The sequence below is a fragment of the Pectobacterium nicotianae genome (assembly GCF_023272715.1).
GTDB classification, from domain to species: domain Bacteria; phylum Pseudomonadota; class Gammaproteobacteria; order Enterobacterales; family Enterobacteriaceae; genus Pectobacterium; species Pectobacterium brasiliense.
Genome location: NZ_CP096821.1, coordinates 3,056,591 through 3,114,261, shown reverse-complemented (window position 1 = coordinate 3,114,261; position 57,671 = coordinate 3,056,591). Strand labels below are relative to the sequence as shown.

General features: G+C 54.0%; 55 protein-coding genes and 1 riboswitch (2 of these 56 running past the window's edge). Of the genes, 37 read left to right on the top strand and 18 right to left on the bottom strand.

The window, feature by feature from the left end:
* Positions 1-353, top strand: partial view of a glutathione ABC transporter permease GsiD gene (gsiD, locus tag MYB54_RS13970; protein WP_039500480.1) — the final stretch only. The gene continues 553 nt to the left of window position 1, outside the view; 353 of the gene's 906 nt are visible here — the last part of the coding sequence; its start codon lies off the left edge, out of view; it ends in the stop codon at positions 351-353.
* 59 nt (positions 354-412) lie between these two features.
* On the opposite strand, the gene MYB54_RS13965 is transcribed toward gsiD, so the two are convergent.
* The 6 genes from MYB54_RS13965 to bioA all read right to left on the bottom strand — a co-directional run bounded on the left by MYB54_RS13965 (position 413) and on the right by bioA (position 7,085).
* Positions 413-2,110, bottom strand: a complete 1,698-nt coding sequence (locus MYB54_RS13965; protein ID WP_039500482.1) for an NAD-dependent malic enzyme — start codon at positions 2,108-2,110, stop codon at positions 413-415.
* A 206-nt stretch (positions 2,111-2,316) separates the two neighbouring features.
* The gene (gene cdd / locus MYB54_RS13960; RefSeq protein WP_248720917.1) at positions 2,317-3,207 is read right to left on the bottom strand and encodes a cytidine deaminase; all 891 of its coding nucleotides are present in this window, start codon (positions 3,205-3,207) and stop codon (positions 2,317-2,319) included.
* A gap of 173 nt (positions 3,208-3,380) precedes the next feature.
* A complete protein-coding gene (locus tag MYB54_RS13955) occupies positions 3,381-4,076 on the bottom strand; it encodes a CidB/LrgB family autolysis modulator (protein ID WP_010280886.1) in 696 nt (231 codons plus the stop codon).
* Positions 4,076-4,483: a CidA/LrgA family protein gene (locus tag MYB54_RS13950; RefSeq protein ID WP_010303345.1), complete on the bottom strand. Its 408-nt coding sequence runs from the start codon at positions 4,481-4,483 to the stop codon at positions 4,076-4,078. Before MYB54_RS13950 ends, MYB54_RS13955 begins: the two co-directional genes overlap by 1 nt.
* Positions 4,484-4,709: 226 nt before the next feature.
* Positions 4,710-5,504, bottom strand: coding sequence for a GH12 family glycosyl hydrolase domain-containing protein (locus tag MYB54_RS13945; RefSeq protein ID WP_248720916.1), 795 nt, complete (start codon positions 5,502-5,504; stop codon positions 4,710-4,712).
* Positions 5,505-5,780: 276 nt separating this feature from the next.
* On the bottom strand, positions 5,781-7,085 hold the full coding sequence (gene bioA, locus MYB54_RS13940) for an adenosylmethionine--8-amino-7-oxononanoate transaminase (protein WP_014914905.1): 1,305 nt from the start codon (positions 7,083-7,085) through the stop codon (positions 5,781-5,783).
* A 95-nt stretch (positions 7,086-7,180) separates the two neighbouring features.
* On the opposite strand from bioA, the gene bioB reads away from it, so the two are divergent.
* The 9 genes from bioB to MYB54_RS13895 all read left to right on the top strand — a co-directional run bounded on the left by bioB (position 7,181) and on the right by MYB54_RS13895 (position 16,144).
* Positions 7,181-8,218 carry a biotin synthase BioB gene (gene bioB, locus MYB54_RS13935; RefSeq protein WP_010280900.1) on the top strand — a complete coding sequence of 346 codons (1,038 nt, stop codon included), beginning with the start codon at positions 7,181-7,183 and terminating at the stop codon, positions 8,216-8,218.
* A 39-nt stretch (positions 8,219-8,257) separates the two neighbouring features.
* On the top strand, positions 8,258-9,415 hold the full coding sequence (gene bioF, locus MYB54_RS13930; protein ID WP_248720915.1) for an 8-amino-7-oxononanoate synthase: 1,158 nt from the start codon (positions 8,258-8,260) through the stop codon (positions 9,413-9,415).
* Positions 9,396-10,157 carry a malonyl-ACP O-methyltransferase BioC gene (gene bioC, locus MYB54_RS13925; RefSeq protein WP_248720914.1) on the top strand — a complete coding sequence of 254 codons (762 nt, stop codon included), beginning with the start codon at positions 9,396-9,398 and terminating at the stop codon, positions 10,155-10,157. The genes bioF and bioC overlap by 20 nt, the downstream gene beginning before the upstream one ends.
* Complete coding sequence (gene bioD / locus MYB54_RS13920) at positions 10,150-10,830, top strand: dethiobiotin synthase (RefSeq protein ID WP_248720913.1); 681 nt, start codon at positions 10,150-10,152, stop codon at positions 10,828-10,830. The genes bioC and bioD overlap by 8 nt, the downstream gene beginning before the upstream one ends.
* A gap of 274 nt (positions 10,831-11,104) precedes the next feature.
* Positions 11,105-11,584 (top strand): Hcp family type VI secretion system effector, encoded by a 480-nt coding sequence (locus tag MYB54_RS13915; RefSeq protein WP_014914910.1) that lies wholly within the window; start codon positions 11,105-11,107, stop codon positions 11,582-11,584.
* An 81-nt stretch (positions 11,585-11,665) separates the two neighbouring features.
* Positions 11,666-12,358, top strand: a complete 693-nt coding sequence (locus tag MYB54_RS13910) for a hypothetical protein (RefSeq protein WP_014914911.1) — start codon at positions 11,666-11,668, stop codon at positions 12,356-12,358.
* Positions 12,359-12,787 carry a hypothetical protein gene (locus MYB54_RS13905; protein ID WP_014914912.1) on the top strand — a complete coding sequence of 143 codons (429 nt, stop codon included), beginning with the start codon at positions 12,359-12,361 and terminating at the stop codon, positions 12,785-12,787. It abuts the gene before it with no gap.
* 884 nt (positions 12,788-13,671) lie between these two features.
* Positions 13,672-15,684 (top strand): excinuclease ABC subunit UvrB, encoded by a 2,013-nt coding sequence (gene uvrB, locus MYB54_RS13900; RefSeq protein WP_248720912.1) that lies wholly within the window; start codon positions 13,672-13,674, stop codon positions 15,682-15,684.
* A gap of 28 nt (positions 15,685-15,712) precedes the next feature.
* Positions 15,713-16,144 (top strand): VOC family protein, encoded by a 432-nt coding sequence (locus MYB54_RS13895; RefSeq protein WP_248720911.1) that lies wholly within the window; start codon positions 15,713-15,715, stop codon positions 16,142-16,144.
* On the opposite strand, the gene yvcK is transcribed toward MYB54_RS13895, so the two are convergent.
* The gene (yvcK, locus tag MYB54_RS13890; protein WP_039527348.1) at positions 16,120-17,052 is read right to left on the bottom strand and encodes a uridine diphosphate-N-acetylglucosamine-binding protein YvcK; all 933 of its coding nucleotides are present in this window, start codon (positions 17,050-17,052) and stop codon (positions 16,120-16,122) included. The two genes, MYB54_RS13895 and yvcK, sit on opposite strands and share 25 nt — an antisense overlap.
* Before the next feature lie 286 nt (positions 17,053-17,338).
* A riboswitch (molybdenum cofactor riboswitch) is annotated at positions 17,339-17,487 on the top strand.
* Between yvcK and moaA the strand changes: the two genes are divergently transcribed.
* From moaA to MYB54_RS13860, 6 genes are all read left to right on the top strand, one after another.
* Positions 17,475-18,464: a GTP 3',8-cyclase MoaA gene (gene moaA, locus MYB54_RS13885; protein WP_039288107.1), complete on the top strand. Its 990-nt coding sequence runs from the start codon at positions 17,475-17,477 to the stop codon at positions 18,462-18,464. It overlaps the preceding riboswitch by 13 nt.
* 34 nt (positions 18,465-18,498) lie before the next feature.
* A complete protein-coding gene (moaB, locus tag MYB54_RS13880) occupies positions 18,499-19,017 on the top strand; it encodes a molybdenum cofactor biosynthesis protein B (RefSeq protein ID WP_014914917.1) in 519 nt (172 codons plus the stop codon).
* Between the two features lie 18 nt (positions 19,018-19,035).
* Entirely contained in the window at positions 19,036-19,530 is a 495-nt protein-coding gene (gene moaC, locus MYB54_RS13875) for a cyclic pyranopterin monophosphate synthase MoaC (protein ID WP_039527353.1), read from the top strand.
* Positions 19,527-19,772 (top strand): molybdopterin synthase sulfur carrier subunit, encoded by a 246-nt coding sequence (gene moaD / locus MYB54_RS13870; RefSeq protein ID WP_010280925.1) that lies wholly within the window; start codon positions 19,527-19,529, stop codon positions 19,770-19,772. The genes moaC and moaD overlap by 4 nt, the downstream gene beginning before the upstream one ends.
* A 2-nt stretch (positions 19,773-19,774) precedes the next feature.
* Positions 19,775-20,227, top strand: coding sequence for a molybdopterin synthase catalytic subunit MoaE (gene moaE / locus MYB54_RS13865; protein WP_010280927.1), 453 nt, complete (start codon positions 19,775-19,777; stop codon positions 20,225-20,227).
* A gap of 112 nt (positions 20,228-20,339) precedes the next feature.
* Positions 20,340-21,047 carry a Bax inhibitor-1/YccA family protein gene (locus MYB54_RS13860; protein ID WP_010297658.1) on the top strand — a complete coding sequence of 236 codons (708 nt, stop codon included), beginning with the start codon at positions 20,340-20,342 and terminating at the stop codon, positions 21,045-21,047.
* A gap of 322 nt (positions 21,048-21,369) precedes the next feature.
* Here MYB54_RS13860 and MYB54_RS13855 read toward each other — a convergent pair whose 3' ends face one another.
* From MYB54_RS13855 to hlyD, 4 genes are read right to left on the bottom strand one after another with little or no spacing between them, the layout of a single operon-like run.
* Positions 21,370-22,500, bottom strand: coding sequence for an ABC transporter permease (locus tag MYB54_RS13855; protein WP_180791313.1), 1,131 nt, complete (start codon positions 22,498-22,500; stop codon positions 21,370-21,372).
* 9 nt (positions 22,501-22,509) lie between these two features.
* The gene (locus tag MYB54_RS13850; RefSeq protein ID WP_100017108.1) at positions 22,510-23,685 is read right to left on the bottom strand and encodes an ABC transporter permease; all 1,176 of its coding nucleotides are present in this window, start codon (positions 23,683-23,685) and stop codon (positions 22,510-22,512) included.
* Positions 23,678-25,420, bottom strand: coding sequence for an ATP-binding cassette domain-containing protein (locus MYB54_RS13845; protein ID WP_248720910.1), 1,743 nt, complete (start codon positions 25,418-25,420; stop codon positions 23,678-23,680). Before MYB54_RS13845 ends, MYB54_RS13850 begins: the two co-directional genes overlap by 8 nt.
* Positions 25,413-26,441, bottom strand: a complete 1,029-nt coding sequence (hlyD, locus tag MYB54_RS13840) for a secretion protein HlyD (protein ID WP_180791311.1) — start codon at positions 26,439-26,441, stop codon at positions 25,413-25,415. The genes MYB54_RS13845 and hlyD overlap by 8 nt, the downstream gene beginning before the upstream one ends.
* A gap of 553 nt (positions 26,442-26,994) precedes the next feature.
* Between hlyD and MYB54_RS13835 the strand changes: the two genes are divergently transcribed.
* The 7 genes from MYB54_RS13835 (at position 26,995) to rhlE (ending at position 35,547) form a co-directional block, all read left to right on the top strand.
* Positions 26,995-29,103 (top strand): TonB-dependent receptor, encoded by a 2,109-nt coding sequence (locus tag MYB54_RS13835; protein ID WP_014914923.1) that lies wholly within the window; start codon positions 26,995-26,997, stop codon positions 29,101-29,103.
* Positions 29,093-30,112: an ABC transporter substrate-binding protein gene (locus MYB54_RS13830; protein WP_206556071.1), complete on the top strand. Its 1,020-nt coding sequence runs from the start codon at positions 29,093-29,095 to the stop codon at positions 30,110-30,112. Before MYB54_RS13835 ends, MYB54_RS13830 begins: the two co-directional genes overlap by 11 nt.
* Entirely contained in the window at positions 30,109-31,098 is a 990-nt protein-coding gene (locus MYB54_RS13825; protein ID WP_205560652.1) for a FecCD family ABC transporter permease, read from the top strand. The genes MYB54_RS13830 and MYB54_RS13825 overlap by 4 nt, the downstream gene beginning before the upstream one ends.
* Positions 31,091-32,122 (top strand): FecCD family ABC transporter permease, encoded by a 1,032-nt coding sequence (locus MYB54_RS13820; RefSeq protein ID WP_206556072.1) that lies wholly within the window; start codon positions 31,091-31,093, stop codon positions 32,120-32,122. Before MYB54_RS13825 ends, MYB54_RS13820 begins: the two co-directional genes overlap by 8 nt.
* Positions 32,123-32,134: 12 nt before the next feature.
* Complete coding sequence (locus tag MYB54_RS13815) at positions 32,135-32,986, top strand: ABC transporter ATP-binding protein (protein WP_180788583.1); 852 nt, start codon at positions 32,135-32,137, stop codon at positions 32,984-32,986.
* Positions 32,976-33,788 (top strand): IucA/IucC family C-terminal-domain containing protein, encoded by an 813-nt coding sequence (locus MYB54_RS13810; protein ID WP_248720909.1) that lies wholly within the window; start codon positions 32,976-32,978, stop codon positions 33,786-33,788. Before MYB54_RS13815 ends, MYB54_RS13810 begins: the two co-directional genes overlap by 11 nt.
* 346 nt (positions 33,789-34,134) lie before the next feature.
* The gene (rhlE, locus tag MYB54_RS13805) at positions 34,135-35,547 is read left to right on the top strand and encodes an ATP-dependent RNA helicase RhlE (RefSeq protein ID WP_039500532.1); all 1,413 of its coding nucleotides are present in this window, start codon (positions 34,135-34,137) and stop codon (positions 35,545-35,547) included.
* 38 nt (positions 35,548-35,585) lie between these two features.
* Here the strand turns inward: rhlE and MYB54_RS13800 are convergent, their stop codons facing one another.
* Entirely contained in the window at positions 35,586-36,485 is a 900-nt protein-coding gene (locus MYB54_RS13800) for a DMT family transporter (protein ID WP_248720908.1), read from the bottom strand.
* Positions 36,486-36,600: 115 nt separating this feature from the next.
* On the opposite strand from MYB54_RS13800, the gene MYB54_RS13795 reads away from it, so the two are divergent.
* Entirely contained in the window at positions 36,601-37,473 is an 873-nt protein-coding gene (locus MYB54_RS13795) for a helix-turn-helix domain-containing protein (protein ID WP_010280955.1), read from the top strand.
* Between the two features lie 82 nt (positions 37,474-37,555).
* Here MYB54_RS13795 and pepT read toward each other — a convergent pair whose 3' ends face one another.
* Positions 37,556-38,785 (bottom strand): peptidase T, encoded by a 1,230-nt coding sequence (gene pepT / locus MYB54_RS13790; RefSeq protein ID WP_248720907.1) that lies wholly within the window; start codon positions 38,783-38,785, stop codon positions 37,556-37,558.
* A 140-nt stretch (positions 38,786-38,925) separates the two neighbouring features.
* Here pepT and MYB54_RS13785 point away from each other — a divergent pair, with 140 nt between their 5' ends.
* Positions 38,926-40,521: an ABC transporter substrate-binding protein gene (locus tag MYB54_RS13785; RefSeq protein ID WP_039468723.1), complete on the top strand. Its 1,596-nt coding sequence runs from the start codon at positions 38,926-38,928 to the stop codon at positions 40,519-40,521.
* Positions 40,522-40,571: 50 nt separating this feature from the next.
* Here the strand turns inward: MYB54_RS13785 and MYB54_RS13780 are convergent, their stop codons facing one another.
* Positions 40,572-41,243 (bottom strand): epoxyqueuosine reductase QueH, encoded by a 672-nt coding sequence (locus MYB54_RS13780; RefSeq protein ID WP_039287249.1) that lies wholly within the window; start codon positions 41,241-41,243, stop codon positions 40,572-40,574.
* Between the two features lie 209 nt (positions 41,244-41,452).
* Here MYB54_RS13780 and dusC point away from each other — a divergent pair, with 209 nt between their 5' ends.
* The 8 genes from dusC (at position 41,453) to pbpG (ending at position 48,552) form a co-directional block, all read left to right on the top strand.
* Entirely contained in the window at positions 41,453-42,385 is a 933-nt protein-coding gene (gene dusC / locus MYB54_RS13775) for a tRNA dihydrouridine(16) synthase DusC (RefSeq protein ID WP_248720906.1), read from the top strand.
* Positions 42,386-42,573: 188 nt separating this feature from the next.
* Positions 42,574-43,986 (top strand): S-methylmethionine permease, encoded by a 1,413-nt coding sequence (mmuP, locus tag MYB54_RS13770; RefSeq protein WP_039519018.1) that lies wholly within the window; start codon positions 42,574-42,576, stop codon positions 43,984-43,986.
* Positions 43,979-44,926: a homocysteine S-methyltransferase gene (mmuM, locus tag MYB54_RS13765; RefSeq protein WP_205563458.1), complete on the top strand. Its 948-nt coding sequence runs from the start codon at positions 43,979-43,981 to the stop codon at positions 44,924-44,926. Before mmuP ends, mmuM begins: the two co-directional genes overlap by 8 nt.
* Before the next feature lie 17 nt (positions 44,927-44,943).
* On the top strand, positions 44,944-45,492 hold the full coding sequence (locus MYB54_RS13760; protein WP_180774790.1) for a hypothetical protein: 549 nt from the start codon (positions 44,944-44,946) through the stop codon (positions 45,490-45,492).
* 431 nt (positions 45,493-45,923) lie between these two features.
* On the top strand, positions 45,924-46,466 hold the full coding sequence (cyaB, locus tag MYB54_RS13755) for a class IV adenylate cyclase (protein ID WP_248720905.1): 543 nt from the start codon (positions 45,924-45,926) through the stop codon (positions 46,464-46,466).
* 60 nt (positions 46,467-46,526) lie between these two features.
* A complete protein-coding gene (locus MYB54_RS13750; RefSeq protein ID WP_039287233.1) occupies positions 46,527-46,883 on the top strand; it encodes an FMN-binding protein in 357 nt (118 codons plus the stop codon).
* A gap of 62 nt (positions 46,884-46,945) precedes the next feature.
* Positions 46,946-47,455, top strand: coding sequence for a DUF6622 family protein (locus tag MYB54_RS13745; protein ID WP_248720904.1), 510 nt, complete (start codon positions 46,946-46,948; stop codon positions 47,453-47,455).
* 149 nt (positions 47,456-47,604) lie between these two features.
* Positions 47,605-48,552, top strand: coding sequence for a D-alanyl-D-alanine endopeptidase (gene pbpG, locus MYB54_RS13740; protein ID WP_248720903.1), 948 nt, complete (start codon positions 47,605-47,607; stop codon positions 48,550-48,552).
* Positions 48,553-48,629: 77 nt separating this feature from the next.
* Here pbpG and MYB54_RS13735 read toward each other — a convergent pair whose 3' ends face one another.
* On the bottom strand, positions 48,630-49,316 hold the full coding sequence (locus tag MYB54_RS13735; protein WP_248720902.1) for a glutathione S-transferase family protein: 687 nt from the start codon (positions 49,314-49,316) through the stop codon (positions 48,630-48,632).
* Positions 49,317-49,713: 397 nt separating this feature from the next.
* Between MYB54_RS13735 and bglX the strand changes: the two genes are divergently transcribed.
* Together bglX and idi are read left to right on the top strand one after the other, a co-directional pair.
* Positions 49,714-52,020 (top strand): beta-glucosidase BglX, encoded by a 2,307-nt coding sequence (gene bglX, locus MYB54_RS13730; RefSeq protein ID WP_039273032.1) that lies wholly within the window; start codon positions 49,714-49,716, stop codon positions 52,018-52,020.
* Between the two features lie 100 nt (positions 52,021-52,120).
* A complete protein-coding gene (gene idi, locus MYB54_RS13725) occupies positions 52,121-52,660 on the top strand; it encodes an isopentenyl-diphosphate Delta-isomerase (RefSeq protein WP_039273042.1) in 540 nt (179 codons plus the stop codon).
* A gap of 74 nt (positions 52,661-52,734) precedes the next feature.
* On the opposite strand, the gene MYB54_RS22155 is transcribed toward idi, so the two are convergent.
* From MYB54_RS22155 to MYB54_RS13710, 3 genes are all read right to left on the bottom strand, one after another.
* Positions 52,735-52,842, bottom strand: a complete 108-nt coding sequence (locus MYB54_RS22155; RefSeq protein WP_005972753.1) for a YohO family small membrane protein — start codon at positions 52,840-52,842, stop codon at positions 52,735-52,737.
* Between the two features lie 106 nt (positions 52,843-52,948).
* On the bottom strand, positions 52,949-53,596 hold the full coding sequence (locus tag MYB54_RS13715; protein WP_248720901.1) for a LysE family translocator: 648 nt from the start codon (positions 53,594-53,596) through the stop codon (positions 52,949-52,951).
* Positions 53,597-53,648: 52 nt separating this feature from the next.
* Entirely contained in the window at positions 53,649-54,494 is an 846-nt protein-coding gene (locus tag MYB54_RS13710; protein ID WP_205563462.1) for an AraC family transcriptional regulator, read from the bottom strand.
* 182 nt (positions 54,495-54,676) lie between these two features.
* On the opposite strand from MYB54_RS13710, the gene dinG reads away from it, so the two are divergent.
* Together dinG and MYB54_RS13700 are read left to right on the top strand one after the other, a co-directional pair.
* Positions 54,677-56,776, top strand: coding sequence for an ATP-dependent DNA helicase DinG (gene dinG, locus MYB54_RS13705; RefSeq protein WP_205604720.1), 2,100 nt, complete (start codon positions 54,677-54,679; stop codon positions 56,774-56,776).
* 718 nt (positions 56,777-57,494) lie between these two features.
* Positions 57,495-57,671, top strand: partial view of a serralysin family metalloprotease gene (locus MYB54_RS13700; RefSeq protein ID WP_014914952.1) — the start only. 1,254 nt of this gene lie beyond the right edge of the window; the window shows 177 of its 1,431 coding nt (coding positions 1-177); the start codon lies at positions 57,495-57,497; the stop codon falls past the right edge of the window.

The following is a 57,671-nucleotide window of genomic DNA, read 5'->3' as shown; positions in this document are numbered from 1 at the left end:
CGCTGGTGCTAAAGCAGCTTACTTACATCGAATCGGCCCGCAGCATCGGTGCCAGCGACCGGACGATCCTCTTTCGGCATATTTTGCCCGGTTCGGTGTCTTCTATCGTGGTGTTTTTCTCGATGCGCATTGGGATGTCGATCATCACGGCAGCCAGCCTGTCATTTTTAGGGCTGGGCGCACAGCCGCCGATGCCGGAGTGGGGAGCGATGCTGAATGAAGCGCGGTCGGATATGGTGATTGCCCCGCACGTCGCGATCTTCCCTAGTCTGGCGATCTTTCTGACGGTTCTGGCGTTTAATTTACTGGGTGACGGTTTGCGCGATGCGCTCGACCCGAAATTGAAAAACTGAATAAAAAAGCAGTGATAAAAAAAGCGCGGCATTTGCCGCGCTTTTTAGCAGTCAGACCGTTAGAACGAGGTACGTTTGTAGCTGCGGTACTGCGGTTGCCAGAAGTTATGGTCAATCGCCTTCTGCAACGCATCGGCTGACGTCACCACGGCTGCGCCTTGCAGCTGTGCGGCTTTACCCACATCCAGTGCAATACGCTTGGACACCTGCTGGATATCGGACAGATCTGGCAGCAGCGCGCCTTCACCGTTATTCGCCAGCGGCGAGCAGTCAGCCAGCGCACGGCTCGCGGCCATCAACATACCGTCAGTGATACGTTTGGCACCCGACGCCAGTACACCTAACCCGATACCTGGGAAAATGTAGGAGTTGTTGCACTGGGCGATAGGGAAAACTTTGCCCTGATAGTTAACCGGAGCGAACGGGCTGCCAGTTGCGACCAGCGCTGCGCCTTCTGTCCAGCGAATGATATCTTCTGGACGGGCTTCCACGCGGGATGTCGGGTTAGACAGCGGCATCACGATAGGACGCGCGCAGTGCTTGTGCATTTCACGGATGATTTCTTCCGTGAACAGACCCGGCTGGCCGGATACACCGATCAGGATGGTCGGCTTGGCATTGCGTACCACTTCCAGCAGTGAAATCGCGTCGCTGTTGCAATCCCAATCAGCCAGCAGTTCACTTTTCTGCACCAGCTTGCTCTGGAAATCGAGCAGGTTCGGCAGCTTGTCCGTCAGCAGACCGAAGCGGTCAACCATGAAGACGCGTGCGCGTGCTTCTTCTTCGCTCAGCCCTTCAGACTTCATCTGTGCGACGATTTGCTCAGCGATACCACAGCCTGCGGAGCCCGCACCCAGGAAGGTCACGGTCTGATCGCGTAGCTGAGTGCCTGCTGCACGGCTGGCGGCAATCAGGCTGCCAATCGCAACGGCGGCGGTGCCCTGAATGTCATCGTTAAAGCTACAGATCTCATCACGATAGCGGTTCAGCAGCGGTGTCGCATTTTTCTGTGCGAAGTCTTCAAACTGCAACAGCACGTTCGGCCAGCGGCGCTTAACGGCCTGAATGAATTCGTCAACAAATTCATAGTATTCGTCGTCGGTGATACGCGGGTGGCGCCAGCCCATGTACAGCGGATCGTTCAGGCGCTGCGGGTTGTTGGTGCCGACATCCAGAACGACAGGCAGAGTGTAGGCTGGGCTGATACCGCCACATGCGGTGTACAGCGACAACTTACCGATTGGAATCCCCATGCCGCCGATACCCTGGTCGCCCAGACCCAGAATACGCTCACCGTCGGTTACAACGATGACTTTTACATTCTGCTTGGTGGCGTTTTGCAGCATATCGTCGATATGCGCGCGGTTAGGGTAGGAGATAAACAGGCCGCGTGCGCGACGATAGATATCGGAGAAGTGTTCACAGGCTTCGCCAACGGTCGGGGTGTAGATGATCGGCATCATCTCACTGAGGTGACCGTCCAGCAGGCGGTAGAACAGCGTCTCGTTGGTGTCCTGAATGTTGCGCAGGTACACGTGTTTTTCAATATCGTGTTTGAATTCCTGATACTGACGCCAGGCGCGTTCTGCCTGTTCTTCGATAGTTTCGACGGCTTCAGGCAGCAGACCATGCAGGTTAAAGTTAGCGCGTTCTTCTTCGGTAAACGCGCTGCCTTTATTCAGCAGGGGAAATTCAAGCAAGATTGGGCCAGCGTAGGGAATATGGAGAGGACGTTTGCTTTCGTATTCTAATTCCATGACTTTTTACTCTCGGATAACAGAAAAAACTCAGGTGTTGTCGATAAAAACTGTTGCGGATCTTAAATTACCCAGAAAATATGTACAGGAATTGTTAATTTAAATAGTTACAGATGGCTTGCATCTTAGTCAAAATGCAGGCTTTATCGATTCACCTCTCGTTTCTCACACTTCTCTTTGCTGAAATCCTGTGCTGACCTCTGCCGTTATTCCTCAATAAAGTGATGTTCAATGTCGGTACAGCCCAATTCAGCCAGCATAATTTGCGAAATGGCCCAGTGGCTGACAACCGCATGACGACGCTCAACGACAGCCGCGTGTTTAATGGTGCACGGTTCGTCACCAGCAAGGTTCATCAGATTCAATGCAACTTGCAAAGGCGGCAGGCTCGGGTTGAATGCCGCATTTTCTGCGTAGCGTCCGGTATAAATGTTGCCACTTGAGGTTTCCAGCGCAATGCCGCTGATGGCTTTGCTATAGGGCGCGTGGCTACGGTTGGCGGCATCCAGCGCCCGACGTGCAAGCGCGTTCACATTCTGCAAGGTTACGCCGTGGTTGACGTCATCCATCAGTAAGGTATCGATGTGCAGATCGACGGGGCCAAAGGAATCCGGCAGATAGTGGCTGAGCACCGCAGGCTGGCGACCCGGCAGTTGAATGCGTAGCGACGCGGCATTACGCAATTCATTCATAAACTGACGACAGTGGCCGCATGGCGTGTAGTTCACGGTCACGGCTCGCAATCCACGCTCATTGCGCATCCAGGCGTGGCTGACAGCGCTTTGTTCGGCATGCACCGTTTGCTGCAACTGAACCGCGCTGAACTCCATGTTGGCACCAAAGTAGAAATTGCCACTGAGCCCTTGCGCAATTGCGCCAACCTGAAAATTCGAGATAGGCGCTTGTGCGCAGGCAGCGGCCAGAGGCAATAGCGCAAAGGCCAACGCGTCGGCGTCTAGCTGGCTGGCTTCGCAGACGGCATTCACGTCGTCTGCGGTGAGCATGGCGGCGAAATCGGGTTTATCGATCAAGGGACCGATCGCGGCTTGCAGACTGGCAGGTAATTGCTGGAAGGCGTTTTCAAATCGTGGATGCATATCGGCGTACTCTTTTTACCCGTCAATGGCGTCATGTTAGGTAGCAGAGTAGCAATAAATTGTGATCAAAATCTCTTTGTTGAATGAAAGGGATGCAAATTAACTGCTAAATGCGAGATGTATCTCAATTTTATGGCGGGGCGATGCGAGGCACGCACCATCTCCCGCTAGATTCAGCCTGCGACGTGCAAGAGTAGAGGGAAGATGAGCGGCGCAATCAGCGACGTGATGATCCCGCAGATGACCAGCGCCAGCGAACTGAATGCACCTTCCTGATAGTCAACCTCTGCACAGCGCGCCGTACCGAGTGCGTGTGAGGCGGTACCCATCGACAGCCCACGCGCGGCTTTAGTTTTAATACCGATGCGGTTGAACACACTGTGGCCTAAGACTGCGCCGAGAATACCGACAAAAATCACACAGACGGCGCTGATAGCCGGAATCCCGCCAATCGAGCTGGCGACGGCCATCGCAATCGGCGTGGTGACGGATTTAGGCAGCACCGAGGCGGCGATTTCTGGCGATGCCCCCATCCACAGCGCCACCAGCGTGCCGGAGATAATGGCAGTCAGGCTACCGATAAAGCACACGCTGATGATCGACTTCCAGCGCGCGCGAATTTGGTGCAGCTGTTCATAAAGCGGGAACGCCAGCGCGACCACCGCCGGTTGCAGCAAATCGTTAAGGACTTTACTGCCCTGAAAATAGTGCTCGTAGGGAATCTTCAATACCAGCAGCAGCGGAATAATAATCGCCATCGACACCAGCAGCGGGTTCAACAGGGAAATCCGGGTCAGCACGGCCAGTTTACGCGCGGCGAAAAAGACAATCAGAGTGAGGGGCAGCGACCACCACAAATAGCTGAACATTATTCATTATCCTTCGGCGGCGTACGATCGCCAGCCACGGCTCGTTCACGCTGCATTATCTGGGTACTGAAACCCACAACCAACATCACAATAAAGGTACTGATCAGGCAGGAAACGACGATAGGGCCAAACTGTTGGCTGACCAGATCGTAATAATTCATCACGCCGACGCCGATTGGGACGAACAGCAGCGCCATGTGACGAATAAGCAGGTGGCAACCTGGTTTTACCCACTGCGCGGGCAGAATTTGCGAGGCGAGAAGGGTGAACAAAACCAGCATGCCGATGATACTGCCGGGGATAGTGAACGGAAGTAACGCGGATACCGCATTGCCTGCCAGCAGGCAGAGATAAATCAATGCGAAAGCGCGTAAATACTGCCAGCACACGATGAACGTATTACGCATGGGAAATTCCTGATTAGCTGAGGGGATTATCATAACGCTAATGGAATTGACGTGCCACAGCTCACGAATCTTGTTGGGGAAGGGAAGACTCGCCTGCTTAAAGGGTGAACAAGGCCGTCCAGACTGAGCATGAAAAGGCGTGTTGGGTGGGATAAATTCGGTTCAGCCCCGACGATCGCATTGGTACGGGGCTGAACCGGAAGAAATGAAGGCGGCGACAGCGCTGTTATTTGATGTCTACGCTCCACTTAGTGATGTCGATCTGTCCGTCACCGCTAAAGATCTCGGTGCCAAACTCAACGCTACTGATATATTTTGTATTGCTCATCCAGTTCTTGGTTCCCACCAGATAGTTGGTGAAATGGCGAATATTGAGCGAGGCGTTATTAGTATTGGATGTGCGGACAAAAGAAAAGACATTCCAGCCTTTACCATTACCCGCATTGATCCAACCTTTGAATACGTTCCAACTGCTGCCGCCTAGGAAAACCGTTTCAATATAATCACCCGCAGGGCCGGCATTGGTATTATTTAGCCAGATCATCAATTCGTCGGTAGGAGCCGTGTCCCAACTGGCTTTATCGGTCGTGTGGAACCAAATATCATAAGCCGCGTTATAAGTCCCTGTGGCTTTGATGGAATAGGTGACGTTGCTGGTGATGCTCTTATTGCTGGATAATCTTATTGGTAATCCGCTATTTGCCGTATAGCCCGCAGTCCAGTGCCAGCCGCTTACCAGTGACGGATAGGCTTTGACGCTTGAGCTGCTGCTTGGCCAGTGCCAGTTCCACCCCATGCTGGTTGGGCTATTATAGAAAACGGTTTGCTGCCACCCTTTTACTTCATCTTTTCCCCAGACGTTATTGAATACATAATATTTATTATTTTCAAAATAGAGTTTATCTGCGTCCTTTGAGGAACTGGCGGCAGAAACCGTTAAGGGCGAGAGTAATAAAACAGACAGAATTGCGGGGAGAAAGGTGCGGAAAGTACGCGGCGAATGAGTATTCATAATAAGCATAATAAATCTCCTTTTAATATATGCTCGGGATGTTTCACTCTGAAATTTAGCACGTATTTAGTCAGTGTCTATGGCTGATTAAATATAAACTGTGGTGTGCTTAACAGTTTATTGTTATTTCATTCGATACCAGCATAATTTAACGTGTTACTCATGAATAAAATGAAAATCTTATTCATGAAATAATTATAAGAGCGGTAATGAATAGTGATGATACGACATAAAATAGGGAAAGTGATGTTAAGGCGCACGGGAGTGTGCGCCTTGAGCTGCCGATTATTTAAATAGCCGTTCATCACGAATCGCGGCACAGACCGCATCGGTCAGCTTACGCAGTTCATCAGGCTGAATGATAAACGGCGGCATCAGATAAATAAGTCGGCCAAAGGGACGAATCCAGACGCCGCGCTCGACGAAGAAACGCTGTAGTCGCGCCATATTAACCAGACGCTGCGTTTCCACCACGCCGATAGCGCCCAGTACGCGAACGTTCGCCACCAGCGGCGAATCCGCGCAGGGCTGCAGCGCTTCTCGCAGCTGCTGTTCAATCTGTTTGACCTGCTCCTGCCAGCGGTTCTGCGCCAGCAGCGATAAGCTGGCGTTTGCTGCCGCGCAGGCGAGCGGATTGCCCATAAATGTGGGGCCGTGCATAAAACAGCCCGCCGCGCCGTTGCTGATGGTTTCCGCAACTGTCCGAGTGGTCAGCGTGGCGGAGAGCGTCATATAACCGCCGGTAAGCGCTTTCCCCAGACACATAATATCGGGTGAAATCTCCGCATGTTCGCAGGCAAACAGTTTGCCGGTGCGGCCAAATCCGGTCGCGATCTCATCGGCAATCAGCAAGATCCCCCATTGATCGCACAGTTCCCGAACCCGACGCAGATAGGCCGGATGATAAAAGCGCATGCCGCCCGCACCCTGCACGATGGGTTCCAGAATCACGGCTGCGATCTCATGGGCGTGCGCTGACAGCATCGACTGGAGCGGCGCGATATCCGCTTCCTGCCAGTCGTCGGTAAAACCGCCTTCGTTGATCGCGGCGCATGGAGGCGCATCGATAAACAGGTGGGTCGGCAGATAGCCCTGATACAAGCTGTGCATCGAATTTTGCGGATCGCACACGGACATCGCACCGAAGGTGTCGCCGTGATAGCCATGACGCAGGGTGAGAAAGCGCTGACGGGTTTCACCGCGTGCTTGCCAATATTGCAGCGCCATTTTCATTGCCACTTCGACGGCTACCGAGCCGGAATCCGCCAGAAACACGCATTCCAGCGCATCCGGCGTGATGCCCACCAGTTGGCGGCACAACGCCACCGCCGCCGGATGGGTGATCCCGCCAAACATCACGTGCGACATCTGGCTGAGCTGAGCCTCCACTGCCTGATTGATCGTCGGATGGTTGTAACCGTGAATCGCTGCCCACCACGATGACATACCGTCAATCAGGCGACGCCCGTCATCCAACTGAAGCTCGACGCCGCTGGCTGATACGACCGGATAGCAGGGCAGCGGTTCGGTCATTGAGGTGTAGGGATGCCAAATATGGCGCTGGTCAAAAGCAATGTCTTCCGGGCTCATGATGATCTTTCGTAAACCAAAATAGATTCTATTTGGTTGACAGTATATCGGGTTAATTTACACTGGCGAAACGTTTTTAGTTTGGAGATGCCGAAGTGGCTGACCGCATGTACTGGACGCTTGAGCAAGCGCAAGACTTATTTAATAAACCCTTTCTGGAACTGATGTTTGAAGCGCAGCAGATCCACCGTCAGCATTTTGATCCCCGTCAGGTGCAGGTTAGTACGCTACTGTCGATCAAAACCGGTTCCTGTCCTGAGGACTGTAAGTATTGTCCGCAAAGTTCCCGCTACCGTACCGGGATTGATACCGAACGCCTGATGCAGGTTGAACAGGTGCTGGAGTCGGCCCGTCAGGCGAAAGCCGCAGGATCGACGCGCTTTTGTATGGGGGCGGCGTGGAAAAACCCGCACGAGCGTGACATGCCGTATCTGGAACAGATGGTGCAAGGCGTGAAAGCGATGGGAATGGAAACCTGCATGACGCTGGGGACGCTGCACAACGATCAGGCCGAGCGTTTGGCCTCTGCCGGACTGGATTTCTATAACCATAACCTCGATACCTCGCCGGAATTTTACGGCAGCATCATCACCACTCGTACGTATCAGGAACGTCTGGATACGCTGGATAAAGTGCGCGGCGCGGGCATTAAAGTCTGTTCCGGTGGCATCGTTGGGTTGGGGGAAACCGTGCGCGACCGCGCCGGGCTGCTGGTGCAACTGGCTAACCTGCCGACGCCGCCGGAAAGCGTGCCGATCAACATGCTGGTGAAGGTGAAAGGTACGCCGCTGGCGGATAACGATGATGTCGATCCGTTTGATTTTATTCGGACTATTGCTGTTGCGCGCATCATGATGCCAGCCTCCTATGTGCGCCTGTCTGCCGGACGCGAGCAGATGAGTGAGCAAACGCAGGCGATGTGTTTTATGGCCGGCGCGAACTCCATTTTCTACGGCTGCAAACTGCTTACCACGCCAAACCCCAAAGAAGACAAAGATCTGGCGCTGTTCCTCAAATTAGGTCTGAATCCGCAGCAGACGGGGACCGAGTACGGAGATAACCAACAGCAACAGCGGTTGGCGGAACAGCTGATTAACGCTGATAGCGAGCAGTTTTATAATGCTGCGGTATAACGTCCAGCCTGCAAATCGTCGGGCAAGGCGCGCTGCATCATGAGCTGGCAGCAACGTATTGACGCCGCGCTGGTACAACGCCAGCGCGATGATGCCTACCGTGTGCGGCGGGTGAATCAAGGCGGTAGCGGGCGCTGGCTGATGCAGGGCGACCGCTGCTACCTGAATTTTTCCAGCAACGACTATCTGGGGCTGAGTCACCACCCGGAGATTGTGCGCGCCTGGCAGCAGGGCGCTGAGCAATACGGTATTGGCAGCGGCGGTTCCGGGCATGTGACGGGATATACCGATGCCCATGCCGCGCTGGAAAATCAGCTTGCCGACTGGCTGGGCTACCCGCGCGCGCTGCTGTTTATTTCCGGCTATGCCGCGAATCAGGCGGTGGTGGCTGCGCTGGCACAGGCGGAAGACCGTATTTTTGCCGATAAGCTCAGCCACGCTTCACTGCTGGAAGCGGCTGCACAGTCACCCGCGACGCTGCGCCGCTTTAAACACAATCAGGTCGATAGCCTGCAAACTCTGCTGGAAAAACCGACGGGCGGTCAGACGCTGGTGGTGACCGAAGGCGTTTTCAGCATGGATGGCGATACTGCGCCGCTGTCTGCGCTGCAAGCTCAGTGTCGAGCGCACGATGCCTGGCTGATGGTGGACGATGCACACGGGATTGGCGTGCTGGGTGATGAAGGTCGCGGCAGCTGTTGGCAACAGGACGTTAAACCCGAACTGCTGATTGTCACGTTTGGCAAGGCGTTCGGAGTGAGCGGCGCGGCGGTACTGTGCGCGGAACCGCTGGCCGAGTATTTCCTACAATTCGCTCGTCATTTGATTTACAGCACCTCGATGCCTGCTGCACAGGCCTGTGCGCTGAGTACGGCAGTTAACTGTGTCCGACAGGGCGACGCGCGGCGCGAGGCGCTACGACGTAACATCGCCCAGTTCCGCGCGGTTTTTTCCAACTCCACCTATCAACTGATGGATTCACAGAGTGCGATTCAGCCGCTGATTGTCGGTGAGAACGCGCGGGCATTGGCCCTGATGAGCCAACTGCGTGAACAGGGCGTGTGGGTCAGTGCGATGCGCCCGCCGACAGTACCTGTCGGCAGCGCCCGTCTGCGGATTACGCTAACGGCGGAACATCAGCCGGAAGATATCAGTCGTTTGCTTACGGTATTGCACCATGCTGACAGAAAACTATAACAAGCAGGCGATTGCGCAGGCGTTTGGGCGTGCGGCGGGGTGTTACGATCGCTTTGCCGAGCTGCAACGTACCAGCGGAGAACGTCTGCTGGCATTGATGCCGCCGCACGGCGGTCTACAGGTGCTGGATGCGGGGTGCGGAACCGGGCATTTTAGCCGCCATTGGCGTCAGGCTGGTCACTATGTGACCGCGCTGGATTTATCGGTAGACATGCTGGCGTATGCCCGTGGACTGGACGCAGCAGACTGCTATCAGGAAGGGGATATCGAAAATCTGCCGCTGGCGGATGGCTGTGTGGATATCAGCTATAGCAATCTGGCTGTGCAGTGGTGTGACTCGCTACCGCGTGCGCTGGCCGAGCTGTATCGGGTTACGCGGCCGGGTGGCGTGATTGCGTTTGCGACGCTGGCGGACGGTTCCTTAAGCGAACTGTCACAGGCGTGGCAGCGATTGGACGGCACACAGCGGACGAATCGCTTTCTGCCGCTCTCCGCTATCGACGCGGCCTGTCAGCCATACCGGCATCATTTAGTTCAAGAACGTGAAGTCTGCCTTTTTCCCGATGTATTGACGTTGATGAAATCGCTGAAGGGGATTGGCGCGACCTGGCTGCACGAAGGGCGTACGCCGGGACTATTGAGCCGGACACGTCTGGCGGCGTTGTCTGCCCATTATCCGCAAGAGCAGGGCGGCTACCCGCTCAGCTATCAACTGGTTTATGGAGTGATTTATCGTGATTGAGCGCTGGTTTGTGACGGGCACGGATACCGAAGTCGGGAAAACGGTTGCGAGTACGGCGCTACTTCAGGCTGCGAATCAGGCAGGATACCGTACCGCAGGCTATAAACCCGTGGCGTCCGGCTGTGAAATGACGGCCGATGGCATTCGCAACAGCGATGCGCTGGCGCTTCAGGCCAATAGCAGCGTCCGGCTGGAGTATCAGGCGGTGAACCCGCTGGCGTTTATGGAACCGACGTCACCGCATATTATCAGTGCGGTGGAGCAGCGGCCTATCCATCTCCCAGCGTTGTCCGCAGGGCTACGGGCATTAGAAACGCAGGCAGACTGGCTGCTGGTCGAAGGCGCTGGCGGGTGGTTTACGCCGCTGTCAGAGCAGGATACGTTTGCTGACTGGGTGGTACAGGAACAGCTTCCCGTGATTTTGGTGGTCGGCATCAAGTTGGGTTGTATCAACCACGCGATGTTAACGGCCCACGCCATTCAACACGCGGGCCTGCGCCTTGGCGGCTGGATTGCTAATGACATCACGCCACCCGGAAAATGGCACCAGCCGTATCTGCAAACGTTGCAACAGCGCCTGCCCGCGCCGATGCTGGGCGAAATTCCTTATGTACTGGATCTTCAGCAGCATGATTTGGGACAATACGTTGATATTGGGCTATTAGCGAAATGAGTAACGCCATTAAAAATCGGGGTATTTTTAATATTGACTGATTATTTCATGCCAAATGATAATAGCGTTATTTATTATTTCCTCATTTAATGGGTTAATGCGGTATTCTTAATGGAAGCATTAATCCATTTCTTTTTTAAAAGCTACATTTCATTAATGTCTGGTCGTTCATGAAATAATGGTGATAGAATAAATATCGCAACATTTGTTTTATTAGATGTGTTTTTATTAAAAATATTTATGCGAACAACTAACGTGATTCAAGGAACGTATCATGGCGAATATTATTTATCTTTCACTTAATGGCGATAAACAAGGATTGATATCAGCAGGGTGCTCCACCATGGCGTCGATAGGAAACCTGCATCAGTCTGGACACGAAGATGAGATTTTTGTTTATGAATTAAATACCAGCGTTATGCGCGAAGATAACGTTTCATTCTATCCCCTCCAAATCAGAAAGCCCATCGATAAATCAACGCCGCTATTATCCCAGGCTCTGGGTGATAAAGAAAAGTTAACCTGTGAACTCTCTCTTTATCGGACAGCCATGGCGGGCGGCAATGAGCTGTATTTTAAAATAAGGTTATTAGGCGGAATTATTTCTGGCATCAATGCTGTGTATCCTAATTCTTTAACGCACAACGATTTGCAACCGAGCGAAAGTGTTTCTTTTAAATTTCACACCATTGAATGGGAACATGTGGCTGCACGCACCAGTTCCTATCTGTTCTGGCAAGATACCGTTATGTGAAGTGATGACTGATTCATTTTGTTCTGGCTGTTTCTATTTTCCTGTGCTGCAGTCCGTAAATAAGGACACATTGAGGGTTTTATGAGTAAACGTTCGGATATTGTGGATGGCTCTGCGGCAACGTCGCTAACTTATGGATTGGTCTATACCGAAGTGCTTGGTTGGGTTGATTTAGGTCATGCCCAAGGCGACGATATCAGAACGTTACTACTTCAATTTGAGGCAGGTGAGAGTGGAGACAAGCCTTATTATGATGTGACATATTTTCAAGATATGCGGAAATTTAGGAAAAGAATCGGTGCATCTAAATATACCGTCTGGCGCATCAAAAAAGGCGTATCGCGTAGCGAGCAGTTCAGCATCACGTTAGCTATGATGATGAAAGTCGCTTATCGCTTTGAGGGACTACAGGGGAGCTTTCCGTTTAACTTTCTCACAGACAGCGGGTTTAGCGGCGAAGATTTAGTCTCAGACTTATTGGGCTTTTATCGGGCTGTTGATGGTATGCATTATTTCTCTGAGCTTAAGCCGATTAGCAGGGACGAGGCATTAAAACGCTGGGATTTTTACGGCCCTATCGGTGCGTTTAAGAATCAATCATTCCGGCCACTGCTCTTCCCCGATCCGGAGAAAAATCCTAATGCACGGCCCTATTTCGGCGTGTTGCCTGCATTTATGACGGCAATAAAGCCTTATGCTCCGGTTCCGTCTGAAAAGGTGGGTATTGCGGTTGATGATGGATCCGAAGTGATTCTGCGCTATTTTGGAGGATAAATGGCGACGCTATATCGTTTGCTGCGGAATTTGATCATTACCTGTGCTGTCGTGGGGCTGCTGTTGTTCTTTTTTATCTTTTTCTTTCAATTAGATGGTATTGAATACTATACCATGGAAGATAAAGCTCTTTACGACGACCTCACTGATGAGATAGTCAAAGATGCACCGCGGATATCGACGGTTTACCAGTTTGTGCATGCTCCTCCAGAGGGGCCTGGCTCGGAAGTGAGCGCGGTTCATTTTGAAGACACCACGGATATAGCGTCTCTAAGGAACTATCTTATTTCAATCGGTTGTACCCGTGAAAAGGTAGAACAAGGCTGGGAAGAGTGGCTGAGTAAAGATAGCACCAAGAGAATCGTGCTCTCTGTGGATCAGGAAAGAAAGATGGTTGGTATGCAGGTGGTACTGTTGCGAACGTTGTAGATATGAGCGTTTTTAGCAAACCCTTCGCCTGCGTTTAATCAAGCACCGGTTTTTGTTGTTTTTTACTGGCATCTGTTTCATGAGTGTAAAACCTACATTTTCATGCCGATTAATAGCTAAAACCTTCTTGAGTTTTCCCCTAACTCCCCGTCATGCCTGAATTGTTGCGATTTAGCCCTCTGCTGTTTTTAGTCTTTTTCCGTCTAATACTTATGCGATAAATCACAGAAAGAGTGTGAAGAAAATCCATATCAGGGGGAATCGCGAATGAAGCGGGTATTTCTCTAACTCAGTGCTGATGCGGGGTTGTGGGAGTTATCCACCATTTCTGTGGATAACTATGTGTATTATGGATAGACAACGCGCCCTAACCGAGAGCTGGCGCGGGTTGTCGCCAGGTTGACGCTATTCTCCACGGTTTTGATAATCTATTTATTATCATATGCTTAAGTAAAATCAAGCGTCTTGAACATCAATGGGGCGTAGTTGCATAAATTAACGTCATCGGGCATCTCCGCATGTTACATTTTTACCAAATCTGGGGATAAATGATGATGATTTTATCTGGTAGATTGAATATGAATGTGCTAGCAAATTCATTTGTCGATTAATCATCCAATCCAGAGATAATTTCCTTGATGCTGTTTTTATATCCAGTATCATTGCGGTGGCGAATTTCGTCATTGGCATTCAAAATAAAGCATCGCGTGTCACACCTGTCAGTGTCGTCGCTGTCAGGGTGATAACGGTACGACGAGGGATGACGATGACACCTCGCTGCCGTGCCTGAAATCGTCAGTCTGTGCCTTTTACCTGCCTCCGAGCATCCACCCACGAACATCGCATTGCGCGATGGGTAATAACGATAAGTAGCGTGCTTAACGATGAGTAAAGTATTTACACTGAATTCCGACTTTAAACCGGCAGGCGATCAGCCTGAGGCCATTCGTCGTTTAAAAGAGGGCCTGGAAGACGGGTTAGCGCACCAAACGCTGCTCGGGGTAACAGGTTCAGGTAAGACGTTCACGATCGCCAACGTGATTGCCGACCTCAATCGGCCGACGATGATGTTGGCACCGAATAAAACGCTGGCAGCTCAGCTGTATGGCGAAATGAAAGAATTCTTTCCTGATAATGCCGTCGAGTACTTCGTGTCGTACTACGACTATTATCAGCCAGAAGCTTACGTTCCAAGCTCGGATACCTTCATCGAAAAAGACGCGTCGGTTAACGAACATATCGAACAGATGCGCCTTTCCGCGACAAAAGCGCTGCTAGAGCGGCGCGATGTGATCGTCGTGGCCTCGGTATCCGCGATCTACGGTCTGGGCGATCCCGATCTCTATCTGAAAATGATGCTGCACCTGACGCAGGGCATGCTGATTGACCAGCGCGCTATTTTGCGACGCCTGGCCGAATTACAGTATTCACGCAATGATCAGGCGTTTCAGCGCGGTACGTTCCGCGTGCGTGGTGAGGTGATCGATATCTTCCCTGCGGAATCTGACGAAATCGCGCTGCGTGTTGAACTGTTCGATGAGGAAGTGGAGCGGCTGTCGCTGTTTGACCCGCTGACGGGGCATGTCCTCCAGACGGTGCCGCGCTATACCATCTATCCGAAAACGCACTACGTCACGCCGCGTGAGCGTATTTTGCAGGCGATGGAAGACATCAAGGTTGAACTGGCCGACCGTAAAAAGGTGCTGCTGGCCAATGACAAACTGGTGGAAGAGCAGCGGCTGAGTCAGCGCACGCAGTTTGATCTGGAGATGATGAACGAACTGGGCTACTGCTCCGGTATCGAAAACTACTCGCGCTACCTTTCTGGTCGCGGTCCCGGCGAGCCGCCACCGACGCTGTTTGACTATCTGCCTGCAGACGGGCTGCTGGTCATCGATGAATCCCACGTCACGGTTCCTCAGATCGGCGGTATGTATCGCGGTGACCGCGCGCGTAAAGAGACGCTGGTCGAATATGGTTTCCGGCTGCCTTCGGCGCTGGATAACCGACCGATGAAATTTGAAGAATTTGAAGCGCTGGCTCCACAGACGATCTACGTCTCTGCGACGCCGGGTAACTATGAATTGGAAAAATCGGGCGGTGAAGTGATCGATCAGGTGGTGCGTCCCACCGGATTGCTCGATCCCATCATCGAAGTGCGGCCTGTCGCAACACAGGTGGACGATCTGCTTTCCGAAATTCGTCTGCGTGCCGCGATTAACGAACGGGTACTGGTCACCACGCTGACCAAGCGAATGGCGGAAGACCTGACGGAGTATCTGGAAGAACACGGTGAGCGGGTACGTTATCTGCACTCGGATATCGATACCGTCGAGCGTGTGGAAATCATCCGTGATTTGCGCCTTGGTGAGTTCGACGTGCTGGTGGGTATCAACCTGCTGCGTGAAGGACTGGATATGCCTGAAGTGTCGCTGGTGGCGATTCTGGATGCCGACAAAGAGGGCTTCTTGCGCTCTGAACGTTCCCTGATCCAGACGATTGGCCGTGCGGCACGTAACCTGCGCGGCAAAGCCATTCTCTACGGCGACAAGATTACGGCATCAATGGCAAAAGCGATTGGTGAAACGGAGCGTCGCCGCGAGAAGCAGGAAGCCTACAACGCCGAGCACGGCATTGTGCCGCAGGGAATCAATAAGAAGATTTCCGATATCCTGCAGTTGGGGCAGCCGACGAACAAAGGCAAAGGGCGTGGCAATCGTAAAGCGGCAGAGCCAGCAGTACGCTATGAACTTATGACGCCGAAGGCGCTGGAGCTGAAAATCCGCGAGTTGGAAAGCAAGATGTTGACGCACGCGCAGAACCTTGAATTTGAAGAGGCAGCTGCGCTACGCGATGAAGTACAAGCACTGCGCGCACAATTTATCGCTGTATCTTAACGATGCAAGCGCTCACTGAGGATCAATGATGGATCAGACTATACCGGGTGTAGAAGTGCTGTTTGTGGCGGGTTTTGGGCCGATCGTGAAATCGCTTTCTGCCAGCCATGCGCTCTATGTTGATACGCTGAAGCTGCCGCTGAAGCCCGTTGCGGAAGGGAGCGACTATCTGGTGAGCGATGAGATGGGGGGCGTGAAGCATTTCGCGTTGTGGCCGCTGTCACAGGCTAGCGAGTCCTGTTTTGGGCACGGAAGTTGGCCTACGGATCTTCCTGAACCGCAAAGCTGGCTGGAGTTCGAAGTGACTGACATGGTGGAAGCGACCAGCACGCTGAAAGCGCAAGGCTATGTGTTGCTGGTGGAAAACCGTCTTGAACCTTGGGGACAGCAGGTCACGCGTTTCCTGAGTCCCGAAGGCATTCTGATTGGCGTGACTTATACGCCGTGGTTGCGGGGTTGAGAGCCCAACAGCTGTAGCGCACGATCGATGGCCTGGCGCAGTAACTCACGGTCGTGATGGTGAGGAACATCTTCTGCTGCCAGCGCCTGCTGCACGACCAGCCGGTCGCCAATCTGGCTGATATCGACTTTTGGACCGACAATCGCAGCATCAACCACGGGTTTCCCTACCTTGTGTTCAATCCAGGATAGCTTCTCCACCAGCGTCAGGCGGGCAGCGGGGTTGCTCTGCTCGCTGCCCAGATTGCCGATGTACACCATGGGGGCTGGCGTGCGGCGGAGCGCCTGTGTCAGATCATCTAGCAGCAACAGCGGCATCAGGCTGGTCAGAAAGCTGCCGGGACCAATCAAAATCAGGTCAGCCTTTGCGATGGCATCAATCGCCTCGCGCGTGGCCTGCACCGTCGGGTACAGCATCAAATCTTGTGGCAAGGCTGCCAACTGATCGATCTCGACTTCACCATAAACGGGGTTGCCCTGTTCATCAATTGCCATTAAATCGACAGGATGCTCGGACATCGGAATTAAAAAAGCGTCCACTTTGAGCAGGTTGCGAATCAGGTTAATGGCTTCCAGCGGTCGCACGCTCAGGTGGTCGAGCGCTTTTAGCATCAGGTTACCCAGATTGTGTCCGGCCAGTTCCCCGTTACCGTTAAACCGATACTCAAACATCGCAGATGCCACGCTGGGCGTCGTAATGAGTTGATTCAGGCAGTTGCGGGTATCGCCCCAGGCAATACCGCCTTCAGAACGACGGATGCGGCCAGTCGAGCCGCCGTTATCTGTCGTCGTGACAATGCCGGTTAGCCGTGAACCCAGGGAAGAGAGCGAAGACATCACACGACCTAAACCGTGTCCACCTCCGAGTGCGACAACCCTGTCGAGGTCGGCCAACGTGCGATTGCGCATAGAAAACCTTATGAATGAGTCAGAGGAATATGAATAACGTGTGACAATTGTCGCTAAGGTAGCTGATTTCACCTTAAAACGCGAAAAATCCTCACGCAGGCATGACCTGAGACAATTTCTGCCGCGTATTTTTCCGTATGCTGTACACCATAAGATATTGAAAATTCGCTATATATTTATTTATATATCGATTTTGAGAGTGGTTGACTGTGCTTTTTCGCAGTAGACTGCTTAATGAAATCACGATTCCTGATCGGTTATCTCGCTGCTGTTTAACGGATAACTGAGCTGAATCAAACTCCTAGCCTTGGTGCCTAAGTGATGCGCGTAGTGCGCGTGATACGGTGCCCTGGCCGTGGCCTTCGCGGTCACCAGGGTGCGAGGCAGAAATGCCTGCATCTCCCGAATTTGGAAAGGTGTTTATGGTGAGTCAACTGACTGATGCGTTTGCGCGCAAGTTCTACTATTTGCGTCTGTCTATCACAGACGTCTGCAATTTTCGCTGTACCTACTGTCTGCCGGATGGTTATCAGGCCAATGGCACTAATCCACATCGCTTTTTATCACTCGATGAAATTCGTCGCGTCAGCCGCGCCTTTGCCGAATTAGGGACGGAAAAAGTCCGCCTCACCGGTGGTGAACCGTCTTTGCGCCGTGACTTTGTCGATATCATCGCAGCCATTCGTGAAAACCCCGCGATTCGCACGCTGGCGGTCACGACCAACGGCTATCGCCTTGCGCGGGACGTTGCACAGTGGCGCGATGCAGGGCTAACGGCGCTGAACGTGAGCGTGGACAGTCTGGATGCACGCCAGTTTCATGCGATTACCGGGCAGGACAAATTCCGGCAGGTGATGGATGGCATCGACGCTGCCTTTGACTGTGGCTTTGCCAAGGTCAAAGTTAACACGGTGCTGATGCGTGATGTGAACGCGGGCAGCCTGCAAACCTTTCTCGACTGGATTAAACACCGCCCGATTCAACTACGCTTTATTGAGCTGATGGAAACCGGAGAAGGAGGCGATCTGTTTCGCCGCCACCATGTTTCCGGCGAGGTGATCCGCCAGCAACTGTTGCAGCAAGGCTGGCAGCAGCAGCAACGTGCACGCAGCGACGGCCCGGCGCAGGTGTTCAGCCATCCTGACTATCAGGGCGAAATCGGGCTGATTATGCCGTATGAGAAAGATTTCTGCCTGAGCTGTAACCGCCTGCGAGTCTCGGCCATAGGGAATCTTCACCTGTGTCTCTTTGGCGAACAGGGTATCCCACTGCGCGATTTACTGGCTGACGATCGTCACCTCGATGATTTGAAAATGCGTATCTCGGGTGGATTATCGACGAAGAAGCAGACCCATTTCCTGCATGAAGGGAATAGCGGCATCACGCAAAACCTGTCATTTATCGGCGGTTAATCCGCGACATCACTGATTCTTAAAGGAGCCTGACATGAGCAAAGTCAGCAGCGAATTTGTTTCTCTCAATCTTGCGGTTCTGACCGTTTCCGAACGCCGTACGGCGGAAGATGACACCTCCGGCGACTATCTGCGTGAAGCGGCGCAGTCTGCGGGGCACCACATCGTCGACAGCGCCATCGTGAAAGAGAACCTGTACCAGATTCGGGCACGGGTATCGGCGTGGATTGCCAGTGACGACGTGCAGGGCATTTTGATTAATGGTGGGACGGGTTTTACCGCAGGGGATGTGGTGCCGGAAGCCATTGGCGTCTTGTTCGATCGGGAAATTGAAGGTTTCGGCGAGCTGTTTCGCATGGTGTCGTACGAAGATATTGGTACGGCGACGCTGCAATCCCGTGCGCTTGCCGGTCTGGCTAACCAGACGGTGATTTTCGCTATGCCGGGTTCAACTCGTGCCTGTCGAACCGCATGGGAACGCATCATTCAGGAACAGCTGGATGCGCGCCAGAAGCCGTGCAATTTTTACCCGCACGTGAAAAAAACCTCTTAACGGTAAGCCTTATTCATTATGTCATCATCTAAGCCACAATTGACCCACATTAACGCCGCTGGTGAAGCCGCGATGGTGGATGTGTCCACCAAAGTTGAAACCGTGCGCGAAGCCCGCGCGGAAGCCTTCGTTGAAATGGCACCGCAGACGCTGGCAATGATTATTGCCGGCAGCCACCACAAGGGCGATGTGTTCGCCACCGCACGCATCGCCGGCATTCAGGCGGCGAAACGGACCTGGGAACTGATTCCGCTTTGTCACCCGCTGCTGCTGAGCAAAGTCGCTGTCGAGCTGGAAGCGCAGCCGGAGCACAATCGGGTTCGCATTGAATCCGTGTGTCGTCTGACGGGGAAAACCGGCGTGGAGATGGAAGCACTGACGGCGGCCTCCGTCGCCGCGCTGACCATCTATGACATGTGCAAGGCCGTGCAGAAAGACATGGTGATTGGTCCGGTGCGTCTGCTGGCGAAAAGCGGCGGCAAATCCGGCGACTTTACGGCGGAGGGCGCATGATCAAGATTCTGTTTTTTGCACAAGTTCGTGAGCTGATCGAGACAGACAGCCTGTCGCTGCCTGCTGAGTATGCCACCGTAGAAGACGTCCGGCAGGCGCTATGCCAACGTGGCGCACGCTGGGCGCTGGCGCTGGAGTCCGGCAAATTGCTGGCTGCGGTGAACCAGTCGCTGGTTGAGCTCACGCATCCGTTACAGGACGGCGATGAAGTGGCGTTTTTCCCACCGGTAACGGGAGGTTGATCGTGGCAGAGACGCGTATTCGGGTCGGCGAAGAGAACTTCAACGTAGGTGATGAATATCAGTGGCTGGCGCAGTGTGATGAAGACGGCGCGGTCGTGACGTTCACCGGTAAGGTGCGTAACCACAATCTGGCGAAGGACGTTAGCGCGTTGACGCTGGAACACTATCCCGGCATGACGGAAAAGGCGCTGGCAGAGATTGTCGAACTGGCACGCGAGCGCTGGGAACTGCCGCGTGTAAGCGTGATTCATCGGGTGGGCGCACTCTATCCGGGCGATGAAATTGTGTTCGTTGGTGTCAGTGCCGCTCACCGTAGCGCGGCGTTTGATGCCGCCCAATTTATTATGGATTACCTGAAAACCCGCGCGCCATTCTGGAAGCGGGAAGCGACGCCGGAAGGCGAACGCTGGGTGGAATCACGCGACAGTGATAAGCAGGCCGCGCAACGCTGGTAGTCCATTTCTGTGTTAGGATAAAAGGATGCGGGGAAGGCGTCTTTCGTGTCGCGTCCTCAAACGGGCGGTTTGCGCCGCGTTAATCAGATAACTTTTATGCAAAGGTAACATCATGGACAGATATCCACGCTCGGGTTCAATCGTTGAACGCTCGCAGTCTGGTCTTCAGGCCTATATGGCACAGGTTTATGGCTGGATGACCTGCGGCCTGCTGCTGACGGCGTTCGTCTCCTGGTACGCTGCGAATACGCCCGCCGTACTGAACTTTGTTTTCTCCAGCCAGATCACCTTCTTCGGCCTGATCATTGCCCAACTGGGGCTGGTCTTTGTGATTTCCGGCATGGTACAGCGCCTGAGCGGTACGGTCGCCACGTCGCTGTTTATGCTCTATTCAGCGCTGACGGGGCTGACGCTCTCCAGCATTTTCATTATGTACTCCGGTGAATCCATCGCCAGCACCTTTGTCATTACGGCGGGGATGTTCGGGGCGATGAGCCTGTACGGCTACACCACGAAGCGTGATTTGAGCGGCTTCGGCAGCATGCTGTTCATGGCGCTGATCGGGATTGTGCTGGCCTCGCTGGTGAACCTGTGGCTGAAAAGCGAAGCGCTGATGTGGGCTGTGACCTATATCGGTGTTGTGGTGTTTGTCGGTCTGACCGCGTATGACACCCAGAAGCTAAAAAATATCGGCGAGCAGCTGTCCGTTGATGACAAAGACAGCTTCCGTAAATACTCCATTGTGGGCGCGTTGACCCTGTACCTCGATTTCATCAACCTGTTCCTGATGCTGCTGCGTATTTTCGGTAATCGTCGTTAAGGACAAGGCTGTAACCTAAATGCTTTACTGCGTTATGTGAATCAGTGCAAAGGTTTCGGGCGTGTCAAACATAGCGTTTTTTGTGCCTAATCACACGCCCGACAAGGAGCGCTCAGTTGCCGCAGCTCCTTGACCTCTGGCTGTTTGGCGTTAATTGTGCCGCTACGCGGTGCCTTCAGCGCTCGTGACCGCTATTCGTGCCGCCAGTGACGCGTTCCCGACGCGGCACTGGCTTTCGCGGCGTCCTGCCGCTCACACGGCGGCCACGCCACCTCAGCACAATTTTTTACGCCACTTGGTTATCTTTTTCCCTTACCTGCTATTACGCAATATTCCGTCGAAAAATCGCGTAGGCCGCCGAGCCGGTGGTCAGCGTGATGATGAACAGCGGCCACAGGCTTCCCCAGATAATGCTGAAATCCGCGTCCTTGAGGTAAATCTGCTTGGTGATGTCGGTGAAGTGACGAATCGGGTTAACCCAGGTGAGGTGCTGCAACCAGATCGGCATGTTCTCAACCGGCGACACATAGCCGGAAAGCAGAATCGCGGGCATCAGGAAGACGAACACGCCGATAAACGCCTGCTGCTGCGTTGAGCATAGCGAAGAAATCAGCAGGCCGAAGCCCACCAGTGACAGGCCGTAGATGAGCATCGTGGTGTAAAACAGCAGCAGCGATCCGGCGAAAGGGATATGGTAAATCAGTATGCCCGCCAGCAGCACGATCGTTGCCTGAAACGTGGCGACAATCAGCGCAGGCACGGCCTTGCCAATAAAGATCTGGCTGGTGGACAGCGGCGAAACCAGCAGTTGTTCCAGCGTACCCTGTTCCCGTTCGCGTGCCACGGAAAGCGCCGTAACAATCAGTACGCCGATAGTGGCGATCATGGCAATCAGCGACGGTACGACAAACCATTTGTAATCCAGATTCGGGTTATACCAGTGGCGCACTACCAGCTCGCTGTTGTTTGGATTGTTCTGATTCGCGCCGCTTTGAACCGGCCTGGCTGCCAGCAACTCCAACTGATAATCCCGCACGATGTGTTGTACATCGTTAGCGGCGATCTGTGCGCTATTTGAGCGTCTGCCGTCGAGAATAAGCTGGAGTGACGTGCTGTTCCCGCTGGCGATATCGCGTGAGAACTGCGGCGGGAAGCGCAAAATGAGAAGCGCGTGCTGATTATCTAACGTCGGTGCAATATCCTGCGAATTATGCAGCATCAGCACGTGAGAAAAGGATTTCGCTTTGGCAAAGCGCTGCGTCAGTTCTATCGCATGGGGGCCGTTGTCTTCGCTGTAAATCGCAATGGTCGCGTTGGTCACGTCGAGCGTCGCAGCAAAAGGAAACAGGGAAACCTGAAGAATAACGGGCAGCACCAGAATGGAGCGTGTTTGCGGATCGCGCAGCAGCGATTGCAGCTCCTTAATAATCAACGTCCACAGACGATGCAGCATAGTCGCTCCCTAATCCAGCCTGCGCCGGGTTTGCCAGGCCGTCAGGCCAATAAAGACCAGTGCGGAGAGAATGAGAAACAGCAGGTTGGTCATCAGCACCGTACCGATATTCCCCGCAAGAAACAGCGTTTGCAGCGTGCTGACAAAATAGCGCGCCGGGATGATGTACGACACGCCGCGGACAAATTCCGGCATGCTGTCGATTTCAAAAATAAAGCCGGACAGCATGATGGCCGGCAGAAATGCTGCATTCAGCGCTACCATCGCGGCGTTGAACTGGTTGCGGGTGAGGGTAGAGATCAGTAGCCCCATGCCCAGCGTGCTGGCAAGAAACAGGCTGCTGATGACAAACAGCAAAATCAGCGAGCCGCGATAGGGCACCTGCATGATGAAGGTGGAGACCAGAATACACAGTGTCATGGCGATCATCCCAAGAAAGTAATAAGGGATGAGTTTGGACAGCAGCAGCTCGGTACGGGTGACCTGCGTAGAGAGCAGCGCCTCCATCGTCCCGCGCTCCCACTCACGGGCAATCACCAGCGAGGTGAGGATCGCGCCAATCACCGTCATGATGATGGTTATCGCGCCAGGAATGATGAAATGCTGGCTGATGGCGGCCGGATTAAACCAGTAGCGCGATTGCACCTCGATAAGCTGCTCGAACGTCTCGCCGCGATCTTCCGCACGCTGCTGTTGCCAAAGCAGCCAGATGCCTTCCGCATATCCCTGCACAAAATTCGCCGTGTTGGGTTCGCTGCCGTCGGTGATGACCTGGATCGGTGCGCGATCGCCCGGCCGCGCCAGCCGTTCAGCAAAGTCGGTGGGGATGACGATCAAGCCGCGAATGCTGCCGGCCTGCATCTGTTGGATCAGGTATTGACGATTATTGCTGATGGTCGGTTCGATAAACGGCGACGCCGCGAAGGTATTCGCCAGATCGCGCGCGTCTTCGCTCTGTTGCTCCATCAGGATACCAACGTGCAGGCGGCTGGAATCCAGATTGATGCCGTAGCCGAAGATAAACAGCAACAGCAGCGGAATGACGAACGCAATCAGCCCGCTGCTGGGGTCGCGCAAGATTTGGCGGGTTTCTTTCAGGCACAGCGCCCGTAGGCGACGCGTGGAGAAATGCGTGCTGCCGTGCTGGCTCGTTTTATCCTGCTCTGGCCTATTCTGTTCAACCATGTTCCGCCTCTCCGTCGTACGCCTGAATCAGCGCGATAAACGCTTCCTCCATCGTCGGTGATGGCGTCTGTGCGCTGGCCGCCTGATGCTTCAGTTCGTCCGGCGTGCCGCTGGCGATCAGCTTGCCGCGATACACCAGCCCGATGCGATCGCAATATTCGGCTTCGTCCATGAAGTGCGTGGTGACCATTACGGTGACGCCGCGGTTGACCATACCGTTGATATGTAGCCAGAACTCGCGCCGGGTTAGCGGATCGACACCGGAGGTCGGTTCGTCGAGAAACAGAATGTGGGGTTCGTGCATCAGTGCACAGGCTAGCGCCAGCCGTTGTTTGAACCCCAAGGGCAGGGCGTCCGGCGTTTGGCGATAAATAGGTTGGAAATTGAAGGCATCGGTCATTCCGGCCATTTTATCGCGCTGCACCTTGCCCTTGAGTCCATAAACGCCGGAGAAAAAGCGCAGGTTCTGTTCGACGGTCAGGTTGCCGTAGAGCGAGAACTTTTGCGCCATGTAACCCAAATGCTGGCGAGCTTTGCCAGAGCTGGTTTTCAGATCCATGTCGAGCACCAACGCTTTGCCGTCAGTCGGCACCAGCAGGCCGCACATCATCTTGAACGTGGTCGATTTTCCCGCGCCGTTCGGGCCGAGCAGGCCGAAGATTTCTCCTCGCTTCACCTGAAAACTGACGTGATCGGTTGCCGCGAAATCACCAAATTTTTTCGTCAGCGCCTGGGCTTCAATAACTGTTTCGCCACCGCTCACGTCAATCTGCGGCATGATGCTCGCCAGCGACGAATCACTGGCCGGGCCGCCGCCCAGCAGGTCGATAAAGGCATCTTCAAAGCGCGGATCGGTGTCGTGCAGGCTGCCTGTTTCCAGGTGCAAGGCGGAGAGCAACGCTGCTCGATCCGCATCGGGTTTTAGCATCAGCCTGACGTACTGCCCCTGAATCACACCGTCGCTGACCTGTGGCAGCCGCAGCGCTTCCTGTAACAAATCCCGATGCCGGCGCTCGCCGCTATCAATCAGGATGCAACGTCCCGCCATGCGTGCGGTCAGATCGCGCGGCGCACCGCGATACAGCAGTTCACCTTCGTTCAGCAGCAGCACATCCCGACACTGTTCCGCCTCATCAAGGTAAGACGTGCTCCACAGGATTAACATGCCGTCGTCGGCCAGTTCATGCACCATGTGCCACAGTTCACGGCGAGAGATCGGGTCGACGCCCACGCCCGGTTCATCCAGCAGCAGTACCTTAGGTTGTCCCAGCAATGTACAGGCCAGCCCCAGCTTCTGTTTCATGCCACCGGACAATTTGCCCGCCAGCCTGTCGGTAAAGCGGGTCAGATCGGTAAATGACAGCAGGCGCTCGAACGTTTCTCTGCGCACTTCGCCAGTGATACCGCGCAGGTCGGCATACAGCGTCAGGTTTTCCATCACCGTCAGATCTTCATACAGGCCGAATTTTTGCGGCATGTAGCCCAAAATGGCATGCAGTTGACGATCCTCCTGGATGGGATCCAGATTCGCCACGCGCAGTGTTCCGTGACTGGGGGTTAATAATCCGGCCAGCATACGTAGCAGGGTGGTTTTACCCGCGCCATCGGGGCCAACCAGTCCGGTAACCGCACCGCTGTGTATCTCGGCAGTGAGGCTGGCGAGCGCGGGTTTCTCCTGTCCGGCAAAGCGTTTTTCCAGCCCGTCCAACGCGATCTGCGCGGGAGAATTAGTCATGGCGAACGGGCTCGTGAGCGCGATTGGCATCCTCCGCACGCGTATCGTCAAAACGCAGCGTGACCGGCATCCCTTGCCGTAATCCGTCATCGGGATCGTTAACGACAATGCGTAGGCGATAAACTAAATCGGTGCGAAGATCTTCCGTTTCGACGCTTTTCGGTGTGAATTCGGCGCTAGGTGAGACAAAACCGACTTTGCCACGATAGGGCTGGTTGGGGCGGCCATCGGTGTAAATCAGCATCTGGCTACCGGGCACGACGCGGCCAAGATCTTTCTCGCTCACGTAGGCGCGGACCCAAACCGGGCGAGTGAGTGAAAGGGTGAAAACGGTACTGCCCGATGCCAGCATGCTGCCTTTTTCGGCGGCGCGAGTGAGGATCACGCCGGGAGACGGTGCCAGCAGTTCGGCATCCTGTTTATTCAGTTCTGCCTGCGCCAGTCCGGCTTCAGCCTGTGCTACCGCCGCCTGCGCGGCGGCAATTTCCTGCGGTCGGTTACCGCTTTCGAACTGGCTCAGTTTGTCTTTCGCTGCCTGTAGTGTTGCAAGCGCCTGATTACGTGACGTTCTGGCATCGTCGAGCATGTTGGCGGAAATCGCACGTTTGTCCCACAGCCCTTGCTGACGCTGGTAGAAGCTGTTGGCGTAATCATAGGCCGCCTGACTCTGGACAACCTGAGAGCGGACCTGCGCGATCTCTTCCTGTCGGTAGCCTTCCTGCGACAGCTGAAGCTGTGCCTGCGCGCTGGCGAGGTTCGCCTGTGCCTGATGTTGTGCGTTCAGATAAGGTGCGGCGTCCAGCGTTGCCAGCGGTTGGCCTGCCTGCACGGCATCGCCCTCATCAACGTTCAGCTCGGCCACTCTGCCGCCGACGCGGAAGGCCAAATTGACAGTGCGGATATCGACATTGCCGTAGAGCGTTAACGGTTTTTCCTGCTGTTGCTGGTGGTGATAAAAACCATAACCCGCACCGAGCAGGACAAGAACCAGGGCAGCGAACGCCAGTTTTCTCTTGTTCATCACGCATAGTTCCTTGTTTATCAAGAATAGCCCCTTGTTTATCAGCGGTCGGCTTGTCAGCGGTAGCGATCCCACAGGCTGTTCAGAGGACGCCTCGTCGCTTATTTCTGGAAGCTATTAATCATATGACGGGTTACAGGGGTTTATGGCGATATAGAGTGATCAAGTTCACAAAAATACATTGCATTCGGTCGGTTTTTTCACCTATTGCTGCCTGTATCTGGCGTAACACCTTTATTTTGTTAAAAAAATAGAAAGAATTCGAAAGAATTGTAATTTATTTCATTGAATGATAATAATTGTTATTAGCAATTACATATGTATTGGTACTGACATAGTGATCTGACAGCAACGTTCGCGGCGTACAGAATGAAATACTCTGCGTTCTATGCCTGAACCGATCATACCCGCCAAGATGTTTCGCGTGAGACGAAGCATTTTGGCATTTTTTTGTCTGTGCCGAGGTGGTGATTTCCAGGTAAGCACCTCGTCACAGGCGGTGACTTTTATTGACGGTTGGATACATAACCAAAGGGGAAGGACAGTGAACCAGATGCGCACTTTACTCGCATTGATGCCATGCGTGCTGATTGCTCCGGCGTATGCACAGGATGACACGACGAAAAAGGATGAGACGAGCGGTGATGAGATGGTGATTACCGCCTCACGCTCGAATATCCAGCAGCAGAAAGCGCCGCAGGTGGTCACGGTGATTACCAAAGAGCAAATCGAGCAGCAGATGCAGGTCACCTCCGACTCGTCGCAAATTCTGAGTAATTTGCTGCCTTCGTTCTCCCCCAGCCGTCAAAAAATGAGCGGCAGCGGTGAAAATTTCCGCGGTCGTGCACCGTTGGTTCTGATCGACGGTATCCCGCAATCCAATCCGCTACGTCCAACCGGGCGTGAGATGCACACAGTAGACTACTCGATGGTCGAGCGCATCGAAGTAATCCACGGTGCCAATGCCACCAACGGAATGGGCGCGACGGGTGGGGTGATTAATATCATCACCCGTCGACCAGAAAACGGCTCGTTTAATCAGCACGTCAACGTACAGACTACGCTCCCGACGGAAAAGATTCGCGGCGAAACCGCCAGCTATAAAACGACCTATCGAGTCGATGGACGTGAAGATTATCTCGACTACCTGTTCTCGATTGGCTATGAGAATCAGGGACTGTATCTGGACGGCAACAATCGTCCTGTCGGCGTGGATAACACCCAGGGCGATACCATGGACTCCCGTTCTTACGACCTGTTAGCGAAAGTCGGGTACTGGCTGGATGACTATCAGCGCATTCAACTAAGCGTGAACCGTTATAACATCAAGGGAGAAAATAGTTACCTGGGTGTCCCCGGTATTCGTGCTCAGGGTATTCCGACAACGTCGGTACGCGGCACGCCACCGGGTGAAGCGCCGCATAACAGTGTATGGACGACTGGGCTGACTTATGAGCATCACGATCTGGCGGGGATGAACCTGTCCGCACTGGTGTTTAATCAGCGTTATGAAGCGCTGTTTGGTGCAACGCTTTCAGATACTTTTCAGGATGCGTCCATTGCGCCAATGGATACGCTGTACGAACAGTCCCGATCGGTTGCCAATAAGTACGGCACCAAGCTGGCGCTGACCAAAGATGACCTACTGGATGACTCGCTGAAAGTGACGATAGGTTTCGATACGCTGTACGATAAAGGCAAGCAGGATCTCTATCTGACCAAGCGTACCTATGTGCCGGAGATGGAATACACCAACTATTCACCGTTTATTCAGGGCGAATATCAGTTACTGGATAACGTTACGTTGCACGCGGGTGTACGCCATGAAATCGCTAAACTTCAGGTCAACGATTACCAAACGCTGGCGTCTAACAAAGGCGTGACGGTACAAGGCGGTAGCCCGAAATTTAATGAGACGCTGTATAACGCCGGTATCGTCTATGCGGCGACGGATTCCCTCAGTCTGTTTGCTAACTACTCGGAAGGATTCGGGATGCCGGATGTGGGGCGTGCGCTACGCTCCATCAACCGTACGGGTGTTAACCTGAAAAATTTTGACGGCTTTAAGCCGATAGTCACGGATAACGTAGAGACGGGATTCCGGTTCAAGAAAGATCGTTTCGATCTCGAAGCCAGTTACTATCAATCCAACGCGAAACTGGGTGAGCGAGTGGTGCAGAGTGGAGATGTCTTTAGTTCCCAACGTCAGCGAACGCGTATTCAAGGCGTAGAGGTCACGGCGGGCTACCAGATCAATGAGCAGCATAAAGTCAACGCGTCTTACGCCCATATGGAAGGAAAATATGACAGCAATAGCGACGGTAAACTGGATAAGAAGCTTAACGGTTTGAACAATGTTGCGCCGGATCGTGTCATCGCCAGCTGGTCTGCGAACTGGAACGATAAGTGGAGTTCGTTTGTACAGGCGAATTATGCTTTCAGCCGCAGCTTTGACGATGCGGGATTGGCGTTTGACGGTTACCTGCTGATGGATGCTGCCGTGGGGTACAAGCTGCCGTATGGTCGCCTCAATGTGGCAGTGGCGAACCTGCTGGACAAGCAGTACATCACCTACTATTCGCAGGCGGCACAGGCCAATGACACGCGCTATTTCTCCGGGCGCGGCCGCACGGTAACGCTGGGTTATTCGATTGATTTCTAAGCTTAACCGATTTAATTCCGTTCTCAATTCAGCAACACGGCAGCGTTTTACGCTGGCCGTGTTGTTGTCTTTTCTGCTGGTGACGTTAGTGCAGGCGGCAGAATCGCCGCGTCAGATTCAGCATGCGCTGGGCGTGACCACCGTGGACGGGACGCCGCTGCGTATCGTGACGCTGTTTCAGGGTGCGACGGATTCCGCCGTGGCGCTGGGAATCAAGCCGATTGGCGTGGTGGAATCGTGGACGGAGAAGCCGATTTATCGCTACCTTCGCCCCGCCTTGCAGGGCGTAACGCTGGTTGGGCTGGAAACGCAACCGAGCCTGGAAACCATCGCGCTACTCAAGCCCGATCTTATCGTGGCGTCTACGTTTCGGCATGAGAAAATCTACGGTCTGCTGTCGCAGATTGCACCGACGATTGCGCTAGACAAGGTGTCTGAATTTAAGGACACGCTACAGATGATGGGCGTGGCGCTGAACAGGGAAGAAAAAGCGAACGAGATTTTATCCCACTGGAACCAGCGCGTGGATGCGCTGCGTGACCGCCTGAAAGCCCGGTTCGGCGAGCGCTGGCCGCTCAGCGTCTCTATTCTCGAATTCCGTGAAGATCACATGCGTACCTATCTACCTGCCAGTTTTGCCGGATCGGTACTGTCGGAAATCGGCTTTGTCTGGTCGCGGCCGGAAAGCTATACGTCAGGCGTGATGCAAAAGCTCACCAGCAAAGAGAGCATTCCGGTGGTGGATGCCGACCTGTTCTTTGTTTTGCTGCGTTCGGACAAACCCGCAGTGGTGCAGAACTATCGCGCCTGGCAGGCCCACCCGCTCTGGCAGTGGCTGCATGCGCCCCAGCAGCAACAGGTTTATCCGGTGGATAACGTAGCCTGGAGCTTGTCTGGCGGTATTTTGGGAGCGAATAATATGTTGGACGATATTGAAAAGCAGTTTGCTGGCAAGGCCGAATCTGCCGGTAAAAAGCGCGATATCGCAGAGGAGATTTCTACACGATGAGACAGAGCATCGTGACGGCAGCGGGTGTCGTATTGCTGCTGCTGAGTATCGTCGCCAGTCTGATGCTGGGGCAAACCACCATTTCGTTGGGGGCCGTGTTCAATTCACTGTTCCATTACGATCCGCAGCAGATCGATCACATACTGGTGCTAACGACACGCCTGTCGCGGACGGTGATTGCCATCGTTGTCGGTGCCAGTCTTGCTGTTGCCGGAGCCTTAATGCAGGCGCTCACGCGTAACCCGCTGGCGTCGCCGGGGATATTTGGAATTAACGCCGGTGCCATGTTTGCCATCGTGCTGCTGTCTTCGGTGTTTACCTTTTCCTCGCAGATCGCGCTGGCGTGGACGGCCTATCTGGGTGCCGCTGTGGCTGGTGTCATGGTGTATGTGCTGGGAACGCTGGGCAACGCCCGTTCCAGCCACTTACGCATTGTGTTGGCCGGTGCCGCGATTAGCGCGTTGTTTATTTCGTTTACGCAGGCGCTGCTAGTAATCAATCAAGACGGGCTGGACAGCATGCTGTTCTGGCTGGCTGGTTCGGTGTCTGGCCGCAGCCTGTCGATGCTGTTACCGCTCCTGCCGTACTTTGCTATCGCGCTATTCCTCGCGCTGCTGCTGGCGCGTCACCTGAATATTCTGGTGGCGGGCGACGAGATCGCCAAAGGGCTGGGGCAGCGAACCGCGTTGGTGCGTGCGTTGTCCGGGCTATGCGTGATCGGGCTGGCGGGCGGTGCGGTGGCGATAGCCGGAAATATCGGTTTTGTTGGGCTGATTGTGCCGCATATTGTGCGTCGCGTGCTGTCTGCCGATCACCGCTGGCTGTTGCCCGGCTGTGCGATTTTCGGTGCCACGCTGCTGCTGCTGGCTGATGTCGCCTCGCGTCTGCTGATCGTACCGCAGGAAGTACCCGTCGGGGCGATGACCGCGCTGCTGGGCGCGCCTTTCTTCATTTATCTGGCGAGAAGGGGGATGCGGCATGGGTAAGGTGTATACCGTGCGCGTGGGAATGGTCTCGCGCCAGATTGATCGCCGCACGTCTGCGGTGGCGCTGTCGCTCCTGCTGGTGTTGCTAGCCGTCGTGTTCCTGTCGCTGTCATTAGGGCAGGTGGTGCTGTCTCCCGCGCAGGTGATGTCGGCGCTGCTGGGAAATGCAGACAGCGGCGTGCACTTTATCGTCAACGACCTGCGTTTACCGCGCGCGCTGCTAGCGCTGTTGGTGGGCGGCGCGCTGGCGATATCCGGCCTGATTCTGCAAAGCATTGTGCGCAATCCGCTAGCCTCGCCGGATATTCTGGGCATTACCAGTGGTGCATCGGCGGCGGCGGTGTTCTTCCTCTCGTTTCTGGCGACGACGATAAGCCAACGCTGGCTGCCGCTGGCGGCAATGAGCGGGGCGTGGCTGACGGCGATCGCCATTTATCTGCTGGCCTGGAAGCAGGGCGCATCGCCGCTGCGTCTGGTGCTGGTTGGCGTTGGGCTGTCCGCCATTATGGGCGCGGCGGTCACGATGATGCTGGTGTTTAGTCCGATAGGCACCACGTTGACGGCCTATGTGTGGCTGACGGGCAGTATTTATGGCGCGCAGTGGCAGCATGTGTCTGAGCTAGCGGGTTGGTTGCTGCTCGGTGCGCCGTTTTTGGTGGGGCTGGCGAGACACGTTAACGTGCATGAGTTGGATGATGCGCTGGCCTGTGGTGTCGGTCAATCTGTTGGACGTATCCGGCTCGCGCTGCTGACGCTGAGCGTCGCGCTGGCTGGGGCGGCCATTGCCTATGCCGGCGCGATGGCCTTTGTCGGTCTGCTGGCTCCGCATATTGCGAAAAAGCTGGCGAGCCGTTCATTCCCCGGACTGGCGCTGGTGTCGGCGCTGACGGGCGGCTTATTGGTGATGGTGGCCGATTTGATTGGCCGCACGGCGTTCTTACCGCTGGATCTGCCTGCCGGTATTTTTATCTCCGTGCTCGGGACGCCTTTCTTTATCTATTTATTGCTTCGGCAACGTTATTGAGATTGCAAGATTATGCCAGAGAATGTGCAGCCAACACGCATCCCCCCAACTGACCGCGAAGCGATTGCCAGCCAGTCGCTGACGCTGAGTTACGAAAAACAGGTCGTGATTGATGCGCTGGATATCACGCTGCCAGCCGGGAAAATCTCGGTGCTGGTGGGCAGTAACGGCTGCGGCAAGAGCACGTTACTGAAGTCGTTTGCCCGCCTGCTGAAGCCCACGAGCGGGACGATTATTGTTAACGGGGCGGATATTCATCGGCAATCCACCGTTGAGGTGGCGAAGTCACTGGCGATTCTTCCGCAAACGCCGACCGCGCCGGAAGGCCTGACGGTCTATCAACTGGTGAAGATGGGACGCTACCCGCATCAGTCATGGTTGAAGCAGTGGTCGGCCACGGATGAAGAAAAAGTGCTTCAGGCGTTGCGCAGCACCGGCGTGCTGGCGTTAAAGGATCGCGCGGTGGATTCGCTGTCCGGCGGGCAGCGCCAGCGCGTCTGGATCGCGATGACGCTGGCGCAGGATACCGATATCGTCCTGCTGGATGAACCGACGACCTATCTCGATCTGGCGCACCAGATGGAGGTGCTGGATTTGCTACGGGAGTTGAACGCGCAGCAGCACAAAACCATCGTGATGGTGCTGCATGACCTGAATCTGGCGTGTCGCTATGCGCATCACATGGTGGCCGTACACAACCGGACGGTATTTGCGCAGGGCAACCCGCGCGACATTCTCACGGAAGCCACGGTAAAGACGGTGTTTAACCTGAACTGTCGCATCATTGACGATCCGTTCTTCGGTACGCCGCTGTGTATTCCGTTTGGACGTGAAGCAGCGGAGACCGTGGCCGATGTCGGCTAATCGCCTGACGCCATCGCAGTGGGCAATGCTCTCCGGCACGCTGCAATTAACGGATGCTGCACAGCGGACAGGGCAGGAGAGTTGCCCGAGCCGTAGGGTGTTGGATCCTGAGTATTGCCGCTGGCTGCTGGAAACGCTGACTCCGCCGCTGCTGTCGCCATCAATCAAGATTACCGCTTCGCTGCTGGCGAAGCGGATTGGTTTCTTAACCACGGCCGCCAGCCTGTACGCCATGTCGGTGTATAACAAAGGGCTGAACATGACGCTGGATAACAGCGTGCTGGAATTTGGACACGCTCGTCTGTGGACATCGACCATGCCGCTTTACGATCTCACCGTCTCCCAGCCGGAATTGGGACAACGAGACGCGTGGCGCGATAGCCTGTTCGACACGCTGTTTGCTCAACACCTGTCGCCGATCCTGCATACGCTGTCGACGGTATCGGGCGCGCCACTGCGCATTCTGTGGGAAAACGTCGCGGTGCGGGTATTTTCATTATACGAACAGCGCATTGAGTGGGACGATCCGGCGGCGGTGTGCTCGCCGGGAATGACGCTGGCACAGCAAGTGCAGCAGGACTTTGACGCCTTGCTGGCTGCGCCCGGCGAACGTTTTGGCTGTGATGATAATCCGCTGAAACCGTTCTTTCGTGCGAAAACGCGGGTTCCCGTCGCGGGGCGTTCGGTGAGCTTTCGTGACGTACGCTTTCGCCGCACCTGCTGTTTTTATTACAAGGCATCGCAGCCGCAGGAATACTGTCAAAATTGCCCATTACTGCGCCCCACCAGAAAAACGGGCTGACACAGATAAAAATCCTCTCGTAGTTATACCCTAAATAATTCGAGTTGCATGAAGGCGGCAACCGCGCGAATCCCCAGGAGCTTACACCAGTAAGTGACTGGGGTGAGTAAGGGCAGCCAACGCACATGCAGCTTGAAGTATGACGGGGATAGAATCTCTGCTACAATCGTCGGCAGTCATGCACCGTAGTTGTGCTCGTTCACCGTGGTTGTTGCGTATGTCGTTGTTACGTGAAGTGTTACGTGAGTTGTTACGTAAATAGTGGCCCAGCAAACCCGTCTTACTGACCCTCTGAAAACTACACCGGCTGCTGTCCGGTCAGAGCGGATCTGGAGTTGTTCTTTTTATGTCATTTGATTCTCTCGGCCTGAGTGCCGATATTCTGCGCGCGATTGACGAGCAGGGTTATCGCGATCCTACTCCTGTTCAGCGTCAGGCGATTCCTGTCGTGCTGGAAGGGCGCGATTTAATGGCCAGCGCACAAACCGGTACGGGTAAAACAGCGGGCTTCACGCTGCCGTTATTACAATTGCTGACCAGCCGTGAAGCGCAGCATAAAGGGAAAGGTCGCCGTCCGGTACGTGCGCTGATCCTGACGCCAACCCGTGAGTTGGCTGCGCAGATTGATGAAAATGTGAAGGCGTATAGCAAGTATCTGAGCCTGCGTTCACTGGTCGTATTTGGTGGGGTGAGCATTAACCCACAGATGATGAAACTGCGCGGTGGCGTAGATATTCTGGTGGCAACGCCGGGACGTCTGCTCGATTTGGAGCATCAGCGCGCCGTTGACCTGTCACAGGTTGAAATTCTGGTGCTGGATGAAGCGGACCGTATGCTGGACATGGGCTTCATTCACGACATTCGCCGAGTGCTGGCGAAGCTGCCTGCTAAACGTCAAAACCTGCTGTTCTCCGCGACTTTCTCTGATGAGATCAAAGCGCTGGCGAACAAGCTGCTGACTAATCCTGCCTCGGTTGAAGTCGTGCGTCGTAATACGCCGTCTGAACTGGTTACGCAGCACGTGCATTTTGTTGATAAACGCCGCAAGCGTGAACTGTTGTCACAGCTGATTGGTGAAAATAACTGGCAGCAGGTGCTGGTGTTTACCCGCACCAAGCACGGCGCTAACCATCTGGCTGAGCTGCTGGAAAAAGACGGTATTACCGCTGCCGCTATCCACGGCAATAAAAGTCAGGGGGCGCGTACTCGTGCACTGGCGAATTTCAAAGACGGCAGCATTCGTGTGCTGGTGGCGACGGATATCGCCGCGCGTGGTCTGGATATCGATCAACTGCCGCACGTGGTGAACTATGAGCTGCCAAACGTGCCGGAAGATTACGTTCACCGTATCGGCCGTACTGGTCGTGCGGAAGCGACGGGTGAAGCGCTGTCACTGGTCTGTGTGGATGAGCACAAACTGCTGCGCGACATCGAGCGTCTGTTGAAGCGTGAGATTCCACGTATCGCTATCGAAGGCTACGAGCCGGATCCGTCCATCAAGGCCGAGCCGATTGTGAATGGCCGTCAGGGCAACCGTGGCGGCGGCGGTGCGCGTAATGCCTCTCCTCGCGCACAGTCTGGCGCGCCACGCGGTCAGGGTGAACGCCGTCCGGCCGACGGCAATCGACAGCCGCGTAAAGCGGGCGGTAATAGCGATAGCCCGTGGGGTGGGAATAAAGGCAATAGCGGTAAGGGCAGTGGCGAAGGCCAACGCCGCGCGCCGCGTCCGCAAAATCGCAGTAAGCCAGCGGACAAGTAAAATAGATAGGGAGCCCAGCGGCTCCCTTTTTTATCGCGTTATTTCGCCGTGGCAGGTTGTACGGTCGGATGGCGTGGACGATAGAACATCACCGCGTTGCCCGCCAGAATCAACAGCAGGCCGATAAGCGCGTTGGGCCGCCACTGGTAGTCTTCAAATAGTGTCGAAATCGACAGCGCCACCAGCGGAAAGAGTAGCGTGGTATACGCTGCCTGACTGGCACCGATGCGACCGATCAGGCTGAAGTAGGCACCGAAGCCGATGACCGAACCAAAGATAGCCAGATAGAACAGGGAACCCAGATAGCTGGCGCTGTACTCCGGTGCGAAGCTATACCCCTGAATCAGGCTGAACAACCCCATCCATAGCGCACCATATCCCATGCCCCAGCCGTTGGTCGTCAGTATATCGCGGCCCTGTCGCTGGTGCTGGGCGCTAATCATATTGCCGAGCGAGAAGCAGTAGGTGCCCAGAACGCTCAATCCCACGCCCCACAGCAGATAGGGTTGCGCGTCGATTTGCATCAGGTCATGCCAGAACAGCGCGACGATGCCGATCAGCCCGAGCGGTGTGGCGATCGCCACGTTGCGTGTTAACGGCTGGCCGAAGAAAATACGACTATTAAAGGCGTTAAACAGTACCGCCATCGAAAAAATGATGGATTCCAATCCGCTCGAAATCCAGGCGATGGCGTGGTAAAAACAGAGAAAGTTGACGCCGAATACGCATAGCCCTTGTACCATACACAGCAGGTGAGCGCGTGACGAAAGCGCACGCAGGCGGCGCGTCAGGGCCAGAAACGTCAGCAAGATGGCCGATGCCAGCGCAAAGCGCCAGAAAACGGAGATTTCGGCAGCGACCTCGCCGTGTTGCAGGCTAATCGCGATCCAGGTTGTGCCCCAAATCAGGACGACAGAAAAATAGAGCAAGGTATTCATTGAGTGATTCCGCATGAGTGAATAGCGGCAGTATGGCGCGTGCGTTTGTTGCGGGCTTTCAGCACCTTGCGGTGAATAACAGAATCTTGCGGTTAAGTGAAAAACGGAGGCAGTAATGCATCGTTATAAAGCGTTCGATACCATGCTGCATCATAAAACCGAACTGCGCGACACCGTCGAACTGACCTCCGGCGTGCGGCTGGCTGCATGGTTTAATCGCCACGATCGCGTCACGATGGAAAACACTGAACACCATACGCTCAGCCTTTATACCGCCGGTGGCTATGAGAGCTATCATAAAACGGCGGACGGCTGGCATAACGGTGGCGGGCCGGATCGTTTCTGCCTGATGCCGAAACAAAGCTCGTCGACCTGGGACATTCGTGGCGACCTCGATTTTGTGCACCTGTATTTTGACGATACGCACTTGCGGCAACTGGCCGAGCAAACCTGGGATCGCAGTCCGGCATCAATCTGCACGGAAGAGCGGATATTTGGTAGCGATCCGTTGATTACCTCGCTGTATCGGCAATTTCTGCTCAGTAATCGCTGGGACGATTCGGCGAACCAGCTTGTGCTGAGTAGTGCCGCGACGCTGTTAATGATTCAGGTGCTGCGTGGCTACACCCAGTTGCAGTGGGAACTGCCGACGGTGCGCGGCGGATTGGCACCCTCGGTACTACAGCGCAGCAAGATGCAAATTGAGGCACATCTCGATCAGCCGCTGACGCTACAGACGCTGGCGGCGGAAGCGGGGCTTAGCGAGTTTCACTTCGCACGCATGTTTCGCCAGAGTGTGGGAATGGCACCGCATCAGTATGTGCTGAAACAGCGACTGGCCCGTGCGGAAGCGCTCGTGCGCCACGGTACGCAGCCGATCACGGACATCGCGCTGGCCTGCGGGTTCAGTTCCGCCAGCCACCTAAGCCACCAATTCAAAAAGGAATATGGTCTGACGCCGTCGGCGCTGAGACTGGCGCAGAAGTAGACCGGAAAACGTAGACGGGCAAACAGTCAGTGAGGCGTTATTGAGGCGGACGAGAGTCCGCCTCACGCTTTTCTGGACGCGATTATTTCGCCGCCAGCAGGCATAAATTCAGCGCCACTTCATACGATTTCACAAATGACGGCACGGGTAAAAACTCAAAGCGCGAATGGAAATTGTGCGCACCGGTAAAGAAGTTCGGCGTGAGCAATCCTTTGGCGGACAGCGCCGCGCCGTCCGTGCCGCCACGCATTGGCGTCACTTTGGGTTCAATGCCCAGCGTGTCCAGTGCGGCAAACAGCAGATCGATGGCGCGGCGATCGTCGGTGATGGCGTTGCTGATATTGCTGTAGATATCGGTGAGGGTATAGGTCACGCTGCCAGTCGGGTACTGTGCGGCAATCTTCTCTGCGATTGCGGCAATCTGCTGCTTCCGCTGTTCAAACGCGGCTAAATCAAAATCGCGGATAGACGCTTTGAGCTTCGCTTCATTGGCGTTCGCCGTCAGATCGTTAAACCAGACATAACCCTCGCGTCCCTCCGTGTGCTCAGGCGTCTGCTGGCGATCGAACTGGCTGATAAAGTCATGCGCCATGAGCAACGGGTTAACCAGTACGCCTTTCGCCGACATCGGGTGCGCGGGCACACCGGTAAAGCGAATTTCTGCGGAAGCCGCATTGAAGTTCTCATACACCACTTCACCCAGCTCGCAGCAGTCGATGGTGTAGGCAAAATCAACATCGAAGCGTCTGAGATCGAGCGCTTTCGCCCCACGCAGCCCAATTTCTTCATCCGGCACGAAGGCTACCACGATATCGCCGTGCGGCGTCGCGTCGGTCAGGTTCTCCATGAGCGTCATGACCACGGTAACGGCGGCCTTGTTGTCCGCGCCGAGTACGCTGGTGCCGTCGCTAAAAATAATGTTCTGCCCAACATACGGTAGAATTTCCGGGTGTTCCGCCGTGCGTAGCCAGATGTTCTGTTCGGTATTCAGACACAGGTCTTCACCGGTAAAACGCAGCGTTTGCGGGTGAATATGCGGCGACAGGCCGACGTCAACCGTATCGATATGCGTAATAAAACCGATGCGCGGTGCGGACGGACAGTTACCCGGTTTTACGGCCGTCACGGTGGCGTGCTCATCAATCACCACATCCTGTAGGCCCAGCGCTCGCAGCTCATCCGCCAGCAGTCGTGCCATCTCATGCTGTTCCGGTGTGCTAGGCAACGTTGTCGAACTGGCATCGCTTTGGCTGGTGACGGCGAGGTAACGGTAAAAACGTGTGCTGAGCTGATGAGCTAAACGGTCTGTCATAACGAATCCTTTTTATTCAGTAATAGCTATGATTGTTATCCTAACGTAGAAATTATTTCATTTGAGGGTTTTATTTGTCATTTTATCGTCATGATTTTTATAACGGTGTGGTGGAACACAAATAACAAGCGAGGACTGGAATGAAAAAAGCAGGAATACGATTGACTCTGGCAGCGTTGACGCTGGCGGTCGCCTCAGCGGCCTCGGCGAATACGCTGGTGTACTGCTCTGAAGGATCGCCGGAAAACTTTAACCCGCAGCTTTACACTTCCGGCACCAGCGTGGATGCCAGCGCCGTGCCGATTTATAACCGTCTGGTGGATTTCAAAGTGGGCACCACGGAGCTGGTGCCGAGTCTGGCAGAACGCTGGGACATCAGCGCCGATGGCCGCGTCTATACCTTCCATTTGCGCAAAGGTGTGAAATTCCAGAGCAATAAATACTTCAAACCTTCGCGTGATTTTACCGCCGACGACGTTATTTTCTCCTTCATGCGGCAAAAAGATCCGCAGCACCCTTACCACAGCGTCTCGAAAGGCACTTATGCCAATTTTGAAAGCTTGTCCTTTGGCTCGTTGATTCAGAGCATCGAGAAAGTGGATGATCACACGGTGCGCTTTACGCTCTCTCATGCGGAAGCCCCGTTTCTGGCTGATTTAGCCTGGTACTTCGCGTCTATTCTCTCTGCGGAATATGCCGATGCGATGCTTAAAGCCGGGACGCCGGAGCGCGTGGACATGGAGCCGATTGGCACCGGACCTTTTGAATTAGCGCAGTATCAGAAAGATTCCCGCATCTTGTTTAAAGCGTTTCCTGCCTATTGGGAAGGTAAGGCCAAGCTGGATCGGCTGATTTTCACTATCACACCGGATGCCTCCGTGCGGTACGCCAAGCTGGAGAAGAATGAGTGTCAGGTGATGCCGTTCCCTAATCCCGCCGACCTGCCGCGCATGAAAGAAAACAAGGATATCGTGCTGATGCAGAAAGCGGGATTGAACACCGGCTTCCTGTCGTTCAATACCCAGAAGGCACCGACGGACAATGTGAAAGTGCGGCAGGCGTTAACGATGGCGATTAACAAGCCGGCGATTATCGAAGCCGTTTTCCAGGGAACCGGAACGGCGGCGAAAAACCTGCTGCCGCCGGGCGTCTGGAGCGCCGACAGTGATCTGAAGGATTATGACTACGATCCCGAGAAGGCGAAGGCGTTACTGAAAGAAGCCGGCTTGGCGGAAGGCACCACTATCGAACTGTGGGCGATGCCGGTACAGCGTCCGTACAATCCGAACGCTCGCCGGATGTCGGAGATGATTCAGGCTGACTGGGCGAAAGTCGGTGTGCAAGCCAAAATTGTCACCTTCGAGTGGGGTGAATACCTGAAAAGGGTGAAAGGCGGTGAGCATCAGGCGGCATTGATGGGCTGGACAACGGCAACGGGCGATCCTGATAACTTCTTCGGGCCGCTCTTTACCTGTACGGCGGCCAACGGCGGCTCCAACTCGGCGAAATGGTGTTATGCGCCGTTTGATAAAATCATTATCGAAGCGCGCGCTTCACAGGATCACGAACAGCGTATTGCTTTGTACAAGCAGGCGCAGCAGATGATGCACGATCAGGCTCCGGCCGTCATGATTGCGCATTCCACCATCTTTGAACCCGTGCGTAAGGAAGTGACCGGGTATGAGGTCGACCCGTTCGGTAAGCATATTTTCTATCAGGTAGACGTGAAGAAGTAAGAGGCAGTGAAAACGGCACGCCGCACGGCGTGCCTGACTCTGGCGTAGCGTTACTCGGTTTCGTCACCGTAATACAGCTTACCGATGCGGATAATATCGCGCCCCTGTGATTTGCGATGCTTATTGGAATCGCGCAGGGAATAAATGCAGCCGCAATACTCCTGTTGATAGAAACGTTCGCGTTTGCTGATTTCGATCATGCGTGACGAGCCGCCGCCTTTGCGCCAGTTGTAATCCCAGTAGGTGATGCCGGGATATTTCTGCGCAGCGTTCTGTCCGCATTCGGTAATCTGCTGCATGTTTTTCCAGCGTGAAATCCCCAGCGAACTGGAAATGACGCTAAACCCGTTTTCTGCGGCGTACAGCGCTGTGCGCTCAAAGCGCATATCAAAACACATGGTGCAGCGAATACCGCGTTCCGGTTCCCATTCCATGCCTTTAGCGCGCTCGAACCAGTTATCCGAATCGTAATCTGCATCAATGAAAGGCACGTTATGCTGTTCAGCGAAGCGGATGTTTTCCTCTTTTCGGATCAGATATTCACGCTGCGGGTGGATATTGGGGTTATAAAAGAAAATGGTGTAGTCGATGCCAGAAGCGGTGATGGCTTCCATAACTTCACCAGAGCAGGGCGCACAGCAGGAATGCAGCAGCAGTTTGTCTGCGCTGTTGGGCAGTGAAAGCTGCGGACGTTTAAATTCTGCGGTTTTGACATTCGACATAAAAAATAGCCACTTCGTTGTGGTCCGTAAGGACGGTGTCGGTACAAATTCGTCACGAATTATTGATGATATGTTCACAAGAGGCAACCTCATGGCCTGCCCAGCGTTATCTTTCCCGTTGCGTTCCCCGTACAATACCCCCTAAGATTGCCTGCTTTTTTTGGCCTGAATGGCTGTGATTAACGATCTAATGGTTACCGAGTAGCGTTATGCGTGTTCTGCTTGCCCCGATGGAAGGGGTTCTCGACTCATTAGTGCGAGAACTGCTGACTGAAGTAAATGATTATGACCTGTGCATCACCGAATTTTTACGTGTGGTGGATCAGTGCCTGCCGGTTAAATCCTTTTATCGCCTTTGCCCGGAACTACAGCATGCCAGCCGTACGCCGTCAGGCACGCTGGTGCGCGTACAGCTACTGGGGCAATATCCACAGTGGCTGGCGGAAAATGCGGCGCGGGCGGTGGATCTGGGCTCATATGGTGTCGATCTTAACTGCGGCTGCCCGTCGAAGCTGGTGAACGGCAGCGGGGGCGGGGCGACGCTGTTGAAAGATCCCGAGCTGATTTATCGGGGCGCAAAAGCGATGCGTGAGGCGGTGCCTGCGCATTTGCCGGTCACAGTGAAAATTCGTCTGGGCTGGGATTCCGGCGCTCGCCAGTTTGAAATTGCCGACGCGGTGCAGCAGGCAGGAGCGACTGAACTGGCCGTGCATGGCCGCACGAAGGAAGATGGTTATAAAGCCGAATGCATTAACTGGCAGGCAATCGGGGAAATCCGCCAGCGATTGCAGATTCCGGTGATCGCCAACGGCGAAATCTGGGACTGGCAGAGCGCGCAGGACTGTATGGCGACAACGGGCTGCGATGCGGTGATGATTGGGCGGGGCGCGCTGAATGTACCGAACCTGAGCCGCGTGATTAAGTATAACGAACCGCGTATGCCGTGGCCGGAGGTCATGCTGCTGCTACAAAAATATGTGCAGTTGGAAAAGCAGGGTGACACGGGACTGTATCACGTCGCACGCATCAAACAGTGGCTCGGCTATTTGCGTAAAGAGTACGACGACGCCACCGAGTTATTCAGCGAGATCCGCACGTTGAAGACCTCGGCGGATATTGCCCGTGTGATTGGTGAGCCATAAGTGCTCACTGCTTCCTTACGCGTTATTTCTCTCTCTTCTTTTTCCCCTCTCTATATTCCTGACAATAGCTGTTCAGATTTAACGCACCTCATCACTCTCCCGCTGGCCTGTACTTTACTTTACGAATCGGTTGGCGGTATAACACTCCATCTATCTGGAAGTTTAGACGTCTATAATGAAAGGTCATCATGGAACAACACGCATCAGGCACGGAAGGGCAGTTTAAGCGCACCATGAAAGCTCGCCATTTGGTGATGCTTTCGCTCGGTGGCGTCATCGGCACCGGTCTGTTTTTTAATACGGGCTACATTATTTCCACGACGGGCGCGGCCGGGACGCTATTGGCGTATCTGATCGGCGCGCTGGTGGTGTATCTGGTGATGTTGAGTCTGGGTGAGCTGTCCGTCGCGATGCCGGAAACCGGGGCGTTTCATGTGTATGCGTCCCGCTATCTCAGCCCGGCTACAGGTTATACCGTGGCGTGGCTGTATTGGCTGACGTGGACGGTTGCACTGGGCTCTAGCCTGACCGCCGCCGGTTTTTGCATGCAGTATTGGTTCCCGCAGGTGCCGGTCTGGACCTGGTGTTTGCTGTTTTGTGTGCTGATCTATCTGCTGAATATCGTGTCGTCCCGCTTCTTTGCCGAAGGGGAATTCTGGTTCTCTATCGTTAAAGTCGTCACGATTCTCGCTTTTATTGTGCTCGGCGCAGGTGCGATGTTTGGTTTTATTCCGATGCAGGACGGTTCACCTGCGCCGTTCTTCCAGAACATTACCGCGTCGGGCTGGTTCCCACACGGCGGCCTGCCGATCCTGATGACGATGGTGGCGGTAAACTTCGCTTTCTCCGGTACGGAGCTGATCGGCATCGCAGCGGGAGAAACCGAGAATCCGCAGAAGGTAGTGCCGATGGCGATTCGTACTACCGTTGCGCGACTGGTGATCTTCTTCCTGGGCACTGTGCTGGTACTGGCAGCGATCATTCCGATGGAAGAGGCTGGTATCGCGAAAAGTCCGTTTGTGCTGGTATTTGAAAAGATTGGTATTCCTTACGCCGCCGACATTTTTAATTTCGTGATTTTGACGGCGATCCTGTCTGCCGCTAACTCGGGGCTGTATGCCTCGGGACGTATGCTGTGGTCGCTGTCCAACGAAGGTACGTTGCCGCGCCGTTTTTCTCGTCTGACGCGTCGTGGTATTCCGCTTTTTGCTATTTCCGTCAGTATGCTGGGCGGGCTGCTGGCGCTGTTTTCCAGCGTGGTCGCGCCGGATACCGTCTATGTGGCACTGTCCGCGATTTCTGGTTTTGCCGTAGTGGCGGTGTGGCTGAGCATCTGCGCCTCGCACTATATGTTCCGCCGCCATCATGTTCGCTCGGGAAAACCGCTTTCGGATCTGCAATATCGCGCCCCTTGGTTCCCCATCACGCCGATTCTTGGTTTCCTATTGTGCCTGCTGGCCTGCGTCGGGCTGGCGTTTGACCCAAGCCAGCGGATTGCACTGTGGTGTGGAATTCCGTTTGTCGCGCTGTGTTATGGTGCTTATTATTTCACGCAGTCAATGAAGAAACGTAGATTAACGGGAGCGGAAGACATTGCGTAAAAATACGGTTACCGAAATGCTGGCGACGGCCTCAACGATTGTGCTGGACGGCGCGTTGGCGACCGAACTGGAAGCGCGCGGCTGTGATTTAACGGATCCGCTGTGGTCGGCGAAAGTGCTGGTTGAAAACCCGGCGCTGATTTATCAGGTGCATCTCGATTATTTCAAAGCCGGGGCGCAGTGTGCGATTACCGCCAGCTATCAGGCGACACCGCAAGGGTTTAAGGCGCGTGGGTATAGCGAAGTGGAATCACTGGCGCTGATTGCTAAGAGCGTACAGCTAGCGGCGCAGGCGCGGGATGATTACCGTCGCGATAATCCGCAGGCTGGAACGCTGCTGGTGGCGGGATCGGTGGGGCCGTACGGTGCCTATCTGGCGGATGGTTCGGAGTATCGCGGTGATTACCAACTGCCGCAGGCCGAGATGATGGCGTTTCATCGGCCGCGTATAGCGGCGTTGCACGAGGCAGGTGCCGATCTGTTGGCCTGCGAGACGCTGCCGTCTTTTGCTGAAATAGAGGCATTGATTGCGTTACTGGCCGAGTTCCCTCAGGCGCAGGCCTGGTTCTCTTTCACGCTGCGTGACAGCGAGCACCTCAGCGACGGCACGCCATTGCGTACGGTGCTGGCGCGGGTCAACGCCTGCTCGCAGGTGGTCGCTGTGGGTATCAACTGCATCGCGCTGGAAAACGTGACGCCAGCGCTGACGCACCTGTCCTCGCTGACGGATTTGCCGTTGGTGGTTTATCCCAATTCCGGCGAGCAGTATGATGCGGTAACGAAAACCTGGAGCAGCGCCCACGATGATGCCTGCTCGTTGACCGCGTATTTGCCCGAGTGGCAGGCAGCTGGCGCACGGCTGATTGGCGGCTGTTGCCGCACCACGCCCGCCGATATCGCCGGTATTGCACGCTGCTGCCAGCATGAGGGGCAGCACTAAATAAGGGGGATGCCGTGATGGAAAATGATGTGAATCTGCAACAGGCGTACTCGCTTGCCAGACAACGCGTAGCGCCAGATGTGCCGGTAACGGTGCTGTACATTGGCGAGCAGCAGACGACGGTTGTCTGTGGGACGTCATCACAGCCGTCGGCAACCCTGCAATTGACCATCGGTTTTGACAAAACGGCGGCAGCGTTTTTCAGGCATCTTCCCCCAACGCCGGACGAAATGGAGCGGGCGATCATGGCGGTAGAGGATGAAGTGACGCGCATTCGCCACGATATTCCTGCGGATTCCGTTCTGTTTTCTTTCGACCCTGCCTTGGTCACTATTGCTCAGATTTCGGGAGCAGAAGAAGAGGAAGCAGGTTGGCGCTTGCCGCAGGATGACATGGAGCGGACATTTAAACGTCTGGAGCGCGTCATGCTGGGGAGCCCGGCTACCTGGGAGGGAATTCCGCTAGAGAATGCCTTCTCCGCCCGATTGCTGATTTTGCGTGAGTTTATGCACCATCACGGCTTCAATTCTGCACTGATTTTGCTATTACCAGCAGTTGCGGCGTGAAGAACTAGCGGTTTTTCTCTTCTCAGCTACTATTAACGGCGGTCAGCGTCCAGCAAGGGCGCTGACCGCCTTTTTTTGATGGGAAATCGCCGATGGCATTCGTCGACAGGCATTCTCTGACAGGAAATTGCGCTCGGGACATCTGACGTTGTAAGGTAATAACGCGGCCTGACTATCGAGTTAATGCTATCGCGACAATCAATGTGATCGCGATAGTGCTATTGCAGTGTCAGGATGTGACAGGACGTAAGGCGTTAATCAAGGAGGATGAGAGGACGGCCCTTGGGCCATATTATGTTACCTGTATGATCTATTTTGCGGATGACCGAATCTTTATTATCTTGAATTTCCGTATGGCAGCGTAATAAAACGCTGTTTCGATATGGCGGGGAGTCAATGTTATTTCAGGGAATCCAGTGAGGGGAAAGAACATGGTTGAACATTTCACAGGGAAATATGAAGTTGAACTTAAATTTCGCATCGACGATATAGCCGTTTTCAGGAATACGCTTTTTAGCCTTCATCCCGAGGCTTTCGTCTTTGAAAATAAAGAACATGATGTTTATTACGATGATGCAGAGAATCGCCTGCAACAGCAAAATATCAAAATGCTGGTGCGCCGCATGGAGCCATCAGGCATTAAGCTCTGGATTGTGAAAGGGCCGGGCATCGACCGCTGTGAAGCGGTTAACGTTGAAGGCTTTGAAAAAACTGACAGCATGTTACAGACGTTGGGGTATCGACCTCTTTTTGAAATTCATAAAATCCGCAGCATCTACTTTTTAAACGCCTTCCATATTACGCTCGATTATATTGAATCACTGGGTTATTTCGTGGAAATATCGGTGATGACCGATGATGAGAACCAGTTGAAAGCACTCAGAGAACGGTGTATAGAGTGTGCGTTACGGCTTCAATTGCCATTGGATAATATTGAAACGAAATCTTATTATCAATTATTAGGTTTTAATTAATTGTTCTTTTCTGGTTATTGAATTGTTGTTTTTATTGTTCTATTTGCACACGGGGAAATGATGAAAAAATCTATTTCGGCGGCGCTGGCTACGTTAGTAATGGCGTTCTCTCTGTCTGTTCATGGTAGTGATGTGGTGCACTATAAAGACGGTGCCTACATCGGTAAAGCGCAGGGGAAGGCGGCAGACGTTGAGGTCACGGTCAGCATTAAAGACGGGAAGATTGCTAATGCTGAAGTGCTGAAGCATGGCGATACCGAAGCGATGATGCTGAGCGCGACGGATCAGATTGTGCCGGAACTCATTGAGAAGCAGGACATTAACAAGGTGGATGCGGTAACGGGGGCAACGTTATCGAGCCAGGGCGTGATTAATGCGGTGAAACAGGCGCTGGAACAGGCCAAAGTCACACCGTAGTCACACCGGTTTTTGGCTATCACCGTTGATGACGGCCTGAGTGATGAAGGAGTCGTACTGCCGTGGAAAACCTGCTGATTATTCTGCGTCACACGCCTTATTGGGTGTGGATCGTTTTGGGTTATCTGATTTATGCCGGCGTAAAAGCCAGCCAGCCGCGGCAGCAATCGCTGGTACGGATGTTAGTTGTGCCGATGATTTTTATGGCGTGGGGCATCAGCGCGATTTTTCATACGCTGCAGCTCCCGCTTGCGGCCGCGGGTGGATTTCTGCTGGCGTTGATTATTGGGCTGGGCATCGGCTGGGCGTGGGGGAAAACGTCAGGCATTTACTTGCCGGAATCGCACCGTTTTCAACGTATCGGTTCGTGGTGGCCGTTGGCCTTAATGCTGCTGACGTTTTGTTCTCGTTTCTATTTTTCCGTCCAACTGGCCCGGTTTCCGGCGTTGGCACATGACCCCGCGTTCTGCCTGCTGTCCGGCGCGGCGAGTGGGATTACCGCGGGGATATTCAGCGGCGTCAGCCTGCGTTTGCTCAACCACATGCGCAAAATAAGACCGTTTCTGACGTAACACGATAAAAAACAGTAGGTTGCTCAAACCGTCTGTCAACATTTGTCACAAAGCTTTTCTGCTGCATGAGTGCGTAGGGAAGGGCGGTAAATTATAATGCCGCTGCCCATCCCTTTCATTTAACAGAATACTGTTTAAGTTATTGAAGAATGACTAAAGATTTTAAGCTTTCTCTTTTTGGCCTGTTGGTGCTATCAACCCATGCTGTGATGTTGCCTCAGGCTGTGGCGAAAGCGCCGACGTACTCCGCTGGTACTGCGCATCAGGAAATTGCTTCCGGTAGCGCCATGGTGGTGGATCTGCGTGATAACCACATCCTTTATTCCAGTAATCCTGATGTGGTGGTGCCGATTGCTTCGGTGACGAAACTGATGACGGCGCTGGTGGTGCTGGATGCCAATCAACCGCTGGATGAAATTATCTCTGTCGATATCAGCCAGACGAAAGAAATGAAAGGGGTCTACTCGCGCGTTCGTCTGAACAGTGAGATCAGCCGTCGCGACATGCTGCTACTGGCGCTGATGTCATCAGAAAACCGCGCGGCGGCCAGTCTGGCGCACCACTATCCGGGCGGCTATCAGGCGTTTATCCGCGCGATGAATGCCAAAGCCCGTGCGTTGGGTATGGCCCACACGCGCTATGTGGAGCCAACTGGGCTGTCTATCAATAATGTCTCGACTGCCCGCGATCTCACCAAGCTCTTGATTGCCAGCAAGCAATATCCGCTGCTGGGCCAGCTTAGTACCACTCAGGAGAAAACCGCGACGTTCTCCCACCCGGCGTACAGCCAGCCGTTCAGAAACACGAACCATCTGGTCTATAAAGCGGACTGGAGCATTCAGCTCACCAAAACCGGCTTCACGAATCAGGCAGGACACTGTCTGGTGATGCGTACGGTCATTAACCAGCGGCCTGTTGCGCTAGTGGTGTTGGATGCCTTCGGTAAATATACGCACTTTGCGGATGCTAACCGCCTGCGCAAGTGGATGGAAACCGGTAAGGTCAGCGAGGTGCCTGCTGCCGCGTTGAGCTATAAGAAACAAAAATCACTGGCTTCCCGCCAACCGCAGAGCATGGCGAGTATCGAAACTGAATAATCAGTACTCCCCTTCCTGATGGTTTGGAAGGGGATGTCTTGACGGTGGCCGAGCGAGCCACCGCCTGCGACGGCCTGTCACGCTTGAGCGCGAAAATCTTCTATCACTTCACCCGCTTTTTTCACTTCATCATCATGCGCAGCTTCACGCCAGGTTTCCGCTAATGCATCCTGTAGCCAACGCTGCATAGCGGGCTGCGCTAGCAGATGGTCGCAATAGGCAGTGGCTTCCGGCGAAACGGGAAGCTGGTAAGTTTTGATACGGAAGACAACCGGTGCAAAGAAGGCGTCCACGGCTGAAAACTGTTTTCCTGTCAGAAACGGTCCGCCAAAGCGCGTCAGCCCTTCCTGCCACAGTTCGCAGATGCGAGTAATGTCATTGCTGAGGTCAGGCGATATGTCGTTCATTTTAACGCGCACGCCGCAGCTCATGGAGCAGGTGTTACGCAGTGCGGTAAAGCCGGAATGCATTTCGGCAGCGGCACAGCGTGCCCAGGCGCGTGTTTTGGCATCAGCAGGCCAGACGCCGGGATGTTGTTCAGCCAGATATTCGATAATCGCCAATGAATCCCAGACGGTGGTCTCGCCATCGATCAGGCAGGGAACTTTTGCCGTTGGAGAAAAGGCCTTAAATGCCGGCTGTGACATGCCCGGCGCAAAGGCAACCAGTTTCTCTTCGAAAGGAATCGACAGTGCTTTCAACAGCACCCACGGACGCAGTGACCAGGACGAATAGTTTTTATTGGCGATATACAGCTGATACATGTCTGATGCTCCTTGTGTTAACGAAGTCTTAGGATTAGCACGAAAGGTAGGAGAAATCATCCTCCTTGCCGCGGCTCGTCTATCGGTTTTGCGCGCCGCTATCAGGATGTTGGTGCAAACGGAAGGCAGGGAATGTGAATTATGCGTACCGTTTAGCATTATTCTTGCAGTTTTTATTAAATGAAACCTCAATAAATGCACTATATTACGCGCTGTGCATTTGAGTGCGTCGGTGCGGCAACCACTATCGGGAAGCCTTATTCGCTTAAGGCAAGAGAAGGTGTTTTTCGCCTTGTCAGAGAAGGGATGTGACCGTCGGAATCTTCAACCTGTCTTGTGCTTCAGCGCCTTATTCTGTTCTGCTCTGACGCCTGGATTGACTGGGTCTTTATAACGAATGAAATGGCTTACTTCACTGACTATAGCAATTGGACTTGCTTGTAATCCGGCGTTTGCGCAGGAACTGACGTCTGCGCCGACCTCACTATCGCCTTCACATCAGCAACGTGATGCGTTTGTCACGGATCTGCTGAAAAAAATGACGCTGGAAGAGAAGATCGGCCAGCTCCGATTAATCAGCGTCGGGACGGATAACCCGAAAGAAGCCATTCGGGAAATGATCCGAAATGGTCAGGTTGGCGCGATTTTTAATACGGTGACCCGCCCGGACATCCGTGCGATGCAAGATCAGGTCATGCAACTCAGCCGCCTGAAGATTCCCCTGTTTTTTGCCTACGACGTGGTACACGGCCAGCGCACCATTTTCCCTATCGCACTGGGATTGGCCTCCAGTTGGGATATGGATGCGATTGCGAAAAGTGCGCGTGTAGCGGCATATGAAGCGACGGAAGACGGTCTGAACATGACCTGGGCACCGATGGTGGATATCACCCGCGATCCGCGTTGGGGCCGCGTGTCGGAAGGCTTCGGTGAAGATACCTGGTTGACCAGCAAAATTGCCGGTGTGGTAGTCAAATCCTTTCAGGGTGATGATGTAACGGGACGCCACTCGCTGATGACCAGCGTAAAACACTACGCGCTCTACGGTGCGGTGGAAGGCGGACGCGACTATAACACCGTGGACATGAGCCCTCAGCGCATGTTCCAGGATTATATGCCGCCTTACAAAGCGGCGATTGACGCGGGCAGCAGCGGCGTGATGGTCGCGCTGAACTCAATCAACGGTACGCCAGCTACCTCCAACAGCTGGTTGCTGAAAGACGTTCTGCGCGATCAGTGGAATTTCAAAGGCATCACCATTACCGATCACGGCGCGATTAAAGAGCTGATTAAGCACGGCGTGGCCAGCGATCCGCGTGATGCATCGCGTCTGGCGGTTAAATCCGGTATCGGCATGAGCATGAGCGACGAGTATTTCGTGCGCTATCTGCCTGAGCTGGTGAAAAGCGGCGCGGTGAGCGTGCAGGAGATCGACGATGCCTGCCGTCAGGTGCTGAACGTGAAATATGATATGGGGCTGTTTGAAGATCCGTATCGTCACTTGGGGCCGGTCGGTTCCGATCCGGTGGATACCAATGCGGAAAGTCGCTTACACCGTCTGGATGCGCGTGACGTGGCGCGTAAAAGCCTGGTGCTGTTGAAAAACCGCCTGCAAACGCTGCCGTTGAAGAAAGAAGGCACGATTGCCGTTGTGGGGCCATTAGCTGACAGCCAGCGCGATACGATGGGAAGCTGGTCTGCCGCGGGTGTCACGAAACAGACGATTACTGTTTATCAGGGCCTGAAGAATGCTGTCGGCGATAAAGCCACCATTCTCTATGCCAAAGGTGCCAACGTCAGTAATCACAAAGGCATTATCGATTTCCTGAATCAGTATGAAGATGCCGTTCAGGTGGATAAACGTCCGCCGCAGGTGATGATCGATGAAGCCGTTGCAGCAGCGAAGAAGGCGGATGTTGTGGTTGCAGTGGTCGGCGAAGCGGCCGGGATGGCGCATGAAGCATCCAGCCGTTCGAACATCGACCTGCCGCAAGGTCAGCGCGACCTGATTGCCGCGCTGAAAGCCACGGGTAAACCGCTGGTTCTGGTGCTGATGAACGGACGTCCTCTGGCGCTGGTGCGTGAAGATCAGCAGGCTGATGCGTTACTGGAAACCTGGTTCAGCGGTACGGAAGGGGGTAATGCGATCGCCGATGTGCTGTTTGGTGACTATAACCCGTCCGGCAAGCTGCCGATGTCCTTCCCACGTTCCGTCGGCCAGATCCCGATTTATTACAATCACCTGCCGTCAGGCCGTCCTTACACGCCGGAAAATCCAGGCAAATATACGTCTCACTACTACGATGAAGCCAACGGGCCACTCTATCCGTTCGGTTACGGCCTGAGCTACACCACGTTCAGCGTGTCAGACGTGCGTTTGTCCAGCCAGACCATGAAGCGTAACGGGACGATCAACGCCAGCGTAACGGTGAAAAACACCGGCAGCCGCGCAGGGGAAACGGTAGTACAGCTGTATCTCCATGATGTAGTGGCTTCCATCAGCCGTCCGCTGAAGGAGCTACGCGGTTTTGAGAAAGTGATGCTACAGCCGGGAGAATCCCGCACGGTCACGTTCACGCTCGATCAGGACGCGCTGAAGTTCTACAATGCCCGCATGCAGCAGGTGGTGGAACCCGGCAAATTCGATGTGATGATCGGTCTGGATTCACAGCGTGTGAAGAGCGACAGCTTCACCCTGCTATAATGATGTTCAGCTCGCCGCCGAAGACTCCGGCGGCGAGACGGATTGTGATGACCGTAATACAGAATCATTGTCGGAGAATCAGGTATTGCAGGAGAAGGGTATGCCGTTGACTGAAGTGGTGCTGGTTGATGAAAATGACAGGCCAACGGGCGTAATGGAAAAGCAGGAAGCGCATGTAAAAGGAGCATTACATCGTGCGATTACCGTCTATGTTTTCAACTCTCGCCAGCAGTTGTTATTGCAGCAGCGCGCAGAGGAGAAATACCACAGCGGCGGTTTATGGAGTAATACCTGCTGTAGCCATCCTGCGCCCGGTGAAGAGACGTTGCAGGCAGCACATCGCCGCTTGTATGAAGAAATGGGGTTACGCTGTGCGCTGACGCCGATGTTTACGCTGACCTATCGTTTGCCGCTGGATAACGGGCTGATTGAGCATGAGCTGGGGCATGTGTATTTTGGCGTGACGGACGACGTCCCGCAGATGAATCCTGATGAAGTGTCGAGCTATGCCTACCAGTCAATAGACGAGATTGCCCAGCAGATGGCGACGACGCCCGAACAATTTACGGCCTGGTTCCAACTGACCTTCGCACGTATCCCTGAGTACTGGCAGACGTTTCAGTCTGAACAACCAAATTAATTAAAGCGATGTGGATTGCCGCGTTTCCGTGCGGCACCGTTCGTGCAGTCGGCGGGCGCTATGGGCCGAAAGCCTCAGCCCGCGTGCTCGATAATAATGTAGCCCACCAGCATCATGCCGGACATGCCACCTAAGGCGAGAAAGGCAAAGAGACCGATAATGCCGATTTTTTGAAGAGTCATCAGGTTATCCTTTTGTTAATTACCTCGAATTATAATGCCTTCCGCCCATGAAACAAGGCCGAAACGCGCCTTGCTTTTTAAATGCCCCTCATTACCGAAATAACATTTACCGAAATAACAACAGCAGACCGAAAAACATCAGAATGACGCCGGCTCCGCGCTCAATCGGGCTAAGCCAGCGGGTTAAACGCTGCTGAATCAGCGGGCGAGCGATCAGCGCGGCGATCAACAAATCCCACACCAGAACGACAGAAAACATCCAGCTACCGCTGACGACTTGCTGCGTAGGTGTCACATGTTGCCCAAGAATACTGGTCATCAGGCTGATGTAGAACAGCATGTTTTTGGGGTTCAACAGCGCCGAACCGAGCCCAAGCAGGATTTGTTTACGCAGCGTCGGACAGCGATCGGACTGCTGTTCCGCCTGTAGCGATAGCACAGAGCGACTTTTCACTAACTGATAGCCAACCCAGAGCAGATAAGCCGCCCCGGCTAATTCGATGAGAGTAAACAGCGTGGGTGAATGTTGAATGCCTACCCAGCCGATCGCCGCCAGCAGAATGTAAACGCCGTTGCCCAGCGCAATGCCCAGACAAATTCCCGCACTGCCGCGCAGTCGGTAGCGAATGGCATAGGCCGTCAGTAGAAAGAAGTCTGGGCCGGGGCTCAGTAGCGCCACAAAATGTGCCAGCGCCAGAGCAGGAAAGTGGGTGGGGAAGAGCGAATCGGCGGAAAAAAGGGTATTGATAAACATGATATTTCTGACCTCGATAAATAATCGAGGCCAGTCTAGACAAGGTGTTCGGCTATTTATTGTCAAATATTGATCGTGCGTACTGACCCGGCGTCGCGGCGGTGTATTGCACAAACGTTTTGTGGAAATGGCTCTGATCGCAGAAGCCGCTTTGATAGCTGGCATCAACCAGCGGCGTGCCCTGTTTCAGCAGCGATTTGGCATATTCAATGCGGGCATTATTCAGGAAGGCCATCGGTGTAATGCCAGTATCGTGACGAAACTGTCGCACGATGGTTTCACGTCGCAGGTTCAGCTCCTCCGCCAGCGTTTCCAGTGAGGGCGATTCTTGCAAATTATTCAGCAAACGCTCGCGTACGTGTCGCGTCGTAGTTTGCGAAGCATGATGGGGTAAGGCGGGCAAACAGGACGGCGCAGGCTGGCAATATTGTCGCCAAATGGGCTCCAGCATTGCTTTGAGCTGGTTATCTGCCGATGCAATGTCCCCCCGATACAGCAGGGCAATCACGTGCTGATAACGTATAAACAGCGCGGGATCGCGCAGAACAACGCGGTTGCAATGCAAGGTCTCCGCCTGATAACCACAGTGAGCGGCGATCTGATCGAGACACCATTCGGTATCCAGATAAAGCATGTGATAACTGCGCGTTTTTCCGGGAAGCGGGTTACAGCTGTGTGGCTGTTGAGGATCGATGAAGATCAGATCGCCAACCTGCAAGTGATGCATTTCGTTGCGGTAATGGCAAAGCGTTTCGCCGTGTTCTATCGCGCCAATCGAGAACTGTGCATGGCTGTGTGTTTTATAGGCGTGGCTGCTGTTGCGCGTGCTGCGGCTTTCAACATGCGGTAGTCGTGGCGAAAACCAGTAGGATTGGTTAATGGCGTGGACTGAAGACATAATTGACCGCTCGTGATAAAGACCGTGTTTGATAAAAATACGTGTTTGATAAAAATAATAGTTAACCCTAATCGCTGGGCAGACGATTGTCGAGGTCGGAATGGTCGCGAACGTGATATCGGCTGACGTCGCCGGGCGTCTGTGGGACAATGGCGGCCAGATTACACAGATACAGAGTATGCATGACGCTGTCCCCCGCAATAAAATTGCAGATTGGTCAATGGTATAAGGCCCTGCAAGAGCAAATCCCGGATTTTATTTCCCGCGTTCCCCAGCGACAGATGATTGCCGAAGTGGCGAAAACGCTGGCGGGTGATTACCCGCGCCATTTGGCTATTGAAGCACCAACCGGCGTCGGGAAAACGCTTTCTTACCTGATTCCGGGTATTGCGGTAGGGCGTGCGGAGGACAAAACGCTGGTGGTCAGCACCGCGAATGTGGCGTTGCAGGATCAGATTTACAGCAAAGATTTGCCGCTGTTGCAGAAGTTTATTCCCGAACTGACATTTACCGCTGCATTTGGCCGTCGTCGTTATATTTGCCCACGTAATCTGGCGATGCTGGCAACCGATCCCGATGCGCAGGGGGATTTACCGCTCTTTCTGGACGATGAACTGATGTCCGCCAGCAAGGAGGAAAAACGCACCTGTGTGCGGCTTGAGAAAGCGTTGCAAGGCCATGCCTGGGATGGGCTGCGCGATCATTATCAGGATTCGATTGACGATAGCCTGTGGCAGAAATTGAGTACCGACAAAGCGAACTGTCTCGCGCATAACTGCCATTACTACCGCGAGTGCCCGTTCTTCACCGCACGGCGTGAGATCGAACAGGCCGATGTTGTCGTCACCAACCATGCGCTGGTGATGGCGGCGATGGAAAGCGAATCGGTACTTCCTCCCCCGAAGAATCTCCTGCTGGTGCTTGATGAAGGACACCACATTCCCGACGTTGCCCGCGATACGCTGGAGATGTCTGGCGATATTCATCCTGCGTACATGATGGCGCAACTGGAACAGCTGGTGCAGCTTATTGGGCAATGTATGGCGCAGTTTGCCCCTAAATCACCGCCGCGACTCGCTAACAGCGAGCGGTTAACCAGCCATTGTGAAGAGATACGCGAGTGCGTGCTGTCTTTCTCGCAAATGTGTGGGCTTTTCCTTCCGCATGACGGGCAGGAAACCGAGTACCGCTTCGCGATGGGAAAAATGCCGGATGAAATGCGTGAACTCTGCGTACGTTTGTTCAAACTGACCGACACACTGCGGGCGCTGGCGGAGTATATGCTTAACGATCTCAGCGAGAAGACCGGCAAGCATGACGTGGTGCGGGTCTATCAGGCACTGCTGAAAATGAGTCGCCAACAGGGCTATCTTGAAGCGCTAAGCAAGCTGTGGCGGCTGGCGGCGATGGAGAAGTCGTCAAACGCGCCGGTTTCCAAATGGATCACGCGGGAAATGCGCGATAACCAGCCGCATCTTCACCTGCACTGCGCTGGCATTCGCGTCTGCGACCAGCTTGAAAGGCTGCTGTGGGGAAAGGTCTCGCACGTTGTGATGACCTCGGCCACGCTGCGCTCGCTGAACAGTTTTGCGCGGATACAGGAGCTTTCTGGCCTGAACGAGCAGGAAGGGGACACGTTCATCGCGCTGGATTCGCCGTTCAACCATCGCGAGCAGGGGCGTCTGGTAATACCTAAGATGCGTTATGAACCGCTGATGGAGTCAGAGGCACAGCATATTGCTGAAATGGCGCAATTTTTCAGGGCGGAGCTAAAACAGGATAAGCATAAAGGGATACTGATGCTGTTTGCCAGCCAGCGTGCGATGCAGCTCTTTCTGACGCAGGTAACCGATTTACGCCTGATGCTGCTGGTTCAGGGAGATAAACCGCGTTACAGGCTGGTCGAGCTACATCGTCAGCGGGTACAGGAAGGTCAGACTAGCGTGCTGATTGGCTTGCAGTCCTTTGCGGAAGGGTTGGATCTGAAAGGGGAGCTCCTTTCTCAGGTGCATATCCATAAAATCGCGTTTCCGCCTATCGACAGTCCGGTCATTCTGACGGAAGGCGAATGGTTAAAAAGCCTCAAACGGCATCCGTTTATCGTACAAAGCCTGCCCAGCGCCTCGTTTAACCTCATCCAGCAGGTTGGCCGCCTTATTCGTAGCCATGACTGTTTTGGTGAAATCGTTATTTACGATCGGCGCCTGTTGACCAAAGGCTATGGCGCACAGCTGCTGGCCGCGCTGCCCGTCTTCCCGATTGAACAACGGGACATGCCATAACAAATTCCTCTATACCCTAAATAATTCGAGTTTCAGGCAGGCGGCAAGCGAAGGAGTCCCGATGAGCTTACTCAGGTAAGTGATTCGGGTGACAAATCTGCCGGGAGCAGATTTGAACGCTGCTTGCAGCGGCCCTTCAGGGCGAGGCCCACGACGGGCCGAGTATTTGAACGCGGCCAACGCACAGGTAACTTGAAGTATGACGGGTATATCCGTCCCCCGAATAAGGGGGTAATTAGTCCCTATTTAGCGCTATATTTTTTTATTCTTATTTGTTAGATTTGTCTCGGAACAGCAAGGATGCCGTTAATACGTGTGACAAAGTATGTGATTACGTAGCGCGGTTTTTATCAACCAGGGACAGGTGTCATGATGAAAATTAACGCAGTGAATAAAATTTCCTTCCTGTTTAAAAATGAATGCCGCTCGGCATCCGTTTCTCTTGCTGTCCACATCAATACCAATAATAAAAATTAGTCACCGTGACTTTATTATTTATCATTTGATAATAACGAAAATAATTGGCGTTCTTTCTTAATTATTTCCTTATAGAGATAATTTTTATTTATATGCGTTTTTTGGATATAAATATTTTTAGTGAGCTTTATCTACCCAGGAGACGATTAGACCGCGGCTATGCGCGGTACATGCAATACCTCGATTGCATGAAGGGATTTAGGATTCTGATCATCCCGATCAGACTTATGGAGAAGAAAAGATGGCTTTACGAGATGAAGATAAGGATACCGCTGAATCGGCATTGCATGCAGCGGGTACGGGATATAGTGATGTGTACGATCTGTATAATTACCACTCCCGTGGCGATGGACAGCTTAATGGCAAACCCTCGTTCACAAGCGATCTGGCAGCCAAGGAAATTGTCCGTGACGGCCTG

Excerpts from the sequence above, each read along its gene's own strand:
- MYB54_RS13820 (WP_206556072.1), top strand. The coding sequence starts at position 31,091 with ATGGGTAAGGTGTATACCGTGCGCGTGGGAATGGTCTCGCGCCAGATT.
- MYB54_RS13910 (WP_014914911.1), top strand. The coding sequence starts at position 11,666 with ATGAGTAAACGTTCGGATATTGTGGATGGCTCTGCGGCAACGTCGCTA.
- MYB54_RS13835 (WP_014914923.1), top strand. The coding sequence starts at position 26,995 with ATGCGCACTTTACTCGCATTGATGCCATGCGTGCTGATTGCTCCGGCG.
- hlyD (WP_180791311.1), bottom strand. The coding sequence starts at position 26,441 with ATGAACAAGAGAAAACTGGCGTTCGCTGCCCTGGTTCTTGTCCTGCTC.
- MYB54_RS13845 (WP_248720910.1), bottom strand. The coding sequence starts at position 25,420 with ATGACTAATTCTCCCGCGCAGATCGCGTTGGACGGGCTGGAAAAACGC.
- dinG (WP_205604720.1), top strand. The coding sequence starts at position 54,677 with ATGACGCTGTCCCCCGCAATAAAATTGCAGATTGGTCAATGGTATAAG.
- MYB54_RS13965 (WP_039500482.1), bottom strand. The coding sequence starts at position 2,110 with ATGGAATTAGAATACGAAAGCAAACGTCCTCTCCATATTCCCTACGCT.
- MYB54_RS13915 (WP_014914910.1), top strand. The coding sequence starts at position 11,105 with ATGGCGAATATTATTTATCTTTCACTTAATGGCGATAAACAAGGATTG.
- pepT (WP_248720907.1), bottom strand. The coding sequence starts at position 38,785 with ATGACAGACCGTTTAGCTCATCAGCTCAGCACACGTTTTTACCGTTAC.
- bioC (WP_248720914.1), top strand. The coding sequence starts at position 9,396 with ATGCTGACAGAAAACTATAACAAGCAGGCGATTGCGCAGGCGTTTGGG.
- mmuP (WP_039519018.1), top strand. The coding sequence starts at position 42,574 with ATGGAACAACACGCATCAGGCACGGAAGGGCAGTTTAAGCGCACCATG.
- moaD (WP_010280925.1), top strand. The coding sequence starts at position 19,527 with ATGATCAAGATTCTGTTTTTTGCACAAGTTCGTGAGCTGATCGAGACA.
- MYB54_RS13785 (WP_039468723.1), top strand. The coding sequence starts at position 38,926 with ATGAAAAAAGCAGGAATACGATTGACTCTGGCAGCGTTGACGCTGGCG.
- MYB54_RS13710 (WP_205563462.1), bottom strand. The coding sequence starts at position 54,494 with ATGTCTTCAGTCCACGCCATTAACCAATCCTACTGGTTTTCGCCACGA.
- yvcK (WP_039527348.1), bottom strand. The coding sequence starts at position 17,052 with ATGCGCAATCGCACGTTGGCCGACCTCGACAGGGTTGTCGCACTCGGA.
- MYB54_RS13850 (WP_100017108.1), bottom strand. The coding sequence starts at position 23,685 with ATGGTTGAACAGAATAGGCCAGAGCAGGATAAAACGAGCCAGCACGGC.
- cyaB (WP_248720905.1), top strand. The coding sequence starts at position 45,924 with ATGGTTGAACATTTCACAGGGAAATATGAAGTTGAACTTAAATTTCGC.
- moaA (WP_039288107.1), top strand. The coding sequence starts at position 17,475 with ATGGTGAGTCAACTGACTGATGCGTTTGCGCGCAAGTTCTACTATTTG.
- MYB54_RS13760 (WP_180774790.1), top strand. The coding sequence starts at position 44,944 with ATGGAAAATGATGTGAATCTGCAACAGGCGTACTCGCTTGCCAGACAA.
- MYB54_RS13825 (WP_205560652.1), top strand. The coding sequence starts at position 30,109 with ATGAGACAGAGCATCGTGACGGCAGCGGGTGTCGTATTGCTGCTGCTG.
- bioA (WP_014914905.1), bottom strand. The coding sequence starts at position 7,085 with ATGAGCCCGGAAGACATTGCTTTTGACCAGCGCCATATTTGGCATCCC.
- MYB54_RS13815 (WP_180788583.1), top strand. The coding sequence starts at position 32,135 with ATGCCAGAGAATGTGCAGCCAACACGCATCCCCCCAACTGACCGCGAA.
- MYB54_RS13950 (WP_010303345.1), bottom strand. The coding sequence starts at position 4,483 with ATGCGTAATACGTTCATCGTGTGCTGGCAGTATTTACGCGCTTTCGCA.
- MYB54_RS13905 (WP_014914912.1), top strand. The coding sequence starts at position 12,359 with ATGGCGACGCTATATCGTTTGCTGCGGAATTTGATCATTACCTGTGCT.
- MYB54_RS13810 (WP_248720909.1), top strand. The coding sequence starts at position 32,976 with ATGTCGGCTAATCGCCTGACGCCATCGCAGTGGGCAATGCTCTCCGGC.
- moaC (WP_039527353.1), top strand. The coding sequence starts at position 19,036 with ATGTCATCATCTAAGCCACAATTGACCCACATTAACGCCGCTGGTGAA.
- idi (WP_039273042.1), top strand. The coding sequence starts at position 52,121 with ATGCCGTTGACTGAAGTGGTGCTGGTTGATGAAAATGACAGGCCAACG.
- MYB54_RS13780 (WP_039287249.1), bottom strand. The coding sequence starts at position 41,243 with ATGTCGAATGTCAAAACCGCAGAATTTAAACGTCCGCAGCTTTCACTG.
- rhlE (WP_039500532.1), top strand. The coding sequence starts at position 34,135 with ATGTCATTTGATTCTCTCGGCCTGAGTGCCGATATTCTGCGCGCGATT.
- MYB54_RS13895 (WP_248720911.1), top strand. The coding sequence starts at position 15,713 with ATGGATCAGACTATACCGGGTGTAGAAGTGCTGTTTGTGGCGGGTTTT.
- MYB54_RS13795 (WP_010280955.1), top strand. The coding sequence starts at position 36,601 with ATGCATCGTTATAAAGCGTTCGATACCATGCTGCATCATAAAACCGAA.
- MYB54_RS13735 (WP_248720902.1), bottom strand. The coding sequence starts at position 49,316 with ATGTATCAGCTGTATATCGCCAATAAAAACTATTCGTCCTGGTCACTG.
- bioF (WP_248720915.1), top strand. The coding sequence starts at position 8,258 with ATGAGCTGGCAGCAACGTATTGACGCCGCGCTGGTACAACGCCAGCGC.
- MYB54_RS13715 (WP_248720901.1), bottom strand. The coding sequence starts at position 53,596 with ATGTTTATCAATACCCTTTTTTCCGCCGATTCGCTCTTCCCCACCCAC.
- MYB54_RS22155 (WP_005972753.1), bottom strand. The coding sequence starts at position 52,842 with ATGACTCTTCAAAAAATCGGCATTATCGGTCTCTTTGCCTTTCTCGCC.
- uvrB (WP_248720912.1), top strand. The coding sequence starts at position 13,672 with ATGAGTAAAGTATTTACACTGAATTCCGACTTTAAACCGGCAGGCGAT.
- moaB (WP_014914917.1), top strand. The coding sequence starts at position 18,499 with ATGAGCAAAGTCAGCAGCGAATTTGTTTCTCTCAATCTTGCGGTTCTG.
- MYB54_RS13860 (WP_010297658.1), top strand. The coding sequence starts at position 20,340 with ATGGACAGATATCCACGCTCGGGTTCAATCGTTGAACGCTCGCAGTCT.
- cdd (WP_248720917.1), bottom strand. The coding sequence starts at position 3,207 with ATGCATCCACGATTTGAAAACGCCTTCCAGCAATTACCTGCCAGTCTG.
- MYB54_RS13750 (WP_039287233.1), top strand. The coding sequence starts at position 46,527 with ATGAAAAAATCTATTTCGGCGGCGCTGGCTACGTTAGTAATGGCGTTC.
- bglX (WP_039273032.1), top strand. The coding sequence starts at position 49,714 with ATGAAATGGCTTACTTCACTGACTATAGCAATTGGACTTGCTTGTAAT.
- MYB54_RS13955 (WP_010280886.1), bottom strand. The coding sequence starts at position 4,076 with ATGTTCAGCTATTTGTGGTGGTCGCTGCCCCTCACTCTGATTGTCTTT.
- pbpG (WP_248720903.1), top strand. The coding sequence starts at position 47,605 with ATGACTAAAGATTTTAAGCTTTCTCTTTTTGGCCTGTTGGTGCTATCA.
- dusC (WP_248720906.1), top strand. The coding sequence starts at position 41,453 with ATGCGTGTTCTGCTTGCCCCGATGGAAGGGGTTCTCGACTCATTAGTG.
- MYB54_RS13945 (WP_248720916.1), bottom strand. The coding sequence starts at position 5,504 with ATGCTTATTATGAATACTCATTCGCCGCGTACTTTCCGCACCTTTCTC.
- MYB54_RS13800 (WP_248720908.1), bottom strand. The coding sequence starts at position 36,485 with ATGAATACCTTGCTCTATTTTTCTGTCGTCCTGATTTGGGGCACAACC.
- MYB54_RS13855 (WP_180791313.1), bottom strand. The coding sequence starts at position 22,500 with ATGCTGCATCGTCTGTGGACGTTGATTATTAAGGAGCTGCAATCGCTG.